A 57,671-nucleotide genomic window follows, 5' to 3' on the forward strand; every position below is an offset into this window, starting at 1 on the left:
CATGTTTTTACCGCAAGCGCTACCAGCACCATGGTTTGGATATACAATTAAATCATCACTTAAAGGCATGATTTTTTCACGAAGCGAATGAAATAAATATCTTGCTAATTTATCTTGTGTCAAATCTGCAATCACATGTTGTGCTAAATCTGGACGACCTACATCTCCAATAAACAAAGTATCTCCAGAGATGATTCCGTGTTCCTTACCGTTTTCATCTATAAGTAAATAAGTCGTACTTTCCATCGTATGACCTGGCGTATGAAGTACTTTGATTTTGTAGTTTCCTAACTCAAAAAATTGACCATCAGTTGCAACTGTAGCTTCATAATTTGGTTTTGCAGTAGGTCCAAAAACAATTTCTGCACCTGTTTTTGCTTTTAAATCTAAATGACCACTAACAAAATCCGCATGAAAATGAGTTTCAAAAACATATTTTATTACTGCATTGTCTTTTTTAGCTCTATCAATATAAGGTTGTACTTCTCTAAGTGGATCAAAAATAGCAGCTTCACCATTATTTTCAATATAATAGGCAGCATGAGCAATGCAACCTGTATAAATCTGTTCTACTTTCATGACGTAATTATTTTAAGGTGCTAAATTATACCGAATTAAAACATCATAAAATGACAAATATCATAAATGTAATTTACTCAGATAAAACCCTATTAATTTGAACAAATCTTTTTGAATAATAAGGTTCTTTAGTAGAAGAAATAATTACACCCGCTTGTACTGAAGAATGAATAAATTTGATTTCATCTTCTAAAACCTCCGTAATCATTCCAACGTGGTTAATGCTTCCTCTTCCATTAGTAGTAAAAAAAATCAAATCGCCTTTTTGCGCTTGATTTCTATCTACTCTTACACCAGCTCCAACCGCCATTGAACCAGAAGAACGTGGCAAAGTCATATCGATGTGTTTATACGTTGCAAACATTAAACCCGAGCAATCGAAACCTGCACTGGTTGTTCCTCCACCGCGATAACGAGTTCCAATATGTTCAGATGCTTTGGCTATTAAAAATTCAGCTTTTGACATATTCTCTAAAGAAAGTGGTTTTGCCTCAACTATTTCTTTAGTTTCTGTAGGTACTTTAGCTAATTCTGCGGTTCCAAGTTTAATAATTAATTGATATCCTTCAGGAAGATTTTCAACTACTTCTTCATTCAACTCTTTTAAATCGTTCAGCTTAATTTTGTATTTTTTTGCAATTTTGTACAAAGTTTCGCCTTTTTGAACGGTATGAATTTTATTTCCCAATTCATCTTCGCAGTCAATTTGAATTGTATTTACATTTGTATCAGTTTGTATTACAACTGTTTTAGGTTCATCTTTAGCAACTTCAACTTCATAATCTTTAATTCTAATTTTGTTCCCAATTTGAATAGCTTCTGGTTTTATATCTGGATTAAGTTCTTTTATTTTTTCTAAGGAAATTTCGTATTTTTTTGCAATTTTATACAACGATTCTCCTACCTCAACTATATGAAATTCGGTTCCATCTACATTCTTTGAAGTAACTTTTTTCTTTTTATTCTCGGTCTTAGAATTCTTGTTTGGAATGAGTAAAACTGTTTTTAATTGTAATAATGTTCCTTTTGTCTTTGGATTCAATTCATAAATATCAGACTCCGTTACTTTATATTTTTTAGCAATTGAATAAAAAGATTCGCCTTCAACTACAGTATGTTTAATCGTTTTTTGCGAAAAAACCATACTGGTATAGCAGATAAATATAAAAGTAATAAGAGTTATGAATCTCATAGAAAACTATTTTAGATGGATTGGAGTAAAATTTTGAGTTTGCAAGGTAAAAAAAACTCCCATTTTATAGGGAGTTTTAACATTATTTTATCTTACAACGGAATATTTCCGTGTTTACGTTTTGGTGTATCAACTACTTTATTTTCTAGCATACTGAAAGCTTTAAGTAACTTTCTTCGGGTATCGCGTGGCAAAATTACCTCATCGATAAATCCGCGTTGAGCAGCGGTATAAGGATTTGCAAACAACTCAGCATATTCTGCCTCTTTTTCTAATAATTTTGCTGCTGGATCTGCTGCTTCACTAATCTCTTTCTTGAAAATAATTTCTGAAGCTCCTTTTGCTCCCATTACAGCAATTTCAGCACTTGGCCAAGCAAAATTCATATCAGCACCAATATGTTTAGAGTTCATTACGTCATAAGCTCCACCATAAGCTTTACGTGTAATTACAGTAACTCTCGGAACTGTTGCTTCGCTAAATGCATATAATAATTTGGCTCCGTGAACAATAATTCCGTTCCATTCTTGGTCGGTTCCTGGTAAGAAACCTGGCACATCTTCTAAAACTAATAACGGGATATTGAAACAATCACAAAAACGTACAAATCTTGCACCTTTAATAGAAGATTTTACATCTAAACAACCTGCTAAATATTTTGGATTATTAGCCACAATTCCTATACTTCTACCACCTAATCGAGCAAAACCTACAACTATATTTTCGGCAAAATCTTTATGAATTTCAAAAAAAGAATCTTCATCAATGATATTCGCAATTACATCGTGCATATCATATGGCTTATTCGCATTATCAGGCACAATAGTGTCTAATTTTTCACGTACTTCGTTACCTAAAACATAAGGCACTTTTGGTGTTGTTTCTCTATTATTTTGTGGAACATAGCTCAATAATTTTTTAATATCTTCTAAACATTCAATTCCGTTTGGAGAAGTAATATGAGCCACACCTGATTTTGTTGAATGTGTGCTAGCACCTCCTAATTCTTCTGAAGTAACTTCCTCGTTTGTAACTGTTTTTACCACATTTGGGCCTGTAACAAACATATAACTATTTCCTTCAACCATCATGGTAAAATCGGTCATTGCAGGCGAATAAACTGCTCCACCTGCACAAGGTCCAAGTATTGCAGAAATTTGTGGAATAACTCCCGAAGATTGAACATTTCTGTAGAAAATATCTGCATAACCACCTAATGATCGAACACCTTCTTGAATACGTGCGCCACCTGAATCATTTAATCCAATCATTGGCGCACCGCTTTTCAGGGCCATATCCATTACTTTGCAAATTTTTTCAGCATGTGTTTCAGATAATGAACCTCCAAAAACTGTGAAATCTTGAGCAAAAACATAGACAATTCTACCATTTATTGTTCCATATCCAGTAACTACTCCATCACCATAATAGATTTCTTTCTCCATTCCGAAGTCAGTAGTTCTGTGGGTTACTAACATACCAATTTCTTCAAATGAACCTTCATCCAAAAGATACTCAACTCTTTCACGAGCAGTTAACTTCTTTTTAGCATGATGTGATGCAATTCGTTTTTCACCTCCACCTAATTTTGCTAGAGCAATTTTATCGTTTAATATTTTTATTTTATCTTCCATTTTCTTTCAATGTGTCAATTAGACAATTTGTCGATGTGTCAATTAATTTGGTAATCGTAATACTTTTTGATCTTCAAGATATTTTTGCAATGCAACCATAGCGGCAATTTCTGCTTCTGTATCTAATTTTGATTTAAGTTTTTCAGCATCATAATAGGCTTTTACAAAACCGGTATCAAAATCTCCAGAACGAAATGCTTCATGCTCCATTACAAACTTTCCGAAAGGCAAAGTAGTTGCAACACCTTCAACGTGATAATTATCGATGGCTTTAATCATTAATTCAATAGATTCTTCTCGTGTTTTTCCGTAAGTTACTAATTTGGAAAGCATTGGGTCGTAATAAATTGGCACATCCATTCCTTCTTCAATTCCGTTATCCACGCGAATTCCTTCTCCTTCAGGCAATTTATATGTACTTAAAAAGCCAACATTTGGTAAGAAATCATTCATAGAATCTTCAGCATAAACACGAAGTTCCATAGCGTGACCGTGAATTTTTAAATCTTCTTGTTTAATATCTAATGCTTCACCACGAGCCACACGTATTTGCAATTCAACCAAATCTAATCCCGAAATCATTTCTGTTACTGGATGTTCTACTTGTAAACGTGTATTCATTTCTAAAAAGTAGAAATTATGATCTGCATCCATTAAAAACTCCACAGTTCCTGCACCAAGGTAATCACAAGCACGAGCAACTTTTACCGCAGCTTCACCCATTTCTTTTCGCTTTTCTGGTGTTAAAATACATGAAGGAGCTTCTTCAACAACTTTTTGATGACGACGTTGAATACTACATTCTCTTTCAAAAATATATAAAACATTCCCATGACTATCAGCCATGATCTGGATTTCAATGTGTCGTGGTTTGGTTACATATTTTTCAATAAAAACCGAACCATCACCAAAAGCAGAAGTTGCTTCACTAATTGCACGATTCATTTGCGATTCAAAATCTTCCTCTTTTTCAACCACACGCATTCCTTTTCCACCACCACCAGCGGATGCTTTTATCAGAATTGGAAAACCAACAGCTTTTGCAGTTTTCTTTGCTTCTTCCACATCAATAATTGCATGATCCACTCCAGGAACCATTGGAATGTCATATTTCATAACTGCTTCTTTAGCCGCTAATTTACTTCCCATCATTTCAATAGCTTTCGATTTTGGTCCGATGAAAATGATGTTGTTTTTTTCGCAAGCTTCAGCAAAAGATGAATTTTCACTTAAAAATCCATAACCTGGATGAACAGCATCAACGCCTAAATCATTACAAACTTCAATGATTTTATCACCGCGCAAATAGGATTGACTTGAAGCAGCTTCTCCAATGCAAACGGCTTCGTCAGCATATTTTACATGAAGTGCATTTCTATCGGCAGTTGAAAAAACAGCTACAGTTTTAATGCCCATTTTTTTTGCGGTTTTCATTACTCTAATGGCAATTTCACCGCGATTTGCTACTAATATTTTTTTAATTTCTTTCATTATATTTTTTGTTTCAAGTTTCAGGTTTTAGGTTAAAAAAGTCTTTGTAAAAGTTTAAATTGATGTTTACATATAATCACAAACAACAACTTGAAACTTTAAACCTGAAACAATTACTTCTATTCAAATTCAACTAATAATTGTCCTTTGTCTACAGCATTTCCTTTTTCTACAGCAATAGACTTAATAACGCCATCACGTGGTGAAAGGAAACTATTCTCCATTTTCATGGCTTCAAGAATTAATAAAGGGTCATTTTCTTTTACGGTTTGACCAACTTCTACGCTGATTTCAAGAATTAAACCAGGCATTGGTGCTTTGATTGCATTAACAACTTTGGTTCTTCCGCGCTCAATTCCCATACTTTTGATTAATTCATCTAAAGCATCTGAAATTGCAACTTCATAAGTGTTGTTATTGACTTTGATAGTATATTTTTTTGCAATAAAATCTGCTGAAACAATTTCGACTTTATAAGGTTTACTATCTTTTAAAACATGAAATTTTGAATCTTCAACACAAATCGCATCGAGTTTTTTAAGGTCGCTTTCGGTAAATTCAAAAGTATTTGAATTGTTAACTAAAAGCTTATAATTGGCATCCATATGAGATTATTTTTAGTTGTCGTAAACTTACGAAAAGAAATCGTTTTCGAAAATGATAAATCTCATAAAAATTGTAAAAATGCTATAGCTTTTTATCGGTTTAGGTAAACCTTAATTAATTCGAGTAATTTTTGTTTTTGGATAGGTTTAGAGATAAAATTATTAAATCCTAATTTCTTTATTTTATCCAATTCTTCTTCAAAAGAGTAAGAAGTTTGGGCAATAATAGGAATTGTTGGATTGATTTTTCGAATTTCGGTAAAAGCCTCATAGCCGTCAAGATTTGGCATTTTTATATCCATTAAAACCAAATCTATTTCTTGATTTGTTTTGCAAAATTCAACAGCTTCTACTCCATCTTTTGCACGAATAATCTTGAAATTATAACTTTTTAAAATATTTTCGATGAGTAAAAAATTAATGTTATCGTCTTCAGCTACTAAAATAATTTCCTCTTTTCCTAAATTTGTATTAACTTTTATTTCAGGAACAATTTCTTTTTTGGTTTCATTCTCATTGGCATAATTGAGTGGAATTGATACAAAAAATGTAGAACCAACACCTTCTTGAGAAGTAAAATTAATTTTTCCTCCAAGCATATCAACATACGCTTTTGAAATTGCTAAACCTAAACCAAGACCTTCATTTGCTGAAATTCCTTTCGCATTTATTTTACTAAATCGCTTAAAAATATTTTCTTGAAAGGCTTTCGGAATTCCTATTCCAGAATCTTTTACACTGAAATTAATCTTGTTGCTTTTTTCGTCAACTTCATAATCTAAAATAACAAAACCTTCTTCAGTAAACTTATAGGAATTGTTCAATAGATTGGTAACAACTTCACCTAATTTAACTTTATCAGAAATAATTTGCTTTTTAATCTGCTGTTCAGGTTTTACTAATTTAAAAGCTACTTTTTCATTACTATATAACTTTTCATACGATAGAAAAATCTGTTGGATGAACTCATCCAAATCAAAAGGCTGCAAATTTGGTTTAATTAATTGAGAATCTATTTTGGACATTTCCACCAAATCGTCAATGATTTCTAAAAGATTTTTACCACTTTGTTGAATTACTTTTATGTATTCATTTCTTTCTTTATCAGACAATTGCGAATTAGAAAGCAAATCAGAAAAACCTAAAACAGCATTCATTGGAGTTCTAATTTCGTGCGACAAATTCATTAAAAAAGCAGATTTTAATTTATCGCTTTCTTCGGCTTTATTTTTAGCAATTTCTAATTCTTTTGTTTTTGCTTGATTTTCTTCAAATAGTTTTCCGATGTATCTAAATTCTCCTTTAATATTTTTTAAAGATTGAATCGAACTTGCATCACCGGTTTTTAATATTTTCTTAATAAAGCTCAAAGGCAATTTAGACCATTTATTTGCGTAATAATAATAGATAACCCAAGATAAAATTAAGGCAATGGTAATAACTATTAAGATGTATTTTGTTATCCAAAAATCGATATTAAAAGCTCTTTTATAAATTAGATGCTTAATAACTTTATTGTTATAATCTTTTAATGGCATCACTAAATAAACAGCTTTCGATTTTACTTCTGGATGCTTAAAAAAATCGATATTTGATGTACTTATTTTTTCAAAATTGGCAAAATACTCATTGTCTAATAATCTTGCCATAAAAAAACAGCCTGATGGTTTTGTTTTATTTTTATAAGGATCATCTGATGGATGAATGGTTGCAGCACAGATTTCTACAACTCCTTCAGGTATTTTTAAATAAAATTTATCAACTTTTTTCTTTAATAATTTATCAATTGCTTCTTGCGGAATAAATTTTACGGTCTTAATTTTTGGTGAAGAAACTTTTGTTATAAAATTACCTTTAGTATCATACACACAAACATATTCAACTTTATAAGTATCCAAAACATTGGCAACCGATGAATTGAACCATTTGATATCTTTTGTTTTTACAAAATCAACAAATTCATCCCAATAGGTTATTTCGACTGCTAAAGAAGTGTAATTTTCGGAATTTAATTTAACTAACGAATTGATTTCGTTTTTGTAGATTTTATTACTTGAGTCATAAATTTCTTTCTCTTGTACTTTCATATAATAGTACAATGAAGCTACTAAGACTAACAAAGCAAAAGACATCAGCGAAAGCAAGCTAATTACTCTTGTATAGGTAGAATCAACATTTTTAGAGAAAAAAAACTTCACATCGAGTTGAATTAGATGTTAAATTTATACTTTTTTTTCAATAAAAATAAAATATTAAATAAAAAACAATCACTATTTAGTAAAAATTCTACAAAGTTAACAAAGAAGTGCTTCTTAAAATTTGAATTGGTTTACTGTACCAAAACAATTCAAAATCTTCAAAATGTGTTTCAAAATCAGATTTTAATTGAGAAAAAGTGATTTTATTTTCAGTATAAACCGAAATTTTTTCTAATATTTCAATCAACCACTTTCCTTCTGCTGCGTTTACCGAAATATCATAGGTTTGGGTTTTATCATGAAAAGTTAATTTCATCATTTCCCAAGAATTTCCTTTTTTTGATTTAGTAAAGATTTCGGTTTGAGGATTTCCTCCTAACCAAACGATTTTAGCATTGGATTTTGTAGAGAAATTTTGTTCTTTTTGAAGACAATTATAAATAAAATCAGATGGAATTTTTGTTTTTGGAATTTTGAAATCGAACCAATCTTGTAAATCGTAATCGAAACAGATTCCGTGCATGTAATTGAATAATGATTTCTTTAATCCAAAACTGAATTTATCGTGATTGATTCCGGTTTTGTCTTTAAAATTGATATCGTTATTAGCAAACGTAATTTCATTTTGTTCTGGAATTACTCCGAATTCTTCAGGAAACATTCCCACAGGAGAATGCGCTGTCATCGCAAATTGATGCCAAAAACCGCTTTGTAAAACACCCAATTCAAACAATTGACGCACCATTTCTAAACTATCAACGGTTTCTTGAATGGTTTGTGTTGGATAACCATACATCAAATAAGCATGCACCATAATTCCTGATTCGGTGAAATTTCGGGTAACTTGAGCTACTTGTTCAACGGTTACTCCTTTTTTGATTAATTCTAAAAGTCGGTCCGAAGCCACTTCTAATCCACCAGAAACTGCGATACAACCTGATTCTTTCAATAACAAACATAAATCAGCTGTAAAACTTTTTTCAAAACGAATGTTAGTCCACCAAGTGACTACTATTTTTCGTTTGATGATTTCCAATGCTACTTCACGCATCAAGGCCGGTGGTGCTGCTTCATCTACAAAATGGAATCCGTTTTCACCTGTTTGAGCGATTAATTCTTCTATTCGATCGACCAAAATTTTGGCAGCTATTGGCTCGTACAACTTGATATAATCTAACGAAATATCACAAAACGTACATTTTCCCCAATAGCAACCATGTGCCATGGTAAGTTTATTCCAACGGCCATCGCTCCACAAACTGTGCATAGGATTTGCAATTTCAATAACCGAAATGTATTTATCTAACAACAAATCAGAATAATCAGGAGTTCCTACTTCACTTTGTTTGTAATCGTGGCGAGTGGAATTGTTTTTGTATGCGACTTGGTTGTTTTCTAATAGAAATGTTCGTTTGAATTCAGATTCTGAAACAAGTCCAGAATGACAAACAAAATTATGAAGCAATTCAACTGGTAATTCTCCATCATCTAAAGTAATAAAATCAAAGAATTCAAAAACTCTTTCATCTTTTAATTCGCGAAGTTCTGTATTTGGAAAACCGCCACCCATTGATAATTTTATATTGGGATGATTGGCTTTTAAAAACTGAGCACAACGAAAAGCGCTATACAAATTTCCAGGAAAAGGAACCGAAATTAAAACTAGCTTTGGTTGTACTTCATCAATTCTTTCTTTCAGAATTTTCAGTGTAATTTCATCAATAAATGTTAACTCGTTTTGCAAGTGATTGTACAACTCATCAAACGAGTTGGCACTTCTACCCAAACGTTCTGCATAGCGACTAAATCCGAAATTTTCATCAATACATTCTACAATAAAATCGGATAAATCTTCTAAATATAAGGTAGCTAAATGTTTGGCTTTGTCTTGCATTCCCATCGTTCCAAATGCAAATTCCATATCGTCTAATTGAGCAAAACGAGATGCTTCAGGTAGAAAATTTCCTGAACAAATTTGACGAGCTAACGATGGATTTTTTCCTTGAAGAAAAGCGATTACGGAATCTATAGTTTTGATATAGTCGTTTTTGAGAGAATAAATTCGTTGTGAATTAGGTTCAAATTCTTGAAACTTGAAACCTGAAACTTGAAACAAACTTTCTAATCCTTCTTTGGAAAACAATTCTAAAATCACTTCAATACCTAAATCCATTTGGAAAGTCGAAATGTTTTTGGTATTCAAAAAACCTTTTATATAAGCCGTTGCTGGATAAGGAGTATTCAGTTGGGTAAAAGGCGGTGTGATTAAGAGAATGTTTTTCAATGGATATATTTTGAGCAAAAATAAGGCTTTTTATCAAATCCTAAGAGCTTGTTAAAGGCAATTTAGAAAAGTAAAAAATTAGTACTTTAGCAAAAAATAATTCTAAAATGCCAAACGAAAATGTAACCTATCAAAATTCGGGATATTTTTCTAAACTAATTGTTGATTATTTGGATGAAAAATCTGAATTGCAATTGTTGTACAATCGTTTTCCAAAAATTGAGAATTTTAAAGGTCAAATTGAGGAAAAAGGCAAAAATTTTCCGTTTGAAAACCGCCAAATTTTGGTTTCGGCATTAGAAAAACAACATGAAAATTTTGAAATTTCAGAAAGTACTTCACAAAATATTCAGCTTTTAAAACTTTCAAATACCTATACAATTACAACGGGTCACCAGCTGAATTTATTTACTGGACCTTTGTATTTTTTATACAAAATTGCTTCTACTATTAATCTGTGTAAAAAATTAAGACAAAAATATCCTACTCAAAATTTTGTTCCCATTTATTGGATGGCAACAGAAGATCATGATTTTGATGAAATCAACTATTTTAATTTCAAAGACAAAAAATTTAGATGGAACCGAGAAAGTAATGGACCCGTTGGACGTCTATCTACAGAAGGATTAGATTTAGTTTATGAAGCTTTTTCTAAAGAAATTGGATTGGGAAATAATGCAAAATATCTACTTGATTTATTTAAAAAATCATATTTAGAACATCAAAATTTAGCCGATGCAACTAGATTTTTAGCAAATGAATTATTCAAAAACGAAGGATTAGTTATTATTGATGGTGATGCTAAGGAATTGAAAAAACTTTTTGTTCCGTATGCTAAAAACGAATTAATACAACAAACTTCTTTCAAAAAGGTTAATGAAACTCTTCCTCTTTTAGAAAAATATACTATTCAAGTAAATCCAAGAGAAATCAACCTTTTTTACATTCAAAACGAGTTAAGAGAACGCATTATTTTTGAAAACGGAAATTACGTTATCAATAATACGAAACTAAAATTTACCGAAAAAGAACTTTTAATTGAATTAGAAAATAACCCAGAAAACTTTAGTCCAAATGTTATTTTAAGACCATTATATCAAGAGATTATATTGCCAAATTTATGCTACATTGGTGGAGGAGGCGAAATTGCATATTGGTTAGAATTAAAAGCAAATTTTGAAGCAAATTACATTACTTTTCCAATGCTCTTGGTTCGAAATTCCGTGCTCTTAGTTACAGAAAAACAAGCATCAAAATTGGATAAATTAAATTTAACTTGGAACGAAATTTTTATGGCCCAACAATTACTTTCTGATAAAAAAACAAAAGATTTTTCAGGATTTACCATCGATTTTTCAGAACAAAAAACAATTCTAAAAAAACAATTTGAAGCGTTACATGAAATCGCACTTCAAACTGATAAATCATTTACAGGTGCAGTAAAGGCACAAGAAAAAAAACAACTCAAAGGCTTAGAAAATTTAGAAAAGCGCTTATTGAAAGCCGAACGCAAAAATCATTCTTCAAAATTGGAACGCATTTTTGAAATCCAAAATGAGTTATTTCCAAACAAAAGTTTACAAGAAAGAACGCAAAATTTTTCATCATTTGTATCAGAAGTAGATGATTATGAATCTTTTGTAAGAAAAATTTTAACACAACTTAAACCTTTAGAACAAAATTTCACTCAAATAATTTTATAATTTACCGACAAAAAGCCTTTTTACTCGATAAAAAGTAATAATTTCAAATAATTAACATTTATTTTACTTAAATTGCTATTTTATAACAAATAAAATCCGCAATGTTAAATTATTATTATATTTGCACACCTAAATTAATTTGAAATTCTTATGAGAAAAATTACTTTTTATCCTACATTAATAATTACAATTCTATCCTTATTTGCTTTTAAAAATGTTTTAATTGACACAGACCTTATACAAGTTAAAGGTGGAACTTTTAAAATGGGCTCAAAAAAATCAGATGAAAGTGCAGAAGTTGACGAACAAAAAGAACATACTGTTACCTTAAACACATTTGAAATTAGTAAATTCGAAGTAACTGTTTGGGAATGGAAACAATTTATCAAAGCCAATAAAATGAAAATGCCAGCAAAACCAACTTGGGGTTGGCAAGATAATTACCCAATTAATGGTGTTACTTGGAACGAAGCTATTGCATACTGTAACTGGCTAAGTATTAAAGAAAAATTACAACCTTGCTATACTAAAAAAGGCCCAAATTTTGTTTGCAACTTTAAGGCAAATGGATACAGATTGCCTACTGAAGCAGAATGGGAATTTGCAGCTAAAGGAGGAACTTCAACTAAAGGGTTTAGATTTAGCGGAAGTGACAAATTAGATGAAGTAGCCTGGCACAAAGCAAATAGCAGTGGACATCCTCACACGGTAGGAACAAAATTACCTAACGAATTGGGTATTTATGATATGAGTGGAAATGTATGGGAATGGTGTTGGGATTGGTACAATAAAGATTTCTACAAACAAGAAAAAGGTGACAATCCAAAAGGGCCAGAAATGGGTGAAAGAAGAACAGTTAGAGGCGGTTCATGGGATAGCCAACCAAACTACATTAGACCTGCAAACCGAATTTCTACATTCCCTTCAAAAACACATGAGTTTTACGGATTTAGAGTAGCTAGAACAATCGTAAAATAATAAAAAACAATATTGCAAAACCTAATTAAAATGGTAACTTTGCAAAAAATTTAAAAAATGGCAACAAACAGAACTTTTACAATGATTAAACCAGATGCTGTAGAAAACGGACATATTGGTGGTATCTTAAACATGATTACAGAAGGTGGTTTCAAAATTGTTTCTTTGAAATTAACTCAATTAACTATTGCTGATGCTCAAGCGTTTTACGCTGTTCATGCTGCAAGACCATTTTTTGGTGAATTAGTTGAATTTATGACAAGAGGTCCAATTGTAGCTGCTATCTTAGAAAAAGATAACGCAGTTGAGGATTTCAGAACTTTAATTGGAGCTACTAATCCTGCTGATGCAGCTGAAGGAACAATCCGTAAAAAATATGCAACTTCAATTGGAGAAAATGCTGTTCACGGATCTGATTCTGATGAAAATGCAGCTATTGAAGGTGCTTTCCATTTTTCAGGAAGAGAGCAATTCTAATTTTAGAATTATTATATAAAAATCCCGATTCAATGAATCGGGATTTTTTTTACTTATATTTTTCCATTATCTCTTTCACAACCATATCTGTTTGCAAAAAACGAGCTTTTCGTTCCAAATTTTTTGGTGGTGCAACTCTTTCTAAACAATCTGAAATTGAACAAGATTCGCAAGTTACTCCAACTTTTCTTCGTTTAATATTTTCATCTTGCAAAAAAGCTATTCTACTTAAAGAATGTTGATTAATCATAATGCCTAAAGCAATACTTCTATAATAACCTTTTCTAAAAGGATCTTTTGTAGCCGAAGAAATTACAAAATATTCATTATCCGTATGATTATAAGAAGATATTTGACTATCTAACACATGATTTTCAGTTGTTTCTGTCAAATTTTGAATTGTTTTTAAAGATATCCACCTACGACAATAATGTTCATTACGTTCATTCGCATGTGGTTCTAATAAATTAGTAATGTGTAATTCTTTGGTCAACTGAAAATCACCACGTTCAGGTTTGTAACTAAATCGCAAAAAGAATAAATTTTTCAGATTAAAATCTTTTGGTAACACATTCGTTAATCGTTGATAAAAGGTTTCTGGAGAATCTGTAAAACCATCCATCAACATTTGAAAATCATTAGTAGAAAAAGTTTTCTTATCAAAAAAAGATTTAAGTGATGCTACTAATGATTTACGAGGAATTAATAAAGCTCCTGCAAAATATGAAGCTATAAAATTATTTAAAACTTGATCAAAACTATCAAATTTTATCCATGAAAAAGTAAACAATCTATCAGTTATATTCAAAAAATTGTAAGCAATTTCTTTTGCATAAATAAACATTCGTTGCGAATCATCAGTTTCAGAGGAAACCAAAAGAGTTTTAGAGCTTGGTACAAAAACAGAACGCAAATTATTCAATTCCTTATGTTGGGTTAACTCATCATTATCAATTGTATAACCGTATTCTTCAACTAAAATTTCTTCAAAATCTTTTGAATTTAAACGTTTATTCAAATCTAGTGAATATGCTTTGGCAAATTTTTCAACCTGTAGCTCAATCTCTTCAAAGTAATTATTATTTGCTTCCTGATATGAACGCAAAGCAGCTAAAAAGAAACTTTCGCGTGTTAAATTATAGTGTTTAGCAATTTCAAAAAGCGTACTAATAAAAGCATTAACCTTAACTGGAGCTTCTGCAATAATATCAATTAAATCGCTTTCTTTAATTCCAAAAATATCCAATGGAATCTCTTTTAAAATTCTAGACTGCAAAATCTCTCCAATTGGTGCCAAATTTTTATCCAATTTTAAAGAAACTAATTGATCATATGTTGTTTCTAACGCTTCGGATAAAAGTACAATCTTATCCCTTTTAGGATATTTTTTCCCTTTTTCAATTTCGTTTAAATACGATTTAGACAAACTCGTGATTTTTGCCAAACCAAACAACGATAGATTTTTTTCGGTTCTAATTTGTTTCAATTTTAAACCAAAAATCAAACGGATATATTCTTCTTCAATCATCAATCAACTATTTAAAAAAATTAGAAACCTTTTTTGCTCTTTGCCTCATTTTACAATAGAAAACAAATATAATACATTTTTGCGAAAAACATTTTTTATATTTTTTTTACATTTTTGCGAACGTTCGCTTGTTTTGTATTTTTTAATTTTATAATATTGTACCAATCAAATAAATAAAATTTCTAATTATGGAAACGAATATCTCACAACTTAAAGTAAAACGACAAGAAAAGTGTTCTGAAATTCTTTCAGATGGCGCTTTATTATTTATAGAAAAGCTACAAGAAAAATTCAATCCAAAAAGATTAGAATTACTAGAAAAGCGAAAAGAACAACAAAAACGTTTTGATTTAGGCGAAAAACCTCATTTTCCAAAAGAAACATTAGAAATAAGAAATAGCAATTGGACTGCTGCACCAATCCCTGAAATTTTGCTAGACAGAAGAGTTGAAATTACAGGACCTGTTGATAGAAAAATGGTTATTAATGCATTAAATTCAGGCGCAAAAGTCTTTATGGCTGATTTTGAAGATAGCTGCTCTCCTACTTGGTCTAACTTATTAGAAGGTCAACAAAATTTAAAAGATGCCATAAACAAAACCATTTCATTAGAACAAAATGAAAAAAAATATCAATTAAATAATCAAACAGCCACACTTTTAGTTCGCCCAAGAGGCTTGCATTTAGAAGAAAAAAACATTCAATTAAATGGGGAAAATTTTTCTGGCGCTTTAGTAGATTTTGGTTTATTCTTTTTCCACAACGCAGAAACTCTAATAAAACAAGAATTAGCTCCATTTTTCTATTTACCAAAATTAGAACATTATGAAGAAGCTCGTTGGTGGAACGATGTTTTTTTGTATTCACAAGACTACTTCAAAATTCCCATTGGAACAATAAAAGCAACCGTTTTAATTGAAACAATTACTGCAAGCTTTCAATTAGATGAAATTATATATGAATTAAAAGATCATATGGCAGGATTAAATTGTGGAAGATGGGATTATATTTTTTCATACATCAAAAAACTAAAATTACAGCCTAGTTTTATGATCCCAGATAGAGACCAAGTTACAATGACTAGTCCTTTTATGAGTGCCTATTCACAAAGAGTAGTTCAAGTTTGTCACAAAAGAAATGTACTAGCTATTGGCGGAATGGCAGCACAAATTCCTATAAAAAATGACGATCATGCAAATGAAATAGCTTATGAAAAAGTAGAAACAGATAAAGAAAGAGAAGTCAAAAACGGACACGACGGCACTTGGGTAGCTCATCCAGGATTAGTTCCTCTAGCAATGAAAGTTTTCAACGAAAATATGCCAACAAAAAACCAAATGCATATTAAAAGAGCTGAATTGAATATAACAGAAGAACAATTGTTAGAACTTCCGAAAGGAACCGTAACAGAAACCGGAGTCCGTAAAAATATCAACGTTGGAATTTTATACATCGAATCTTGGCTAATGGGTGTAGGCGCAGCGGCATTATATAATTTAATGGAAGACGCAGCCACAGCCGAAATTTCAAGAACACAATTATGGCTTTGGTTACATAAAGAAGTTATTCTTGAAAATGGAGAAAAATGTACCGCGGAATTATATCAAAAATACACCTCTGAAGAGTTAATTAAAATCAAAGCCTATGTTGGAGAAGAACGATTTAATTCAGGAAAATTTGAATTAGCGACTAAACTTTTCACAGATATGATATTAAATTCAGAATTAGACGAATTTTTAACCTTGAAAGCATACGAATATATTGACTAACAAAAAACTGCCGAATGCTGTAACATCCGACAGTCTATCCATAAATAATTACAAAATAATAACTATCTAAAAACACCACAAAATTATGAAAACTGAAGAAAGAATTCAACAATTAGTTACAGATTGGACAACAAATCCAAGATGGAAAGGTATCGAAAGACCTTACACTGCAGAAAAAGTAGTAGAACTACAAGGTTCATATCAAATTGAATATTCTATTGCACGCCGTGGAGCTGAAATTCTTTGGAACAAATTAAACAATCAGGATTGGGTTGCTGGTTTAGGCGCACTAACAGGAAATCAAGCTATTCAAGAAGTAGAAGCTGGATTAGAAGCTATTTATTTGAGTGGCTGGCAAGTAGCTGCAGACGCAAATGTAGCTGGCGAAATGTATCCTGACCAATCGTTATATCCTGCTAACAGTGTTCCATTAGTTGTTAAGCGTATTAACAACGCATTGTTACGCGCTGATCAAATTCAGACAGTGAACAAAATTGAAAACAAAAAAGATTATTTAGTTCCAATTGTAGCCGATGCTGAAGCGGGTTTTGGAGGCAACTTAAATGCTTTTGAACTTATGAAAAGTATGATTGAAGCCGGTGCTGCAGGAGTTCACTTTGAAGACCAACTTTCATCTGCAAAAAAATGTGGGCATTTAGGCGGAAAGGTTTTAGTTCCAACACAAGAAGCTATCAATAAATTAATTGCTGCACGATTAGCGGCTGATACAATGGGAGTTCCAACATTAATTGTTGCTCGAACCGATGCTGATGCTGCCAATTTATTAACCAGCGATATTGATGAAAGAGATAGAAAATTTATTACTGGAGAGAGAACTCCTGAAGGATTTTTTTACGTAGAAGCTGGAATTGAACAAGGCATTGACAGAGGATTGTCATATGCTCCTTATGCAGATTTAGTTTGGTTAGAAACTTCAACACCTGATTTAGAAGAAGCTAGAAAGTTTGCAGCGGCTATCCATGCTCAATATCCTGGAAAATTATTAGCTTATAATTGTTCTCCATCATTTAATTGGGCAGCAAAATTATCTGTTGCGCAAATGGAAACATTTCGTGAAGATATTGCCAAAATGGGATATAAATTTCAATTTATAACATTAGCTGGATTCCATGCTTTAAATACTTCAATGTTTGAATTAGCTTTAGCATACAAACGAAAAGGAATGGCAGGATATTCAGAATTACAAGAAAAAGAGTTTGCTTTACAAGCTGAAGGATTTAGAGCTGTAAAACATCAAAATTTTGTAGGAACAAGTTATTTTGATGAAGTTCAAAATGCAGTCACTGCAGGATTATCTTCAACTGTAGCGATGAAAAATTCTACAGAAACCGCACAATTTTAATCTTATTAGTCTTTAATTTTTGGTTTATTTAAGTCCCTTTTCTATTAAGAATTGGGGCTTTTTTTATCGTAAAATCAGATTTGTCACTACATCTTTTCGAAGTTCTTCGTTAATCATTTTGATGATTTTATCTTTTCCATAACTCAATTCTTCTCGTAAAACCGCTGAAGACAAAGCTACATAAAGCGTTGAACCTTTGAGTTGAATTTCTGTTGTGTAATTATTTACCGCATTTCCCATTAAATTTTTCCAGGCATCACGCACATTAACCACATCCATACCAGCTTCCAACTTATTTTGAGTAATAAATTGCTTCAACACATCTCCAATCGGACTTTCTTCATTGAATCGCTTTGCCATACTTACTTAATCGAAAATTTAACCGGTCTTTTGTAATGATATTCTAAATCTTGTTGGTTTTTAACAACTAATTTATCTTTAGATAATTCGATTATTTCTTCGTTCCAATTAGCGTAATTAGTTTTATACTGAATAGTTGCATCACCATCTTTAAGCACAACAACAACATCTTCTTTTAAATCATTTGTCAAATAGGTACCATCTATTTGCGGCATCACTTTGCTACGGAACCCTTTTTTATCGGTAATTTTAAAAAAATCAATAGTTTCATTTACCTTATATTCTTTCTTATCTCCATCAGGAAGTTCAACTTTTTCAATTTCCCAATAACCATTTAAATTTTGCAAATCAGATTCAGAAATAGATTGTTTACACGATAAGAACAATCCGAAAACAAGGAATAAAATTATTTTTTTCATTACACATTCTTTAATATGGTATAAAATTACAATTATTTCTCTTTTGAATTAAACTATTCCTTACTTTTATTGTCTAACGATTGTATAACCGTTTTTTTACTCCTATGAAAAAAATTATCCCTTTTTTAGTCGCTTTAGCATTAATAAGTTGTGGCTCAGATGATTCTTCAACACCTACAACCCCTGAAGAACAAATGTATTTTCCCCCTATTGGTTCAACAACTTGGGAAACAAAAACAGTCGAAAGTTTAGGTTGGAATCAATCACAAGTACAACCACTATTAGATTATTTAGAATTAAAAAATACGAAAAGTTTTATTGTACTTCATAATGGAAAAATTGTTTTAGAAAATTATTTTAATGGCCATTCTGCTACTGAACCTTGGTATTGGGCAAGTGCAAGAAAAACGTTAACAGCAACAGTAACAGGAATTGCCGAACAAGAAGGCTTCTTAAACATTAACAACAAAGTTTCTGATTATTTAGGAATAGGTTGGACAAGTATTCCGCTAGCTAAAGAAAATTTAATTACAAATAAACATCTTTTAACCATGACATCAGGTTTAAATGATGCTTTAGGTGATGATGTTTCTCCTGCAAATTTACAATATGTTGCCGATGCTGGCACACGCTGGGCGTATCACAATGTATATGTAAAATTACAAGATGTGGTTGCAGAAGCCACTGGACAAACATGGACTAGCTATTACAATACCAAATTAAGAGACAAAATTGGTATGACTGGTTCATGGCTTCCATATCTAGGCTTAAGTGTATATAGAAGCGACTCAAGGAGTATGGCGCGTTTTGGTTTATTAGCTTTAAATAACGGGAAATGGGAAAACAATCAAATTGTTCCTCAAAATTATTTCCAAAATGCAACTACCACCTCACAAAATATCAATTTAGCATACGGTTATTTGTGGTGGTTAAATGGAAAAACCAGCTACCATTTACCACAAAGTCAATTGCAATTTAATGGAACATTAATTCCAAGTGCACCGAGCGATATGTATTGTGCATTAGGTAAAAATGATCAAAAAATATATGCAGTTCCAAGTAAAAAATTAGTTATTATCAGAATGGGTGATGTTGCAGATGGAGAAAATTTTGCATTATCTGATTTTGACGAAACCTTATGGGAAAAAATAAGTGCTGTTATTAACTAACAGCACTTATTTTATTTTTTTACTTTCTTTTTTGCGGTAGTGAGTTTCACAAAAAGGTACATCAAAATAGCAAATGAAATTAATCGAAGTGTCATAAAAACAAAATCAATTTCATCGAACGGAATTGCAACCAATGCTAATATAAGAGCTACAATTAATAATTTTACGGTTTTATACTTTAAAAATTCCATCTGCTTTTATTTAAAAAATGAATCAACAAATTCATACTTATTGAAAACTTGTAAGTCTTCTATTCCTTCACCAACACCAATATATTTTACTGGAATTTGAAATTGGTCAGAAATTCCAATCACAACTCCTCCTTTTGCTGTTCCATCTAATTTTGTAACAGCTAAACATGAAACTTCTGTAGCAGCTGTAAATTGTTTTGCTTGTTCAAAAGCATTTTGCCCTGTTGAACCATCCAATACTAAAAGTACATCATTTGGTGTATCTTCAACCACTTTTTGCATTACTTTTTTTACTTTAGAAAGTTCATTCATTAAACCAACTTTATTGTGTAAACGCCCCGCAGTATCAATAATTACAACATCAGCATTTTGAGCCACTGCGCTTTGCAAAGTATCAAATGCTACAGATGCTGGATCGCTTCCCATTTGTTGTTTTACGATTGGCACACCTACTCTATCAGCCCAAATTTGCAATTGATCTATAGCAGCTGCTCTAAAGGTATCTGCAGCACCAAGAACAACATTATATCCCGCTTTTTTAAACTGATATGCTAATTTACCGATAGTAGTAGTTTTTCCCACACCATTAACACCAACAACCATTATAACATAAGGCTTTGTATTAGCTGGAATTTCAAACTGAGTTGCTTCACCTGAATTGGTTTCCGATAATAAACCTGCAATTTCTTCACGAAGAATACCGTTTAATTCGTCAGTTCCTAAATATTTATCTTTTGAAACACGCTCTTCAATACGTTCGATAATCTTTAATGTAGTATTAACACCAACATCTGAAGAAACTAAAATTTCTTCTAAATTATCCAACACTTCGGCATCTACTTTGGATTTTCCAGCAACGGCTTTTGTTAATTTAGAAAAAAACGATGTTTTTGATTTTTCTAAACCTTTGTCTAAAGATTGCTTCTCCTGTTCGTTTAAAACGGGTTCGGCTTTGGATGAGGAAAATATTTTTTTAAAAAAACTCATACTAAAATTAGGGTTTAAGTTTTTACTGATTTTGTATTAACTGCAAAATCAATTATCTGACAAATGTAAAAATAAAAAAGCTACTTTCAAACGAAAGTAGCTTTTCTATATATTGTTTCTATGAATTATTTCTTTTTCAAGAATTCATCAACTAATTCAGGAGCCATCACAGATTCAACGAATGTGTAAGCGCCAGTTTTTGGAGATTTAACCATTTTGATAGCTTTGGTTAATCTTTTTGAAGCTGTTTGTAAAGTTGCTACGGTTTTCTTTGCCATGACTTATCTTATTTAATTTCTTTATGTACAGTTACTCTTTTTAAGATTGGATTAAATTTTTTAATCTCTAATCTATCAGGAGTATTTTTTTTATTTTTTGTAGTAATGTAACGAGATGTTCCAGGAACTCCTGAAGTTTTGTGCTCTGTACATTCTAAAATAACTTGGATTCTATTACCTTTCTTTGCCATTTTGATATATATTATTGCGGATTATACAGATTTTACAAATCCGTTAGCTTTTGCATTTTTCAATACAGCAGCAATTCCATTTTTATTAATAGTTTTTAATGCAGCCGTTGAAATTTTCAACGTTACCCATCTATCTTCTTCAGGAATGTAAAAACGTTTTTTTACTAAATTAACAGAGAATTTTCTCTTTGTTTTATTCATAGCGTGAGAAACATTGTTCCCTACCATTGCTCTTTTACCTGTAAGTTCACAAACTCTTGACATTATTATTCAGCTTTATTTCGTTATCTAAAATCAGGGTGCAAAGAAACAAAATCGATTTCATATACACAACTATCTTTTGTTATTTTTTTAAAATTTCTTTATAAATGAGTTCCAATGCTTTACCAACCGCCCTATCTATTACCTTTTCGCGGGGTTGACCAAAGTTAAACTCTTCAATAAACACATCATTTGGTGAAGCAATTGCAATAAAAACTGTACCCAATTCTGCATTCGAATCACCCTTTGCTGGACCCGCATTTCCGGTGGTGGCAATAGCATAATCAGCTTGTGTTAGTTTTTGAATACCCAGCACCATTTCTTTTGCCACTTCAGCACTAACTACACTGTATTTATCTATTGTTTCCTTAGAGACACCTAAAACATCTATTTTCGTTTGCGAAGCATAACTTACTACACTTCCCTTAAAATAATTAGATGCTCCTGAAACTGCCGACAAAGTTGCGGCTATTTTTCCGCCTGTGCAACTTTCTGCTGTAGATAATGTTAATTTTTTCTCGGTTAATAATTTTCCTAAAACAACTTCAATAGGCTCGTCTTCGTTATAACCTACAATAATATCGTGAATCAATAAATCAAGCAATTGGACTTGTTTTTCTATTTCTTTTTGCAGAATTTCTTTGTTGTTTCCACGGGCTGTTAATCGTAATCTTACTTTTCCCGGACTTGGCAAATAGGCTAACTTAATGAATTCTGGTAAATTATCTTCCCATTCTTCAATTTGTTCAGCAATCATGCTCTCGCCACGACCATAAGTCATAATGGTTTGATGAACAATATAAGGACGTTCAAATTTTTGAACCAAATTTGGAATTACCTCGTTATCAATCAAATACTTCATTTCATAAGGAACACCAGGCAATGAAATAAAAACGGTATCTTCTTTCTCCATCCACATTCCAGGAGCGGTTCCTGCTTTGTTAAAAAGTACTTTTGCTTTTGTAGGAACTAAAGCTTGTTCTCTATTAATCTGTGTAATTGGACGTTTGTAAAAACCTTCGATAATTTCTTTAACATGTAGCAAAACAGCCTCATTTTCAATTAAAGTATCCTCAAAATAATCGCAAAAGGTTTTTTTAGTAATATCGTCTTTTGTTGGTCCTAATCCTCCCGTTATGATAACAACCTCAACCTTATTTTGTAGTTTTTGAAATGTGTTTAAAATATGCTCTTTATTGTCAGATATTGACAACATTTCATGGGTAGCAATTCCAATTTTATCTAAAGCTTTAGCAATGTAAGATGAATTTGTATCAACAATTTGACCAATAAGAATTTCATCGCCAATAGTAACAATTGTGGCTTTCATAGGTGATTTTTATAGTTTGCGAATTGGGAATTATAGTTTGAAATCTTTTTTAATTTCTTTGATAGCTAAGTCAATTCTGTCTTTTAATGATTTGAAAACTTCCTTGATTTCCTTTCGCTTACCTTCGGCTTTTGACCAGGTCATTATTTGAAGATTTTCTTCGTATGCCATGTCCATTCCTAACAAATCTAGTGTAGGTTTAATTTTATGACAAGCAGCATAAGTTCTAGTATAATCTTTTTCTTCAATAGCAGTTTTTATTGACTTCATTTCAGCAGGTACTTCTTCTAAAAACAAAGTTACGATTTGCAAGGCAAACTCGGTATCATTTTCAGAAATTTCATACACTTTTGCAAGGTTATACTGTAAAGCCATACTATTTGATTTGAATTTTAAACATTGATTTATCTTCAATAAAACCTTCTAAAACATCACCTTCAACAACTTTAGCAACACCTTTAGGAGTACCTGTAAAAATGATATCTCCTTTTTTTAATGTGAAATATTGTGAAACATGAGCGACTAACTCATCTATTTTCCACAACATTAGATTTGTGTTACCAACTTGAACGGAATGACCATTTGATTTTAACTCAAAGTTAATATTTTCTACAGAAGAAAAATCTTTTTTCGACAAAAAGGCACCAATAACCGCTGAATGGTCAAATGATTTTGCTTTCTCCCAAGGCAAGCCCTTTTCTTTTAACTTACTTTGAACATCTCTTGCCGTAAAATCGATTCCTAATCCAATTTCTTCATAATATTTATGTGCAAATTTTGGACTGATATATTTTCCGACTTTACAAATTTTTACTAAAATTTCGACTTCATGATGCACATCATCACTAAAAGCCGGTATTACAAATGGTGTTTTCTTTGGCAAAACCGCTGTATCAGGTTTCATGAAAATTACAGGTTCTGTAGGTTTTTCATTGTTTAATTCCGAAATATGGTCAGCGTAATTACGCCCAATGCAGATTATTTTCATTTTTTTTTAGTGATTAGTAAATAGTGAAAAGTAATTAGCAAACATGAAACTATTCACTAATTACTTTTCACTAATCACTCTATTTTGTGTTTAACTTTCTCAATTTAATAGCCGTCAAAACTTTTTTAGTATATAACGGAAAATCAGCGTTTTGAATCCAACCGAAATAACCTGGTTCTTTATCAAAAACATCATCGACCAAAGCTCCTTTGTGTTTTCCGAAGGTAAAAATTTCCTTACCTTCATTATTCAAGGCAATGAATCCTGCAAAGTCAACTGATTTTTTTCGTGTTGTAAATTCAGATAACGATTTCATATCATTTTCTAAATTATCATAACGATCTAATTGCGATTTTAAGATTTCGTAGGTTGCCATCGTATCCGCTTCAGCACTATGTGCATTTTCTAAACTTTGCCCACAATAGAATTTATAAGCCGCACTCAACGTTCTTTCTTCCATTTTATGGAAAATGGTTTGTACATCGACAGAAACTCGGTTTTTCATATCAAAGTCAACTTCGGCACGCAATAATTCTTCTGCTAAAAGCGGAATATCAAATCTATCGGAATTAAACCCAGCCAAATCAGAATCTTTAATCATGTTATGAACTTGGGTTGCTAATTCTTTGAAAGTTGGTTCATTAGCTACTTTTTCATCGGTAATTCCGTGCACAGCAGTAGTTTGTGGCGGAATTGGAATCGTAGGATTTACCAACCAAGTTTTACTTTCTTTATTTCCGTTGGGATATACTTTAAATATTGAGATTTCAACTATTCGGTCTCTTGCTACATCAATTCCAGTGGTTTCAAGGTCGAAAAAGCAGATTGGGCGTGTTAATTTTAATTCCATAGCGATTTTATATAGGACAAAGATAGAAAAACCCGACAGCTTTTAAAAACTATCGGGTTTACTTATAAATTTATTTCAAATTAAAAATCTCTATTAACATCAAAAGCTTCTAAGTAATCTGCAACGCGTTTCACGAAACTTCCTCCTAACGCTCCATCAACAACTCTGTGATCATAAGAGTGTGATAAGAACATTTTTTGACGGATTCCAATGAAATCACCTTCTGGAGTTTCAATAACAGCTGGCACTTTTCTAATCGCTCCTAAAGCTAAAATACCTACTTGTGGTTGATTGATAATTGGAGTTCCAAAAACAGAACCAAAAGTTCCCACATTCGTAACTGTATAAGTTCCACCTTGAGTATCGTCTGGTTTTAATTTTCCTGCTTTAGCTCGGTTTCCTAAATCATTTACTGCTTTCGCCATTCCAACTAAATTCAATTGGTCAGCGTTTTTAATTACAGGAACAATTAAGTTTCCGTTTGGTAAAGCTGCTGCCATTCCTAAGTTGATATTTTTACGTTTGATGATAAAATCACCATCAACTGAAATATTCATTCCTGGGAAATCTTTCAATGCTTTTGCTACCGCTTCCATAAAAATTGGTGTAAAAGTTAGCTTCTCACCTTCTCTCTTTTCGAAAGCATTTTTCACTTTATCTCTCCATTTTACGATGTTTGTTACATCAACTTCAATGAAAGACTGAACGTGAGCCGAAGTTTGTACCGAAGCTACCATGTAACCCGAAATCAACTTACGCATTCTGTCCATTTCCACAATCTCGTCACCACCATTTACAGAAACTAGAACAGCTTGAGCTGCTGGAGCTGGAGTTGCTTTTGGAGTCGCCGCTGGTGTCGCCACAACTGCAGGCTGACTTACTCTATTTTTGATATAATTTAATAAATCTTCTTTATTAACACGCCCATCTTTACCAGAACCAGCAATTGCCTCTAATTCAGCTAAAGAAATTCCTTCTTCTTTTGCAATATTTTTAACTAAAGGTGAAAAGAATTTTTCTGATGCTGAAAAATCAGCTGGAGCAACAGTTTCTTTTGCTACTTCCACTGCTTTTGCTACTTCTGCAACTGCAACCGGAGCGTCTGCTTTAACTTCTGGAGTTGATGCAACATCACCACCTTCGGTTTCGATAATAGCGATAGTTTGTCCAACTTGAACTACATCATCGGTATTAAATAAAATTTCAACAAGTGTTCCTGCAACTTCTGAAGGCACTTCGCTATCTACTTTATCAGTAGCGATTTCAAGTACTGCTTCGTCCATTTCAATTTTATCACCAACTTTTTTTAACCAGTTGGTTACGGTTGCTTCTGCAACACTTTCACCCATTTTAGGTAATTTCAATTCAAACTTTGCCATATCTTTAAACTAAAGTTGTGTTTTTGTATTTGGTTTGCAAAAATACTAATTTTTCGTTCGTTTTATAAAGAAATCAATAATTTTTTACAACAAAATTATTTGTCCTCTATCGTTCGAATTATTACTTCCAATTAGGTAATTCGAACTCGAAATGTAATTCTTAAAACTTAGATTATTACTCTTATTTAACTGCATAAAAGTAATAATTTCAGCAAAACTAAATGTCGTCGTATCGAATATTATTTCAATGTTTTTTTGAGGTTGATTTACAAATTGATTAAAATCAGCTAAATAAGTTGCTTTTTTTGATAGGTTCAACTCTAAATTTCCTTTTGAAAAAACGATATATTCATCAATAGTTCTAACTTCATTTTTTTGTTGATTCTTCTTCAAAAGACTAAAAACAAAACTTCCTACTTGCATCATCACATCAAAAAACCATGATTTTTTGAAATGTTTTTTATAGAAAAATTGCATCGCTTCACGGAAACGTTTCATATACGTACCATCTCGAACGGTGCTTTCTCCTTTGTAATGAATCACCGAAGTTTCGTGAAAATAATAATTCGATTTACCTGTTTTCAAAACCAAATAACTCAAATCGATATCATCCGAATACATAAAGCAATTTTCATCAAACCCACCGACTTCGATATACAATTCGCGCTTCATCACCATAAAAGCTCCAACCAAAATATCCACTTTCCCAGATTCGTTTTCCGATAAATGTTGCGCATAATATTTTCCGAAATAGCTCGAAATTTTATACAATCCAAAAATCTTTGTAAAAGCCACCCAAGGAGTTGGAACGCCACGTTTGCTTTCGGGAAGAAAATTTCCTGCGCCGTCTATTAATTTACAACCTATAATTCCGAGTTGGGAGTTACGAGTTGGGAGTTGGGAGTTTAAAATTTTAAAAAAAGTATCTTCCGCAACCACAGTATCAGGATTTAAGATACAAATGTATTCGCCTTTCGCTTGAGCAACTCCGATGTTATTTCCTTTTGGAAAACCTAAATTATCTTTATTTTCAATGAGTTTAATGTGCGGGAATTTGGTTTTCATCATTTCGCAACTATCATCAGACGAAGCGTTATCAATGACAATAATTTCGCCATCAATATCTTCAAGTGCTTTTTGAACACAAAGAACACACTGCTCTAAAAAATAGCGGACATTATAGTTGAGAATAATTACGGATAATTGCATGATTTATTGAGAATCTTTTTTGTTGTTCCAAAAATACACTAATTCGACCTTTTTATCTTTCTCAATAATCTTATAAAACAATGATGTTTGTTTGGATATAACTATTTTGTAAACATTTTTATGAATTTGACCAATTAAAGGATTAATCGATAATCTTTTTAAATTTTCATCAACTAATATGACAAAATCATCAACTTCTTTTTGATTCCATTTTAAAAAAATAAAATCAATTTCTTCCATGTAAGTTTCAACAGCTAAAGGAACCCAAACAACCTTATATTCCATTCAAAAAAGGATATTTCTTTTTCAAATTAAACATAACTTCTTCATGAGTAAAAACAAGACCTTTGTCTGCTTGTTCAATACCCAGCTCAATTGCTTTTTGTACATGTTCTGGCAATTGCTCCCAAGCATCATTACTCGCAATAACTTCACTTTTAGGAGTTACTTCGTAAGCTTCTGTTGGTTCTTCTATTTTATTTTTCTTTTTGGAAGTCATAAAATGCATTTTCACAAAGTTAGGAAATAATCTATAATCTTTAGTTACAATAAACTATTTTTGCATTTCTAAATTATATTATGAATTACTTATCAGTCGAAAATATCTCCAAATCTTATGGCGAACGTATTCTTTTTAAAGACGTTTCGTTTGGAATTAACAAAGATCAAAAAATAGCTTTTATCGCTAAAAACGGTTCGGGAAAAACCACCATTATGAACATGATTAATGGTTTAGACGAACCTGACACTGGTCAAGTAGTGATTCGAAAAGAAATCAACATGGCGTTTTTGTCGCAAAACAACAATTTGCAAGACGAATTAACCATTGAGGAAAATATTTTTGCTTCGGATAATGAAATTCTAAAAGTAATTGAACGCTACGAAAAAGCCTTAGAAAATCCGAATGATGAAGAAGCCTATCAAAGAGCTTTTGACGATATGGACCGACACAACGCTTGGGATTTTGAAACGCAATTCAAGCAAATTTTGTTCAAACTAAAGTTGGAAGACTTGAAAATGAAAGTCAAAAACATGTCGGGTGGACAAAAAAAGCGTCTTTCGTTAGCCATTATTTTAATTAGTAAACCTGACTTATTAATTTTAGACGAGCCAACCAACCATCTTGATTTAGAGATGATTGAATGGTTAGAAGATTATTTTGCTAAAGAAAACATTACATTGTTTATGGTAACTCATGACCGTTTCTTTTTGGAACGTGTTTGTAACGAAATTATAGAATTAGACAACGGAAAAATATACCAATACAAAGGCAATTATTCGTATTATTTAGAGAAAAAAGAAGAACGTTTGGCTTCTGAAAATGCGAGTATCGACAAAGCACAAAACTTATTCGTAAAAGAATTGGCTTGGATGCGTCGTCAACCTAAAGCTAGAACGACCAAATCGAAATCGCGTCAAGATGATTTTTACGTGATTAAAGAAAAAGCGGAAAGCCGAAGAAAAGAAAATGTGGTAGAGCTCGAAATCAACATGGAACGCATGGGAAGCAAGATTATCGAAATGGTAAAATTGAACAAAGACTTTCCTGACAGAACCATTTTAAAAGATTTCAGCTATTCGTTTCAACGTGGCGAACGTATTGGAATTATTGGCAAAAACGGAACAGGAAAATCGACTTTCTTAAACATTTTAACCCAAACGATTCAACCTGATTCGGGTAAAGTGATTATTGGCGATACGATTAAAATTGGCTATTACACCCAAAGTGGTATCAATCCAAAACCGGGACAAAAAGTCATCGATATTATCAAAGAATATGGCGAATATATTCCGTTGACGAAAGGAAAAATTATTTCGGCTTCGCAATTATTGGAACGCTTTTTATTTGATGCGAAAAAACAATACGATTTCGTAGAAAAATTAAGTGGTGGTGAGTTAAAACGTTTGTATTTATGTACCGTTTTAATTCAAAATCCGAATTTCTTGATTTTGGACGAACCAACGAATGATTTAGATATTGTAACTTTGAATGTATTAGAAAGTTTCCTTTTAGATTATCCTGGTTGTTTGTTAGTGGTGAGTCACGATAGATACTTTATGGATAAAATTGTAGATCACTTATTTGTTTTTAGAGGTGAAGGCGAGATTGAAGATTTCCCTGGAAATTATTCGGATTTTAGAAGTTATGAAGATTCGGCTGAACCAAAAAATTTAAATTCGGTTAGTACTGAAAAAGTAAGTTGGAAAGAAAAAAACACTGCTTCTGCGGGTTTGAATTTCAATGAACAAAAGGAATTCAATAAATTAGAACGCGAAATCAAAGATTTAGAATACAACAAAAAACAAATCGAACAAGAATTCGCCGACGGAAAAGTTTCCGACGATAAGATTGAAGCAAAAGCCAACGAATTGCAAAAAATTATTCAGTCTTTAGAAGAAAAAGAAGAACGCTGGTTTGAGTTATCGAGTAAAATGGAATAAAAAAGTAATTAGTGAATAGCCAGACTAATTACTATTCACTTTTCACTAATCACTATAAATGCAACACATAATTAAATCATACCTGAAATTCCTTTTCCATTCCAAAAACGAACATGGAATACATTCGCCATTTGTGTTTGATTTGGTTACGAAATGTTTTTATGACAACACAAAATATCCAGAATACGAAGCAATAAAATCCTACCGAAAATCGCTTTTAGAAAACAAAAACACAATTGAAGTTACTGATTTTGGTGCGGGTTCACGAGTTTTTAAATCGAATACAAGAGAAATTTCAAAAATTGCACAAACCGCCGGAATTACTCCAAAAAATGCGGAATTGCTTTTTAGAATTGTTCGCTATTTTCAACCTAAAAGTATTTTAGAAATTGGTACATCATTAGGTTTGGCCACTTCAGCACTTTCTTTGGCAAATGAAAATACAAAAATTATCACTTTAGAAGGTTGCCCAAATACAATGGCTACTGCAAAAAAAATGTTTCAAGTTTCAAGTTTCAAGTTTCCCAATAATGCTGTTGATTTTGTAAACACTGAATTTAATTTGTTTTTTGAGAACCTGAAACCCCAAATCTTCGATTTGGTTTATTTCGATGGCAATCATTCCAAAAAGGCGACTTTAGAGTACTTTGAAGCGTTACTTCCAACCATTTCAAATGATTCCGTTTGGATTTTTGATGACATTCATTGGTCCGCCGAAATGGAAGAAGCTTGGGAAATCATAAAAAATCATCCAAAAGTTTCCGTTACGATTGATACCTTTCAATGGGGAATCTTATTCTTTAGAGCCGAGCAAGTGAAAGAACATTTCATTATCAATCCTAATAAAACGATTAGTTCACACTTGTTTGAAAGAATTCGTTTTTAGTTGTAACAAATTCCTTTCTTTTTCTACTTATAATAGAATTCGGAATTTAAAACTTCTGAAATCATTATTCGTTAATCAACATTCTACATTCAAAATGGCAAATCCGTTAATCAAAATAACCAATATCAAAAGAGATTTTCCTTTAGGAAACGAAATCGTGTATGTGTTAAAAGGTATCGATTTAGAAATAAACAAAGGCGAATATGTAGCGTTGATGGGACCTTCAGGTTCTGGAAAATCAACGTTGATGAACATTTTAGGTTGTTTAGACACACCAACTTCAGGAACTTACATTTTGAACGGAAAACACGTAAGTGAAATGCAAGACGATGAATTGGCAGGCATTCGTAATAAAGAAATTGGATTCGTTTTTCAAACGTTCAACTTAATGCCTAGAACAACGGCTTTGGATAATGTAGCTTTACCAATGGTTTATGCGGGTCATTCCAAATCAGAACGTGTGGAACGTGCTACTGAAGTATTAACACAAGTAGGTTTGAATGACAGAATGGATCACAAACCGAATCAACTTTCAGGTGGTCAACGTCAACGTGTTGCGGTAGCGAGAGCTTTAGTTAACAAGCCTTCTATCATTTTAGCCGATGAACCAACTGGAAACTTAGACAGTAAAACTTCTGTTGAAATTATGAATTTATTAAACGAAATTCACGCCAATGGAAACACGGTAATCTTAGTAACTCACGAAGAAGACATTGCCGCTTACGCACACCGAATCATTCGTTTACGAGACGGACTTATTGAAAGTGATACACAAAATCCAAATATTAAAAAATAAGCAAAATACATATTTTTTAAACCTGTCTCGATTTCGAATCCTGACAGGTTTTTTCTTGAAATCCTTTTCAAATTATTACCTTTGCTCAAAATTGCCAAAATGACTTTTTCCGACTACTCTAAAGAATTTTCACATAACTTAAAACTTGCCTACCCTATTATTTTAGGAATGTTAGGCCATACCGTTGTGGGAATTGTAGATAATATCATGGTAGGAAAATTAGGTCCTACTGAATTAGCTGCGGTGTCTTTAGGAAACAGCTTTGTTTTCATTGCCATGTCATTAGGAATTGGATTTTCAACCGCAATTACACCTTTAGTTGCCGAATCCGATGGAAAAAATGATGTAGCAGGTGGTCGTTCTGCGTTTCATCATGGATTGTATTTGTGTACGATTTTAGGTGTAGCTTTATTTACGCTAATTTTCTTTTCGAAACCATTAATTGCTTACATGGGGCAACCCGAAGCGGTTGTGGTTATGGCAAAACCGTATTTAGATATCGTAGGTTTTTCGTTGATTCCTTTAATTATGTACCAAGCGTACAAACAGTTTGCCGACGGTTTGAGCGAAACGAAATATTCAATGTGGGCAACCATTATTGGAAATATTACTAATGTGATTATCAACTATTTTCTAATTTACGGAATTTGGATTTTCCCAAAATGGGGGATCGTTGGAGCGGCTGTAGGAACTATCGCTTCTCGTTTTGTGATGTTGGGTTTTATGCATTATATGATGAATCTAAAACCAAAATTCCATCCGTATTTTAAAGGTTTTAGCTTAAAAGAAATTAAAAAAGAAGTCAACCAAAAAATCATTAAAATCGGAATGCCTTCTGCCATGCAAATGTTCTTTGAAGTCGCATTATTTACTGGAGCTATTTGGTTATGCGGAATGATTGGAACGACTAGTCAAGCAGCGAATCAGATTGCATTGAGTTTGGCTTCGTTAACCTTTATGTTTGCCATGGGATTAAGCGTTACCGCAATGATTCGTATAGGAAATCAAAAAGGATTAGAAGATTATGTTACTTTACGAAAAGTTGCAATTTCCATCTTCTTATTAACGATAATAATTGAAGTGGTGTTCGCGCTTTTATTTGTGGTATTACACACCAGTTTACCGTATATTTTCGTAGATATCGACGATGTGAAAAACCTAACCGAAAACTTAGAAGTAATCGCAATTTCAGCAAACTTACTATTAGTTGCTGCTGTTTTTCAAATCTCAGATGGTTTACAAGTTGTAGTTTTAGGAGCACTTCGTGGTTTGCAAGATGCTAAAATTCCGATGTATATTACGTTTGTAGCGTATTGGGTAATTGGTTTTCCAATATCGATTTACTTAGGATTAGAAACCGAATTAAAAGCCGTTGGCGTTTGGATTGGACTTTTAGCTGGATTAACCGCTGCTGCATTATTTTTGTATATTCGCTTTAATTACTTAACGAAAAAATTGATTAAAAATTAATAACGTACAGACAAGTCATTGACTTGTCTCAATTAAATATAAAAAACATGAACTTACCAAAATTTGTTATCGGAGATAATACCGATTTTCCAGAAGATATTTTCGTAATCCATTTAGAATATCCAAGATTCGTAATCAATTTAAAAGATGACGAAGTAGAATTTTTAGAAGACATCGAAGAAGAAGACGAAAAAGAATTAGAATCTGAAATGGAACATTTAATTACCATTGCCGGAGAATTCTACGATAGAGAAATTGAACGTTACGAACAGGAATAGTGTTCAGTAAAAAGTGTTCAGTAAAAAGTGTTCAGATTTAGAATAAAAGCTAATTACTAATCACTTTTCACTAATTACTCTTTATTAAAATACTGTTCCAACAAACTCATAGCTGCTGCAAAAGGTGAAATTTCATTGTTTTGCACGGCTTTTTTGTTTTCTTCTAATAGTTGCATGATATTCGGATGATTATAAAAATGCGATTTTAATTGTTCATTTATGGTTTCCATCATCCAAAATTGGTTTTGATTTTGACGCTTTTCTTCGAAATAATGATTTGCTTTTACCAATTCAAAATATTCGGAAATAATTCCCCAAATGTCATCAATTCCTGTTTTTTCATAAGCACTACAAGTCGTCACCTTCGGAATCCAACCCGAAGATTTTGCTGGAAATAAATGCAAGGCTCTATTGAATTCGGTTTTGGCTAATTTGGCTTTCGCAATATTATCGCCATCAGCTTTGTTGATTACGATAGTGTCTGCCATTTCCATGATACCACGTTTGATGCCTTGTAATTCATCGCCAGCACCTGAAATTTTCAACAACAAAAAGAAATCGACCATACTGTGAACGGCAGTTTCGCTTTGCCCTACTCCAACGGTTTCAATGATAATCGTATCAAATCCACATGCTTCACATAAAATAATAGTTTCACGGGTTTTTCTGGCAACTCCGCCTAACGTATCACCCGAAGCACTTGGTCGAATATAAGCATTTTCATCTTTTACCAATTCTTCCATACGAGTTTTATCGCCCAAAATACTTCCATGACTGATAGACGAACTTGGGTCAACCGCTAAAACAGCAACTTTCTTTCCGATGGAAGTCAAATATTTTCCAAAAGCTTCTATAAATGTACTTTTTCCAACACCAGGAACACCTGTAATTCCAACACGAACCGAATGATTCGCATGTGGCAAACAACCTTTAATTACTTCATTTGCTTTGGCTAAATGTTCAGGATTAGTGCTTTCAACCAAAGTAATAGCACGACTCAAAGCAGTTTTATCTCCTTTTAAAATTCCAGCAATCAGCTCTTCTGCCGAAGGTTGTTTTCTTCGGAATTGTTGAATTTGACTAGCCACAACGGCACTCAACGTTTCGGGTTGTTCCACGCCGTGAATTTCTGAAAGTGCCGATTTTTTATTTGGTGTTTTCAAAAGGAATTTTGCTTTGTGTAAAAATACAAAAAATGTAGGAATATAAAACATCGAAATCTTCGGGTTTAATTACCTTTGTAATCTTGATTTTAGGAAATGGAAAACATCATTCTATTGTTTTTATGTTTGATTTTGGGCGTTGCGCTTCAAAAAGTGTCGCAATTTCCTAAAAATGCCTATCAAAGTTTGAATCAATACGTGATTTACGTTTCGCTTCCGGCTTTGGCGTTATATTATATTCCGAAAATCACAATTTCACTCGCTTTACTTTATCCGTTAGGAATTGCGTGGTTAGGTTTCGGATTATCGTTTGTGTTTTTCTATACTTTGGGAACGTATTTCAAATGGTCGAAAAAGTTAATTGGATGTTTAATTTTGACCGGTGGATTGAGTAATACTTCTTTCGTAGGATTTCCAATTATCGAAGCTTTATATGGTGCAGATGGATTAAAAACCGCCATAATCGTTGACCAACCCGGTTCATTCGTAGTCGTAACGACTTTAGGTATTTTAGTGGCTGCCAGTTTTTCAAGAGGTAATTTGAGTACTTCTGAAATCGTATTGAAAATTGTAAAGTTCCCACCTTTTATTGCGTTTACGATTGCACTTTTCTGTACCATATTCACTTTAGAATTTCCAGAAGCGTTGCAAAACTCTTTCCTTCGAATTGGAAATACGGTAACTCCAGTCGCTTTGGTAGCCGTTGGATTGCAATTAAAAATTGATACACGAAGTAAACATTGGTCTTTTTTAACTTTAGGATTATTTTTCAAATTGATTTTGATGCCCGCTTTTTTCTACATGTTATACAAAATCGTATTGAACGGAAAAGGGTTAGAAATCGATGTTTCTATTATGGAATCTGCCATGGCTCCGATGATTACGGGTGCAATCTTAGCCTCCAATTACGGATTAAAACCGAAATTAAGTAGCATGATGATTGGAATTGGAATTCCGTTGTCGTTGATTACTATTGCGTTTTGGTATTGGGTTTTGAGTTTGTAGCACAAAGTTGCTCAAAGTTTTGCACGAAGTTACGCTATGTCTTACTTTGCGAACCTTGCGAAAACTTTGCGACATTGCGGTTAAATTCTGTGTCCCAAAAAACATAAAATTAATTATCTTTACACTTCAATTGTACACTATGAATCCTGAAATATTACTTGCGCTTGAAAACATTGTAGGTTCGGCTTATATTTTTACTGATGAAGCTACTCGTAAAACCTATGGTCACGACGAAACGGAAGACTTGAGTTTTCCGCCACATGTTGTTGTGAAACCTGCCAATACGGAAGAAGTTGCGCAAATTTTAAGAGTTTCGAATACGTATAAAATTCCGACAACGCCAATTGGTGCGCGTACGGGATTGAGCGGTGGTGCTTTATCAATTTATGGTGGCATTGGGATTTCAATGGAACGCTTCAATCAGATTATTGAAATTGATGAACAAAATTTGCAAGTTACAACTCAACCTGGCGTAATTACGCAAGTTTTACGTGAAGCTGTGGCCGAAAAAGGCTTGTTTTATCCCGTAGATCCGAGTAGTATGGGAAGCTGTTTTATTGGTGGAAACATTGCCGAGAATTCAGGTGGTGCAAGAGCTTTGAAATATGGCGTTACCAAAGATTATGTCCTGAATTTAGAAGTCGTTTTACCAACAGGTGATGTTATTTGGACAGGAGCTAATACCTTAAAAAACTCAACGGGTTACAACCTAACGCAATTAATGGTTGGTAGTGAAGGAACTTTGGGCATCGTGACAAAAATTGTATTGAAATTATTACCTCAAAACAAACATAACGTTTTACTTTTAGTTCCGTTTTATAAAGCGGAGCAAGCGTGTGAAGCGGTTTCAGCCATTTTTAGAGCCGGAATTGTACCAAGTGCTTTAGAGTTTATGGAACGCGATGCGATTGATTGGACATTGAAATTTGTCGATGGATTGAATGTGGAAGTCAAAGATAACGTTCAAGCGCATTTGTTGATTGAAGTAGATGGTAATTATCCAGAAATTTTGATGCAAGAAGCCGAACAAATTTTGGCAGTTGTAGAACAATTTGAAATCGACGAAGTATTATTTGCCGATACCGAAGAACAAAAAAATGCACTTTGGAAAATGCGTCGCTCTGTAGCGGAAGCGGTAAAATCGAATTCCATTTACAAAGAAGAAGATACGGTGGTTCCAAGATATGAATTGCCTAAATTACTAAAAGGAATTAAAGAAATTGGTACTAAATATGGTTTTCAATCCGTTTGTTATGGACATGCGGGCGATGGCAATTTGCACGTCAACATCATCAAAGGCAACATGACCGATGACAATTGGAAAACCGAAGTGCCAAAAGGAATTCGTGAGATTTTTGAATTGACGGTTGGTTTAAAAGGAACACTTTCTGGCGAACACGGTATTGGTTTAGTACAAAAAAACTACATGGATATTGCCTTTTCAAAAGTACATTTGGAATTAATGGAACGCATCAAAGCTATTTTTGACCCCAATAATGTGTTGAATCCTGGGAAAATTTTTCCGGATGGGGAATAAATAGTTCTAATAATTTTATAGAAATTAGCTTCTTTTAAAGCCTAATTTTATAAAACCATTTTCCATTTCCATCTCTATAAATAATAATTCATTTACAAATGAATATTTTAACTCATCTTTTTTTTCTTCTTCATCAATCAGTATTAATTTATTATTAGATTTATCTAATTGATATTTACCTTTTATACTATCCATCATTGGAAAATTCATAGTAAAGTTACCTTTGCCATCAAAAACATAGGTTATTGGAAAAATTAATAGGTCTGACATTTTTTTAAAATTATCAGCTTCATTTTTACGTGAAGAATCCTTATAAGAAATTGAATCAGTACTTTTATTAAAATAAGCTATTTCGTCTTCATAGGAAATTACCTTCCAGCTGCCTTTAATGTCTTGAGATTGACAATTAAACCCTAAGATTACTATAATTAAAAGGAAAATTTTTCTCATACTATAATTACTATATATTTTATATTACTTTCCCAAAAACTCCGCCAAATTTGCATCAGCATTTTTGAATGTTGGAGCTTGTTCATCAATCCTTGCCACGCGTTTTTTATTTAATTTCATGGTAATATCGGCTTCGGTAGTGAATAACAAAGCGGATAAAAACGGATTGTTGATGTGCGGAATTAGTTCAGCTTCTAAATCGTCTAATTTGCAAATTTTTATTAATTCTTGCTTTTCAGTTGTGTAAATTTTATACGTCATCGACAATTTCAAGATATTGTCTTCCACGATGGTTTTTACGTAAATGTTTTGTAATTCGGGTTTTCCTACGGTTTTGGCAAGCGTTAATTTCGCAAAAGTTCCATCCGCAATACTGGCTCTAACTTGGTTGAAAAATTCGGTATAAGTGATGTTATTTTCGTTCATGTTATAATGCTAAAGCTTTTACAATTTTTTCATCAAAAATCATAGAAAACAATTTATTATCCTTGTCTTTATTTAAAAATTTCCATTGGTTTTTAGTCAATTCGTCAGCAACAGCAATTAAGGTTGAACGCATTTCAATACGAAACGTATTTGTTGCTTTATCATAGGTCACTTTTTCAGCATTCATTGACGATTTAAAAATATTAGTCATAGATTCCGCATCTTCCATTGGCTCATTAAATTTCATTGTCATCACATTATTATGATCAATAAGACAAAACGTCTTCCCTTCAATTTTCTTGATTTCACCAAATGAAAAATTAGGTTCTACTTCCACCAACTTAATTGAGAATTGTTCGTTTTCCATCATTTGTGCAAACATTGCCTTCATTTGATCTTTTGAAATGATATCAAATACTTTTGGATAAGTAGTTTCAAAAATTGCATCAAAATTCAGACTCACACCAGCTTTGTATGATTTAATTGCTTCGGTTTTTAAAGAAGCTATATCTTGTGCTAAAAGTGTAATAGATTGAAAAAGAAACAATGCGAAAAATAGAATTCTTGTTTTCATTTTGAGTGTTTTAATTTTTACCAAATATAAAAAATCCCCAACTACTTTTAGGTAATTGAGGAAAGTTTATTGCAAATAGTATTTTATTTAAAACACTCTGACTAAATTAAATCCAAAAGCAATTTCTCCTTTTGACCAATCGCCTACTGTTTGCCCTAAATAACCTGTTTCGTGCATGGCTTGTGCATTTGTAAAATGCATTTGAAATACGTGTCCACCAGTTTCTAAGTCAACTCCAATTGATAACGGATTTTTGTAATTTGATTGCGAAGCTCTATTTAAATGTGCAGCATAATCAACATTTACAGACCATCGACTTGTTAATTTATATCGTCCGCCAAGACCAACAGCAAATTGTGTATTATCTTGTGGATTGGGTAAAATCACTGCATTATTTTCGTCTAAGATATCGCGTAATGTATTTTCGTGAAAAACACTTGGCGCAATTTCTAAAGATAATTTATCTGAAAATTTTCTGGAAATTAGTACTTGAGCTACATAGCTTAATCTATTTTCAAATTTTAAATTTGGATAATCCTCTTCTTTTAATTCAGAATTAATTGCCACACTATTAAATCCTACTATAGTTACCGGAAACCCATTTTCTTTTTGCGCATACAATCGATACTTTGCTGCTAAATCATATGTTTCCTGAAAACCACTTCTGCCAATATGAAGTGTTAACCAATCGTTTACACCATATAAAAATTTTAACTGCGTGTTTGCATTGTCTAATCCAAAAAAATCATCAAATCCTTTATCGATAAATCCAAATCGGTGTGCTACAATGAAATAAAAATCACCTTTTGCAGCAAGCTTTGTAGATTCTAAATTCACTATTTTTAGCGATTTGAATGCCGATTCTACCGTTACATCTGTTGCCGTTGTATCTATTTCACTTAACAAATCATCTTGGGCATTCATTAATAACGGAAAAGCAAATAGTATGACTGTTTTCCAAATTTTTCCTTTTCTAAATAGCATAAATTTTAAATTTCGTTTAATTTACAATTACTTTTTTCCAAGATTTTTCAGCATCATTTTGAAGTTCTAAAAGATAAACACCTGTTTCTAATCCAGAAACATTTACTTCTGTATTATTTGCATTATCACTTACTTCAATTGATTTAACAAAAGCTCCTGTAATTGTATATACGTTAACTTTAGTAATATTGGTTTTAGCAATAATCGTAAAATTTCCATTACTTGGATTAGGATATAATTGTGAATCATTTAAAGAGAAACTTTCTGTACCAAGCGTAAAAGTTCTATCCAATGAAACATCTCTATTGGTTCCACCATGATAAGCTAATCCGTATGTTGCAGAACTCATTCGAGCCCAAGCAAAGTCGATAGATGTATCACTAAAATTGAATGTAAAATCATTTGCATCACCAGTATTAAAAGCTCTTGTTGCAACAATTGTTCTTAAACCAACACTTGGCGAATTATTCAAATTTGAAGTAATTGTCCAGTTATTTGTTGCATCTGTAGTAGGAGTTGAACCTATCCCAACATGTCTTGCATCAACTAATGTAACATTATCCCAATACACTAAATCTGAACCAGCTGCCATTCCACCAGTGAATGAACCAAATTGGAGTGCAAACCATCTATCATTTGGTCCAGTTAAAGATAAAGTTGCCGTTGAAGTTCCGTTATCAAGCGTTAATGTTGCCGCCATATTTGTAGACAAAGTAACAACACCTGTGGATTTTTGCTGGGCACTTAAAAGTGAAACTCCAATTAGTAATAATAAAGTAATTTTGTTTTTCATAGCTAATTATTTTAAAAGATTAATAATTTCTTCATTTTTAGTAAAAACAGCATATTCAAAAGCTGATTTTCCTTCTTTATCTAACAATAATTTGTTAGCATTGTGTAGCAATAATAATTTAACAATTGAAATGTTTTTAAATTGGGCAGCGTACATTAATGCAGAAATTCCGGCTTCATTTGTTAAATCAGGATTTGCACCACTTTTAAGCAGCAATTCTGTCATTTTCAGATTTCCCTTAACCGTAGCTGCCATTAAAGCAGTTCCTTCGGAAGATAAAAAATCTACATTTGCATTATTATCAATCAAAAATGTAACCATCTCAATATTTCCGCTGTAGCATGCTAAAATCAAAGGCGAAAATCCATGTTGATTTATCTCATTAATACTATTTGGCTTTTCTGAAATCCATTGCCGAGCTTCTTCAACTGTACCTTTTCGAGCTATATTAAAGAATGTATTCTCTTGAGAAAAACAATGACAAAACGTACATAGTATAATCAATAAAACATATTTCATATTATTCAACAATTGAACATTCATCCATTTTAAATTCTCCTAATAAATCATCATATCCAATAAATCTACCTTTTAGTTTTATAGAATCATTTACTTTTAAAGTAGTATTTTTTTCTTTTATAATTGCTGATAATGAAGTATCAACTGTTAGAATATTATTTGTTAAATCTAAACTGCTAATTTTTCCGTAGATGATGATAGTTTTATCAAGATATTTAGCATTTGCAAGGCTATCGCTTTTATCATAATCATTTTTTAAATCAACAACAGAAACAGCAAACGATTCCTTTTCACTTGAGATATCACGATGATTTTTATAAATATAATTATACAACAATAATGCAAAAATTATTACAAAAAAACCAAAAATTAACAACTTTTTTTTCATTTTTTCAATTTTAAACCTATAAAATTAACAATTTTATTTGTATATACAAGTTAATTTTTTATTTTTGTTACATAAAAAACGCTATGAAAAACAAAATTTATTTAATCATTTTATCAGGATTTGCAACACTTTCAAGCTGCACTACCGATAGCCTTTCAGATTTGGGAGAACCAAATAACACATCAGAAGTTACTTACACTTCGACCATAAAGTCAATCATTAACAACAATTGTATTATGTGTCATGGAGATGTTCCTACAAATGGAGCCCCAATGTCTTTAACCACATACGAAAATGTAAAAGATGCGGTTTTGACTCGTAATTTATTAGATAGAATTTCTCGAACTGAAGGAACATCTGGCGCTATGCCGTTTGGCGGACCAAGACTACCTCAAAACGATATTAATACAATTTCAGAATGGATTGATGCTGATTTTCCACAATAAAAATAAGACAATGAAAATAACATTATTAATTCCGATACTTTTTCTTAGCTTTTCAATTATTGCTCAAGAAAAAATAATTACCAAAAATGGTACAATATCATTTGAAGCTTCTGTACCAGCATTTGAAGAAGTTAAGGCTAAAAACACAGGTGTTTCATGTGTATTAAACACAAAAACAGGCGAAATCGCTTCATTAGCTTTAATGAAAGGTTTCAAATTTAAAGTAGCATTAATGGAAGAGCATTTTAATGAAAATTATGTTGAAAGTGCAAAATATCCAAAAGCAACATTTAAGGGGAAAATTGAAAACTTTGATATTTCTAAAATTACAACTACAGTTCAAAATTACACATTGAAAGGAAAACTTGAACTTCATGGGAAAACGAAAGATATTTCTGTAATTGCTAAAATCAGAAAAACCAATGAAGGAATTGAAATTAGTTCAAACTTTTCTGTTAATAGCGATGACTTCGCCATTGAAATTCCGAGTGTTGTTAGTAAAAAAGTTTCAAAAAAAGTAAATGTTTCTTTAGATTTCTTACTCAAATAAATTATTTTCTTACTTTTACAGAACAAAAATCTATTCAAATGAAAAAATTAACAAAAATTGCATTCGCATTTATATTACTAGCGGGTGTTTCTATCAATGCTCAAACAGCATTAAAAAAAGGTTCTGTAACTTATAAAATGAGCTTAACTGGAAATGACGAAGCTGCAGCAATGATGGGCGAAAGCACAATATCTGTTCATTTTGATGAAAAAAATCAAGCAACAGATATGAACATGATGGGCGGAATGATGATGATGAAAACTATTACTCCTGTTGGAAATCTTAAAGATTCTAAAATGGCGATTGAAGTAATGGGTATGAAGTATGAAATTATTGAAGTAGGCGAAGAAGCTTTAAAAGCTAACAAAGGGTTAGGAAATTTAGAAAACGCTTTAGAAGTTAGTTACGACAAAAAAGACACTAAAGAAATTGCTGGTTTTAAATGTTATAAAGCTACTGTAAAAATGAACGATGGAACATCAAGTGACTTTTATATTACTGATGCAATTGCACCTCAACAAACTAAAGATGATGCAAAAGTAAAACTTACAGGATATCCATTAGAAGTGAAAGTAAAAACTGAACAAGGAGAAATGTTAATGACAGCGACTTCTTTTTCTAAAGAGTTACCTAAAGATTGTTTTACAATTGGAGAAGGTTATACAAAAGTAACTATGGAAGAATTCCAAAAACAAATGGGTGGTATGTAATACTTACCAAAAAATATCAAAAAAAAAAGACATCTTAATAGATGTCTTTTTTTTTGATCAATAGTCAAAATACGCACTTTTTAATTTAAAAAAAATGAATTTTAAAACAACAATCCCAGTAAACACTGGAAAAAAAAATTAAAAATGTACAGAAAATCTGTAACAGACTCTAAAAATGGTTTTGTAATTTAGTACTACAAAATAAGACAAAATACAACTATCATATTTTATTTAAAATACTTCTTTGTAGACTTTAGGGGTAGAGTTTGCAAATAAAAAATCCCAATCTTTCGATTGGGATTTTCTTTTTATGCATTACTTCGTTAAGTACATTTTTCTTCTTGCGTACAAATCGTAGAATTGATCGTCTTTTAAATCGTCTATGAATAAGATGCTTTCTCCGGTTGATTTCATTTCTGGCCCTAATGCTTTGTTTACATTTGGAAACTTACTGAAAGAGAAAACGGGTTGCTTAATCGCATATCCTTTTAATTGTGGATTGAAAGTAAAATCGGTTACTTTATTGTGACCTAACATTACTTTTGTTGCATAATTTACATACGGTTCGCCATATGCTTTTGCAATAAACGGCACCGTACGAGATGCTCTTGGATTTGCTTCAATAATATAAACTGTATCGTCTTTTATCGCAAACTGAATATTAATTAAACCAACCGTTTGTAATGCTCTTGCGATTTTTTCGGTGTGGTCTTTGATTTGTTGCATTACAAATTCGCCCAAGTTAAACGGAGGCAAAGTTGCGTTACTATCGCCCGAATGCACTCCACAAGGCTCAATGTGTTCCATAATTCCTATAATGTACACATTTCCATCAGCATCGCAAATAGCATCAGCTTCAGCTTCGATAGCACCATCTAAATAATGGTCTAATAGTAATTTATTTCCAGGAATCGATTTTAATAAATCAATTACATGTTCTTCTAATTCTTGCTTGTTGATGACAATTTTCATTCCTTGCCCACCCAATACATACGAAGGACGAACTAATAATGGAAAGTCTAACGTATCTGCTAATACCGAAGCTTCTTCCGCACTTTCTGCAATTCCAAACTTAGGAAATGGTATATTTAATTCGGTTAATAAATCTGAGAAACGCCCTCTATCTTCGGCTAAATCCAAAGCATCGAATGAAGTTCCTAAAATTTTGATTCCGTATTTTGCTAATTTTTCAGCTAATTTCAAGGCTGTTTGTCCACCTAACTGAACGATTACACCTTCTGGTTTTTCGTGTTGGATGATATCGTAAATATGTTCCCAAAAAACAGGCTCGAAATACAATTTATCTGCCGTATCAAAATCGGTAGAAACCGTTTCTGGATTACAGTTAATCATGATGGTTTCGTAACCACATTCTTTCGCAGCTAAAACACCGTGAACACAAGAATAATCGAACTCAATTCCTTGTCCAATTCTATTTGGTCCCGAACCTAAAACAACTACTTTTTTCTTATCGGTAACGATACTTTCGTTGTGAACGTATTTGGTTCCGTCTGCTTTTTCAATTTCAGCTTCAAAAGTCGAGTAGAAATAAGGAGTTATCGCTTTAAATTCTGCTGCACACGTATCTACTAATTTGTACACACGCTTAATATTTTGGTCTTCACGCAATTTATACACTTGACTTTCCAAACAACCCATCATGTGGGCAATTTGGCGGTCTCCGTATCCTTTTTGCTTCGCTTCTAAAAGCAATTCTCTTGGTAATGTATCTACTTTATAATTCGAAATTTCTCTTTCTAAATGGAATAATTCTTCATATTGCTTTAAGAACCACATGTCGATTTTAGTAATCTCATGAATTCTGCTTAACGGAATTCCCATCGCGATGGCGTCATAAATTACGAAAACTCGGTCCCAACTCGCGAAAGTTAATTTTTCGATGATTTGTTCGTAGTTTTTATAACCTTTTCCGTCTGCTCCTAACCCATTACGTTTGATTTCTAACGACTGAGTAGCCTTGTGAAGCGCTTCTTGGAACGAACGTCCAATTCCCATCACTTCTCCTACCGATTTCATTTGAAGTCCTAACGTACGGTCTGAACCTTCAAATTTATCGAAGTTCCATCTTGGTATTTTAACGATTACATAATCTAACGTTGGTTCAAATAAAGCCGAAGTTGATTTTGTAATTTGATTTTGTAATTCATCTAAGTTGTATCCTAAAGCTAATTTCGATGCGATTTTAGCAATTGGGTAACCCGTAGCTTTTGATGCTAAAGCCGAAGAACGAGATACACGTGGATTGATTTCTATCGCCACGATATCTTCTTTATCATCAGGTGAAACTGCGAATTGTACGTTACAACCTCCAGCAAAATTTCCGATAGAGCGCATCATTAAAATCGCCATATCACGCATTTTTTGGAATGTTGTATCTGATAAAGTCATCGCAGGTGCCACTGTAATCGAATCTCCAGTATGGATTCCCATTGGGTCCATATTTTCAATCGTACAGATGATAACTACGTTGTCGTTACTATCGCGTAATAATTCTAATTCGTATTCTTTCCAGCCCATTAAAGCCTTATCAATCAAGACTTCGTGAATTGGAGATGCTTCTAAACCATAGGTTAAAGCACCGTCAAAATCTTCTTTTTTGTACACAATTGCTGCTCCAGTTCCTCCTAATGTAAACGAAGGACGGATTACCAATGGAAAACCAAACTCCTGAGCAATTTCTTTTCCTTGTAAGAAAGAGTTAGCCGTTTTAGCTGGTGCTTGCGGAATTCCGATTTTATTTAATAAGTTTTTGAATTGCTCTCTATCTTCGGTGATATTGATGGCATTGATATCTACACCAATTAATCTTACGTTGAAATCTTTCCAAATTCCTTTTTCATCTGCTTCAATACAAAGATTTAAAGCCGTTTGTCCTCCCATGGTTGGTAAAACAGCATCAATTTGTGGATGTGCTTTTAGGATTTCAATAATAGATTTTGTGGTAAGCGGTTTTAAGTAAACATGATCGGCCATGGTTGGGTCGGTCATAATGGTTGCAGGGTTTGAGTTAATCAAGATAACTTCAATTCCTTCTTCTCTTAATGAACGAGCTGACTGAGAACCTGCGTAGTCAAATTCGCAAGCTTGACCAATAACAATAGGTCCTGATCCAATAATTAATACCGATTTGATTGTTGTGTCTTTAGGCATTTTTTGTTGTTTTGTTGTTGTGGGTTGTAGTTATAATGCGAATATAAAATTACTAATTTTCAAAGGTTTACATCAGAATGAGCTTTAAAACTTATTAAATTTTATAAACAGTTTAAAAAAAAGCCGCTACTAATAAAAGTAACGGCTGATATATTGTTTTAAGCTAAAACATTATTTTTTGTGTCTTGGTTCGCAAGAAACAGTTAACTTATGTCTTCCTTTAGCTCTTCTACGAGCAAGCACTTTTCTTCCATTAGCAGAAGCCATTCTATCCATGAAACCGTGCTTATTTCTTCTTTTTCTTTTTGATGGTTGAAACGTTCTCTTACTCATTGTAGTATCTTTTAAAATCTATAAATAAAAATCTTTTTTAAAACTCATAGGTTTCCTATCCTGAAAACCGAGTGCAAATATACAAAGACTTTTTTCATTCGCAAGCACTTTTTTAAAAATATTTTTAATTCATTTTATTATCTTTGCAGTCAACAAATATACACTATAATGTTTCATAAAAATATCAAATTAGTTCTTGCCGCTTTAATTATAGCATTTGGAATTTATCAATTTACAGAAAGTAATATCGGAAATGGTATCTTTTTATTATTATTCTCTACTATTTTTATTTTCTTATACTTTAAAAACGAGTTTATTTTATTGGCTTTTTTAAAGTTACGAAAACAAGATTTTCCTGGAGCACAAAAATGGTTATCATACATTAAAAACCCTGAAGCTGCTTTGGTACAAAAACAACAAGGTTATTTTAATTACTTACACGGTTTAATGGTTTCGCAAACTAATTTAATTGAAGCTGAAAAATATTTCAAAAAAGCAATTGCTCTTGGTTTATCTATGGATCAAGATTTAGCTTTAGCTAAATTACAATTAGCTGGGATTGCTATGACGCGTAGAAGAAAAATTGAAGCTACTAACTTATTGAATGAAGCTAAGAAATTAGACAAACAAAATATGCTAAAAGATCAGATTAAAATGATGAAAGATCAAATGAAAAAAATGTAACTATTTCATTTTCAACACACAAAAGCACCTTTTAAGGTGCTTTTTTTGTTAGTTTAACGAGTTTTTTGTATTTCTTGCCGATTTTCTTACAGCTAATCAATTAGTTTTCATAGTTTTATATGTATAAAACAAGTAGATTATGAAACCGTTTTACTTGTATTTTTTTATATTATTTTATTCGTTTAGTTCTTTTGCGAATAAAGATTCTATTGTTTCTTTCTCAACTGCTGTTAAAAAAAACATTAAACAATATATAAGTTACAGCAATAAAGCCTATTCAAAAAAAGACTATATAAAAGCCACTTATTTATATGATTCATTAGTTTCTAATACATTAATAGGTACACAATTTGATGATTTTTCGTTTAAAAGAATTGGAAAAAAGAAATTACATTTGAGTTCTATTAAAATTCCAACCTTAATTTTTACTTATGCGTCTTGGTGTGTAATTGAAAAAGGAGAAATTCCGGCATTGAATAAAATGGCACAAGATTATAAAGGCAAAATTAAAATTGTTGTTATTTTTTGGGATAAGAAACAAAACATGAAAAAGATAGCTCGAAAATTTAATAGTCAAATTGAAGTTTGCTATGCGCATGAAAGTTATTCAAAAGATCAAGCGACCATAAAATTATTAAAAAAGACACTTGGTTTTCCTACGTCGTATTATTTAGATGCTTCAAGAACAGTAGTTTCAATTAAAAAAAGAAGTTCAAAACCATTGTATAAAATAGATTTTAAAACTTCGTTTGACAATTCTATAACTGCATTAAATACTGATATAAATTCTTTATTAATTGCCAATAGTTTAAACAAAACAAGATTAGCTACTCATTAATAACTTTATTTTCTTCCACATAGAAAACGGTTTTAGAGACGATTATAATGTTTTCATAGTCTCAACTCCTTTAATTACAATACAACTGGCTTTCTATGTGGATTTTTTATTTTTCCAAAAGCATTTTTCCAGCAATCAAAAGCAAGATAACACCAAAAATTTTCTTTAACATTTTTTGGTCTAAATTAACCGCCATTTTACTTCCAAAATACCCTCCAATAATAAAAAACACTGCAATTATCCCCACATAACGCCAATCGATATAACCTTCTTTGTGATAGGTATAAACCGCAATCGCCGTTACCGGAACAACTAAAACCGCTAAACTAGTTCCTTGGGCTTGGTGCTGATTAAATCCTAAAAGCAACACCAACAAAGGCACCATAATTACGCCGCCTCCTACTCCAACTAATCCGCTTAAGATTCCTGCTAAAACACCAATTAATACTAAAGATATAACTATTTGAATATCCATTGGGTGTTTATTGTTTGTTATATCCTGAAGTTGGGATTTCGATTTCATATTTTTTACCAGAAGTATTTGTTAATTTTTTATCTCTTAACCATGGGTTGTGAATTTTTAAAATCTTATAGTTCACCCCTTGTGATTTTGCAAATTTAGCCAAATCGGTAATACTACTGTCGATTACTAATTTACGTGTTGGAATATTGTAATATAATGCTTCATTTGGAATTCTAAATCCGTATTTATCTGAATTTTTCATGATTTCTTTCAGAGCTAAAATTCGGAAAACATAACGCGAAGTTTCTTCTGTAAGCAATAAATCATAGTAATTATCTACTTGTTGCTCTTCCATTTTTTTACTGATTCCGTTCATTCCTCCATTATATGAAGCGGCAGCTAGCGTCCATGAACCGAATTTTTCTTTCGCTACTAATAAATATTTGCAAGCCGCTTCAGTTGATTTTTCTAAATGATAACGTTCGTCTACCTCATCGCTCACTTCCATTCCTTTTTCTTTGGCTGTTGCAGGCATAAATTGCCAAACACCTCTTGCTCCAGCGGGTGAAACAGCATTTACCAAACTACTTTCAATTACTGCCAAGTATTTAAAATCATCAGGAACTCCATATTTTGCTAAAATAGGCTCAATAATAGGAAAAACTTTATTCGCACGTTTGATTACCAAAGTGGTATTCGTATGATAATTCATATTGGTAATCATTTCTTTATCTAAACGCTCCTGAACATCCGCCATAAATGTTGGCACTTCCTCTCCAGAAAAATCCATTTTCAAATTATATCCAACAGGAGAAAATTTTGCTTTCTCTGAAACTACTCCATAAATAAGAAAACTTGCCAATACAGCAACCATTCCTATAATTACTATCTTCTTCGTCATATACTTTTTCATTCTTTTTCGTTTAGAATTAATTTGGGTAAATTTTCATTCAACCACTTAAATTTATTAATAATCATTATGTGTGTTCCTCCTTTAATCACAATACAATTTTGAATGTGTTTTATTGGAAAAACTTCATCGGCATCACCATGAATGTGAATTACATTTTCATCAGCCTTTTTTTGCGTCCAAATCAGTGTGTTTTCTATAGCCCAATCTAAATATTTTTTATCTCTTACCGACAAATATTTTTCATAAAGTTTTAATCTTTTTGCAACAATATTGTTTCCGAAAGCGTATTTCACTAACAATTCTACATTCGACAGCAATTGTGTTGGTAATAATTTATAGGCTTTTGTTGCTCTTGCAATTTTTAATCTTGGCGGAAATTCGGTATTTGATTTTACGCTCGAAATGATAATTACTTTCTGCGTTTTAATATGCTTTGCCATTTCTTGTACCAAAATTCCTCCAAAAGAAACTCCCACTAAAACCGGGTTTTCATCTTGAATTTTCTCGGTCATTCGAAGCGCGTAACTTTCGATACTTTCTTTATCATTAGGCAAAAACCATTCCAAAAAATGCATTTCAAATTGGTCTTCTGGTAATTTTATGTTTTCGAAAATTGTAGGACTTGCCGCCAAACCTGGCATGAAATAAACTGGAACCTTACTCATTACCATTATATTAAAAAAGTTTCGTAAATTTGCACTCTAATTGAAGTTATCATGGAAATCAAAGATAATGAACTTTTAAGACAATTTGAAATTATTACGGAAACTGGTTTGGTTGCAATTGAGTACTCTGTACAAGAACGCAAACTTTTTTTAACCAAATTTTGTAATAACAATAATGAAGATGAAGAGTTGCATCATGAATTTATTAAAACCGTACTAGAACTAGCTGAAGAACGAAAACTAAAAGTGGTGCCAACGCACGCAAAGTTCATAAGTTTCTTTAGAAAAAATAGAAAATATCGAGAGCTTTTGCCTCCAGGATTAATGATTTAATCCTAAAAAAAATCCCAAGTCTATTCAACTTGGGATTTTTTTATGCTTCTACGTTTATGAATTCCATTCTTACACTTCCGTCTTCATCTATTTTGGTTAGATTAATTTCGTGTAATGTATTCACTAATTCTGGATTCCAAGGTGTTTTTACTTTTACGTAATTTTCGGTAAAACCATGAATATAGCCTTCTTTATTTTCGCTTTCAAATAAAACCGTTCTGTTACTTCCAATTTGACTTTCGTAAAACGCTCTTCTTTTCTTAACTGAAAGTCCGCGTAACATTTTACTTCTTTTTGAACGTACATTAGCTGGTACTACTCCATCCATATCAACCGCTTCTGTATTATCTCTTTCCGAATAGGTAAAAACGTGTAAATACGAAATATCTAAATCATTCAAAAAATGATACGTTTCTAAGAAATGCTCGTCTGTTTCGCCTGGAAATCCTACAATAACATCCACTCCAATACAAGCATGAGGCATTACTTCGCGAATTTTTGCAACACGTTCTGTATACAATTCACGCATGTAACGACGTTTCATTTTCTTCAAAATATCATTTGAACCCGATTGTAATGGAATATGAAAATGCGGAACAAATGTTCGACTTTGTGACACAAATTCAATCGTTTCGTTTTTCAATAAATTAGGTTCGATGGAAGAAATTCGTAAACGCTCGATACCTTCAACTTCATCTAATGCTTTTACTAAATCTAAAAAAGTGTGTTCGTGTTTTTTATTTCCGAATTCCCCTTTTCCGTAATCACCAATATTTACACCGGTTAACACAATTTCTTTTATGCCTTGTTGTGAAATTTCGGAAGCATTTTTCAATACATTTTCTAATGCATCACTTCTAGAAATTCCTCTTGCTAATGGAATTGTACAATAGGTACATTTATAATCACAACCATCTTGTACTTTTAAGAAAGCACGAGTTCTGTCGCCAATCGAATAACTTCCTACATAAAAATCAGCTTCTTCAATTTCGCATGAATGTACTTCACCCATGTCGTTTTTCGACAAGTCATTAATATAATCAGTGATTTTGAATTTTTCTGTCGCTCCTAAAACCAAATCTACGCCATCAACTGCGGCTAATTCTTCTGGTTTTAATTGGGCATAACAACCAACAGCAGCGACAAACGCTTTATCATTAAGCTTCATTGCTTTTTTAACAATTTGCTTGAATTGTTTATCGGCATTATCAGTAACCGAACACGTATTAATTACATAAATATCTGCAATTTCTTCAAAATCAACACGTTCAAAACCTTCATTTTGAAAATCACGTGCAATTGTAGACGTTTCTGAGAAGTTCAATTTGCATCCTAAAGTGTAGAACGCGACTTTTTTCTTGTTTTCCATAAGTAAAACTCAATTAATGAAATCGTTGTCAAAAAATTGAGAGTGCAAAGATAGTTAAATTTGAAAATTATTTCATTTGAAAATTTGAAAATGTAATTAGAGTCAAAGTAATATTCAAATCCATACATCTTCAAATTTTCAAATTAGATTACTCTTTTCGATATTTCTTCGTTTCCTCAAAAACGTGTTCTAAAATTTTAGCGTCTTGTTCTGTGAATTCTACATGACGGCGACTCATTACAATTTTAGCGGTTTCGAATGCTTTTTTAGTGATGTAAATTGTAAATCCAGAAGCTCCACCCCATGAGAAACTTGGTACAAAATTTCTTGGAAATCCAGATCCAAAAATATTCGTTGAAACTCCAACCACTGTTCCTGTATTGAACATCGTATTGATACCACACTTACTGTGATCTCCCATCATTAAACCGCAGAATTGCAAACCTGTGCGTGCAAAACCTTCGGTTTCATAGCTCCACAAGCGCACTTCTTCGTAGTTGTTTTTTAAGTTAGAATTATTCGAATCGGCACCAATGTTACACCATTCACCTAAAACAGAATTCCCTAAAAATCCATCATGTCCTTTATTAGAATACCCGAATAAAACTGAATTATTCACTTCGCCACCAATACGACAATGAGGTCCAACAGTTGTTGCTCCGTACACTTTTGTTGCTAATTTCACTTGCGCTTCTTCACATAATGCAAATGGTCCACGAATAACAGAACCTTCCATGATTTCTGCATTTTTTCCAATGTAAATTGGACCTGTTGAAGCGTTTAACGTTACGAATTCTAACTTCGCTCCTTCTTCAATAAAAATGTTTTCAGGCGCAATTACGTTGACGCTTTTTGGAATGGGTTGAGAAAATCTATCTTCTGTAAGTAGCTCAAAATCTTCTCGAATAGCTGCATCATTCTTCGCAAAAATGTCCCAAGTATTTTCAATTCTTAAAACATCACCTTCGTATTCAATTAGTTCATATTCATCAAAATCGATATCTTCTTGCGTATCATTGGTGTGAAAAGCGATAATTTCTTCTCCAAAAAGAATCGCTTCTTTAGCATTCAAATTTTGAACCATATCGATTAAAATCGGATTTGGTAAAAACGAAGCGTTAATCATAATGTTTTCTTCCATTTCCACCATTGGATATTTCTCCATCAAGTATTCTTCGGTAAGCGTTGTGGTGGTATATCCTAAATATTTTTCCCACTTTTCTCGAATTGTTAAAATTCCGATACGAATATCAGCAACTGGACGAGTAAAAGTAAAAGGAAGTAAAGCATTGCGAACGGTTCCGTCAAAAAGTATATAGTTCATTATGTTGAATTGTTAAAGTGATGAATTGTTTAAAACAATACTCAAAAGTAGGAAGATTTAGGCAATAAAAAAAGCCTCACCTAAGTGAAGCTTTTCTCTATTTTGAAAAAGCGAAAAATTATTTAGCTTTTTTAGCGTATTTACTGTTGAACTTATCGATACGACCTGCTGTATCAATAAGTTTAGATTTACCTGTGTAAAAAGGGTGAGACGTTCTAGAAATCTCCATTTTGAAAACTGGATACTCAACACCTTCGTGAGTAATAGTTTCTTTAGTTTCTACTGTAGATTTAGTGATAAAAACATCTTCATTTGACATGTCTTTAAATGCAACTAATCTGTAATTTTCTGGGTGAATACCTTTTTTCATTTTGTAAATCTTTTTATTAAGCGATTATAACTTGTTTCGCGGCTCTACATTAAAAGAGGTGTAAACATTTTATAACCTTTTGGTTTATAAACTTTTTATTTCAGAGTGCAAAATTACATTTATTTTTTAATCTAACAATCTTTATGTAACTTTTTTTTATTTTTTATCACTCATATAGAACGATTAGAATTCTTATATTTGTAAATTAATTAAACCTATTATGACAGAAACACTATCTCCAGGCAAATCGGCAATGAATTATGCTATTACTTTTGGTATCATAATGATATTAGAATTTGTAATAATGTATGTTTTAGATATTAATCCCCAAGAATCACCAATTGTCGGTGCGGTTATTAATATTCTTAATTATTTGGTTTTACCATTCCTGTTTATTTATTTAGCTGCAAACCATTACAAAACAAAAATAAACCATGGCTTCATTTCATTAGGTGAAACCATAAAAATTGGACTTACAATAAGCGCTCTTGCAGCTTTGATGTATGGTGTTTTTTACTTAATATTTGATTTTATTTTTCCAGAATTTAAAGATGAATTATTAAATCAAATTCAAGAAATTACAGTTAAACAAAATCCAACAATGACTTCGGAGCAGTTAAAAATGTCGATGAAATTTGTCAAAATGTTTATGAATCCATATGTTGTTGTTCCTTTTACAATTATAATGTATTGTGTTATTGGATTAATTCATTCATTAATTGTTGGAGTTATTGTAAAAAAAGACAAACCTGTATTCTAAATAAATGAATTTATCTATAGTTATCCCATTATTAAACGAACAAGAATCGTTACCCGAGTTACACAATTGGATTGTGAAAGTGATGCAAACGCACAACTATTCATACGAAATCCTATTTATTGATGACGGTAGTACAGATGCTTCTTGGGATGTTATTTCACAGCTTTCAAATGAAAATCCGAATGTAAAAGGAATCCGTTTTCTTAGAAATTACGGAAAATCGCAAGCATTACACGCAGGTTTTGCTAAAGCGCAAGGCGATGTAGTTATTACCATGGATGCCGATTTACAAGATAGTCCAGATGAAATTCCAGAATTATTCCGTTTAATTACTGAAGATAATTATGATTTGATTTCAGGTTGGAAGAAAAAACGTTACGATTCTGTTGTGGCGAAAAATATTCCATCTAAATTATTCAATTGGGCTGCTCGAAAAACATCTGGTGTTCATTTGAATGATTTCAATTGCGGATTAAAAGCCTATAAGAATATTGTTATTAAAAACATAGAAGTTTCGGGAGAAATGCACCGTTACATTCCTGTTTTAGCGAAAAATGCTGGTTTTGGAAAAATAGGTGAAAAAGTCGTAATTCATCAAGCTAGAAAATACGGAAATTCTAAATTTGGAATGAGTCGTTTTATTAATGGATTTTTGGATTTAATTACGATTTGGTTTTTATCAACCTTCGGGAAAAGACCAATGCACCTTTTTGGATTATTAGGTTCTATTATGTTTGTGATTGGATTTTTATTTGCTTTCTATTTAGGAATCGATAAATTATTCATCAACACTTCAGGAAGATTAATCACCGAAAGACCGCAATTTTATTTGTCGTTAACCGCAATGTTAATTGGAACACAATTATTCTTAGCCGGATTTTTAGGTGAAATCATCCTACGAACCAAAAACAACGAAGAACGTTATAAGATTTCAGAAGTATTATAATATATGAGAAAACAATAGTTCTCTCAAAACATACAGATTATGCATATCGAACAAAGTATTTTAAACAAAGTAAACGAGTGGTTAACACCAACATTTGACGAAGCAACTCAGGAAGCAATCAAAGAAATGATGACTTCGGCTCCAAAAGAGTTAGAAGAAAGTTTCTATAAAAATTTAGAGTTTGGAACCGGCGGAATGCGCGGTGTTATGGGTGTTGGAACCAATCGTATCAACAAATATACATTAGGTAAAAACACGCAAGGTTTATCGGATTATTTACATAAATCGTTTCCAAATGAGCAATTAAAAGTAGCCATTGCTTATGATTGTCGTCATAACAGTAATACATTGGCTAAAGTAGTAGCTGATGTGTTTTCGGCTAACGGAATTAAAGTGTATTTGTTTTCGGATATGCGCCCAACTCCTGAGTTATCATTTGCAGTTCGTTATTTGAATTGCCATGCAGGAATTGTGTTAACAGCTTCTCACAATCCACCAGAATACAACGGATACAAAGTATATTGGCAAGATGGCGGACAATTAGTTCCACCTCAAGATGCCGAAATTATTAAGGTAATCGAAGATTTAAAATACAGCGAAATTAAATTCGAGGCCAACAACGATTTAATTGAATATATAGATACTGAAGTTGACGAAGCTTTCGCAAAATCAACCGTTGAAAACGCAAGTTTTAACACACCCGCAGAAGCAAAAGCGAATTTAAAAATCGTTTATACTTCTTTACACGGAACATCGATTAAATCGATTCCGAGTGTTTTGGCAAAAGCTGGTTATACCGATGTAAATATTGTTCCAGAACAGGCAGAACCAAATGGTGATTTCCCAACCGTAATTTCTCCAAATCCAGAAGAACCAGAAGCGTTGTCAATGGCAATTGCTTTGGCAGAAAAAACTGGAGCTGACATTGTTGTAGGAACTGACCCAGATTCTGACCGTTTAGGTGTTGCTGTTCGTGATTTAGATGGAAAGATCAAACTATTGAATGGAAACCAAACGATGGTTATCATGACGGCTTTCCTTTTAGAACAATGGAAACGCGCCGATAAATTTAAAGGAAATGAATTCATTGGTTCAACTATTGTTTCTACTCCAATGATGTTGGAATTAGCAGCTGCTTACGATGTAGAATGCAAAGTAGGATTAACAGGTTTCAAATGGATTGCAAAATTCATTAAAGATTTCCCAAATCAGAAATTTGTTGGTGGTGGTGAAGAAAGTTTTGGTTTCATGGTTGGCGATGCCGTTCGCGATAAAGATGCCGTTGCCGCTATCTTATTAGTGAGTGAAATTGCTGCACAAGCAAAAGCTTCAGGAAGTTCGTTATATCAAGAATTATTGAATTTATATATTGATTTTGGCTTCTATAAAGAACATTTAATTTCGATTACCAAAAAAGGAATTGAAGGTGCCAACGAAATCAAACAAATGATGATAGATTTACGTGAAAATCCATTGAAAGAAATCAACGGACAACGTGTAATTTGCATTGAAGATTATCAAGCTTCTAAAGGAAAAGACTTCATGAATAATGAAGAATTTGAAATCAACATCCCAAAATCGAACGTATTAATTTACTATTTGGAAGACGGAAGTAAAATCTGCGCTAGACCAAGCGGAACCGAACCAAAAATCAAATTCTATTTCAGCGTAAATGGAGTTTTAGATACCATTGAAAACGCAGATTCATTAGAAAAAGAATTAGATAACAAAATTGCTGGCATTATTTCGGCAATGAAATTAAACTAAATGGACGAAAATTTAAAGAAAATAATTCCGTTTGCAAAAAAATTCAAAAGCCACATTTTTTGGAATGTGTTTTTTAATGTTTTATACGCCTTATTCAGCACACTTTCGTTTGTAGCACTTTTTCCATTAATGGAAGTTTTGTTTAAAATGAATGAAGCTGTTACAGAATTACCTAAATATAATGGAATTTGGGAATTGGGTTCATATGGAAAACAATATCTACAATTTTACATTACAAAATTATCTGCGGAAAACGGACCACAATATGCACTATTACTTACCGTTGCATTAGTAATTTCAACATTTTTATTCAAAAACATTTTTAACTATTTTGCATCGCAACATTTAACAAAAGTAAAAAACGGAGTACTTCGTGATTTACGTGAAAAAATGTATGATAAAATCATTTCTTTACCTATTTCTTATTATTCTGAAAAAAGAAAAGGTGATGTTATGGCAAGAATGTTAGGTGATGTTAATGAAGTGCAAAATTCGTTTTTTATGGTTTTAGAACTTATTGTAAAAGAACCATTAACTATTGTTTTTGCCATTATCGCAATGATGAGAATAAGTCTCGAATTAACACTTTTTGTATTTATTTTTATCCCTATTTCGGGATTTATAATTTCAAAAATTGGTAAAAGTTTAAAATCGAAATCACAAAATGCTCAAAAAGAAAATGGCTTTTTAATTTCGATTGTAGAAGAAAGTTTAGGTGGATTAAAAGTGGTAAAAAGTTATAATTCAGAAGGCTATTTCAAAACTATTTTCAATGATTCAATTGATAGATTACTTCGTTTGAATAATAGTATAGGAAAGAAAAATAATTTAGCATCTCCAATGAGTGAATTCATGGGAATTGTAACAATTGCAGTACTTTTGTGGTATGGTGGAAACTTAGTTTT

General features: G+C 32.2%; 62 protein-coding genes (2 of these 62 cut by a window edge). 23 read left to right on the forward strand and 39 right to left on the reverse strand.

Annotated elements, in window-relative coordinates; translation table 11 throughout:
• The 7 genes from M9Q43_RS05060 to M9Q43_RS05090 all read right to left on the reverse strand — a co-directional run.
• Positions 1-579 carry the beginning of an MBL fold metallo-hydrolase gene (locus tag M9Q43_RS05060; RefSeq protein ID WP_262317880.1) on the reverse strand. The gene continues 840 nt to the left of window position 1, outside the view, so the window shows 579 of its 1,419 coding nt (coding positions 1-579); the start codon lies at positions 577-579; its stop codon lies beyond the left edge, outside the window.
• Positions 580-652: 73 nt separating this feature from the next.
• Positions 653-1,771, reverse strand: coding sequence for a peptidoglycan endopeptidase (locus tag M9Q43_RS05065; protein WP_262317881.1), 1,119 nt, complete (start codon positions 1,769-1,771; stop codon positions 653-655).
• Positions 1,772-1,863: 92 nt separating this feature from the next.
• Positions 1,864-3,405: an acyl-CoA carboxylase subunit beta gene (locus M9Q43_RS05070; protein ID WP_262317882.1), complete on the reverse strand. Its 1,542-nt coding sequence runs from the start codon at positions 3,403-3,405 to the stop codon at positions 1,864-1,866.
• A 42-nt stretch (positions 3,406-3,447) separates the two neighbouring features.
• The gene (locus M9Q43_RS05075) at positions 3,448-4,887 is read right to left on the reverse strand and encodes an acetyl-CoA carboxylase biotin carboxylase subunit (RefSeq protein ID WP_262318010.1); all 1,440 of its coding nucleotides are present in this window, start codon (positions 4,885-4,887) and stop codon (positions 3,448-3,450) included.
• 128 nt (positions 4,888-5,015) lie between these two features.
• Entirely contained in the window at positions 5,016-5,501 is a 486-nt protein-coding gene (locus M9Q43_RS05080; RefSeq protein WP_262317883.1) for an acetyl-CoA carboxylase biotin carboxyl carrier protein subunit, read from the reverse strand.
• A 92-nt stretch (positions 5,502-5,593) separates the two neighbouring features.
• A complete protein-coding gene (locus M9Q43_RS05085) occupies positions 5,594-7,699 on the reverse strand; it encodes a response regulator (protein ID WP_262317884.1) in 2,106 nt (701 codons plus the stop codon).
• A gap of 88 nt (positions 7,700-7,787) precedes the next feature.
• Positions 7,788-9,983: a B12-binding domain-containing radical SAM protein gene (locus tag M9Q43_RS05090; protein WP_262317885.1), complete on the reverse strand. Its 2,196-nt coding sequence runs from the start codon at positions 9,981-9,983 to the stop codon at positions 7,788-7,790.
• A gap of 107 nt (positions 9,984-10,090) precedes the next feature.
• Here M9Q43_RS05090 and bshC point away from each other — a divergent pair, with 107 nt between their 5' ends.
• The 3 genes from bshC (at position 10,091) to M9Q43_RS05105 (ending at position 13,141) form a co-directional block, all read left to right on the forward strand.
• Positions 10,091-11,686, forward strand: coding sequence for a bacillithiol biosynthesis cysteine-adding enzyme BshC (bshC, locus tag M9Q43_RS05095; RefSeq protein ID WP_262317886.1), 1,596 nt, complete (start codon positions 10,091-10,093; stop codon positions 11,684-11,686).
• 150 nt (positions 11,687-11,836) lie between these two features.
• Complete coding sequence (locus M9Q43_RS05100; RefSeq protein WP_262317887.1) at positions 11,837-12,664, forward strand: formylglycine-generating enzyme family protein; 828 nt, start codon at positions 11,837-11,839, stop codon at positions 12,662-12,664.
• A 57-nt stretch (positions 12,665-12,721) separates the two neighbouring features.
• Positions 12,722-13,141: a nucleoside-diphosphate kinase gene (locus M9Q43_RS05105; RefSeq protein WP_133607821.1), complete on the forward strand. Its 420-nt coding sequence runs from the start codon at positions 12,722-12,724 to the stop codon at positions 13,139-13,141.
• A 49-nt stretch (positions 13,142-13,190) separates the two neighbouring features.
• Here the strand turns inward: M9Q43_RS05105 and M9Q43_RS05110 are convergent, their stop codons facing one another.
• Positions 13,191-14,666 carry a helix-turn-helix domain-containing protein gene (locus tag M9Q43_RS05110; RefSeq protein ID WP_262318011.1) on the reverse strand — a complete coding sequence of 492 codons (1,476 nt, stop codon included), beginning with the start codon at positions 14,664-14,666 and terminating at the stop codon, positions 13,191-13,193.
• Positions 14,667-14,857: 191 nt separating this feature from the next.
• On the opposite strand from M9Q43_RS05110, the gene aceB reads away from it, so the two are divergent.
• The gene (gene aceB / locus M9Q43_RS05115; protein ID WP_262317888.1) at positions 14,858-16,438 is read left to right on the forward strand and encodes a malate synthase A; all 1,581 of its coding nucleotides are present in this window, start codon (positions 14,858-14,860) and stop codon (positions 16,436-16,438) included.
• An 85-nt stretch (positions 16,439-16,523) separates the two neighbouring features.
• Positions 16,524-17,801, forward strand: coding sequence for an isocitrate lyase (gene aceA / locus M9Q43_RS05120; RefSeq protein ID WP_262317889.1), 1,278 nt, complete (start codon positions 16,524-16,526; stop codon positions 17,799-17,801).
• A gap of 63 nt (positions 17,802-17,864) precedes the next feature.
• Here aceA and M9Q43_RS05125 read toward each other — a convergent pair whose 3' ends face one another.
• Together M9Q43_RS05125 and M9Q43_RS05130 are read right to left on the reverse strand one after the other, a co-directional pair.
• Positions 17,865-18,161 carry a DUF721 domain-containing protein gene (locus tag M9Q43_RS05125; RefSeq protein ID WP_262317890.1) on the reverse strand — a complete coding sequence of 99 codons (297 nt, stop codon included), beginning with the start codon at positions 18,159-18,161 and terminating at the stop codon, positions 17,865-17,867.
• 2 nt (positions 18,162-18,163) lie between these two features.
• Positions 18,164-18,580: a lipocalin-like domain-containing protein gene (locus tag M9Q43_RS05130; RefSeq protein ID WP_262317891.1), complete on the reverse strand. Its 417-nt coding sequence runs from the start codon at positions 18,578-18,580 to the stop codon at positions 18,164-18,166.
• Positions 18,581-18,684: 104 nt separating this feature from the next.
• Between M9Q43_RS05130 and M9Q43_RS05135 the strand changes: the two genes are divergently transcribed.
• On the forward strand, positions 18,685-19,749 hold the full coding sequence (locus tag M9Q43_RS05135; protein WP_262317892.1) for a serine hydrolase domain-containing protein: 1,065 nt from the start codon (positions 18,685-18,687) through the stop codon (positions 19,747-19,749).
• An 11-nt stretch (positions 19,750-19,760) separates the two neighbouring features.
• Here the strand turns inward: M9Q43_RS05135 and M9Q43_RS05140 are convergent, their stop codons facing one another.
• From M9Q43_RS05140 to M9Q43_RS05200, 13 genes are all read right to left on the reverse strand, one after another.
• Positions 19,761-19,940, reverse strand: coding sequence for a hypothetical protein (locus M9Q43_RS05140; protein WP_262317893.1), 180 nt, complete (start codon positions 19,938-19,940; stop codon positions 19,761-19,763).
• Between the two features lie 6 nt (positions 19,941-19,946).
• The gene (ftsY, locus tag M9Q43_RS05145) at positions 19,947-20,927 is read right to left on the reverse strand and encodes a signal recognition particle-docking protein FtsY (protein ID WP_262317894.1); all 981 of its coding nucleotides are present in this window, start codon (positions 20,925-20,927) and stop codon (positions 19,947-19,949) included.
• A 125-nt stretch (positions 20,928-21,052) separates the two neighbouring features.
• The gene (locus M9Q43_RS05150; protein WP_113988621.1) at positions 21,053-21,205 is read right to left on the reverse strand and encodes a DUF4295 domain-containing protein; all 153 of its coding nucleotides are present in this window, start codon (positions 21,203-21,205) and stop codon (positions 21,053-21,055) included.
• A gap of 8 nt (positions 21,206-21,213) precedes the next feature.
• The gene (gene rpmG / locus M9Q43_RS05155; RefSeq protein WP_008253902.1) at positions 21,214-21,396 is read right to left on the reverse strand and encodes a 50S ribosomal protein L33; all 183 of its coding nucleotides are present in this window, start codon (positions 21,394-21,396) and stop codon (positions 21,214-21,216) included.
• 21 nt (positions 21,397-21,417) lie between these two features.
• On the reverse strand, positions 21,418-21,660 hold the full coding sequence (gene rpmB, locus M9Q43_RS05160; protein ID WP_008253904.1) for a 50S ribosomal protein L28: 243 nt from the start codon (positions 21,658-21,660) through the stop codon (positions 21,418-21,420).
• A gap of 79 nt (positions 21,661-21,739) precedes the next feature.
• Positions 21,740-22,987: a CinA family nicotinamide mononucleotide deamidase-related protein gene (locus M9Q43_RS05165; RefSeq protein ID WP_262317895.1), complete on the reverse strand. Its 1,248-nt coding sequence runs from the start codon at positions 22,985-22,987 to the stop codon at positions 21,740-21,742.
• A 30-nt stretch (positions 22,988-23,017) separates the two neighbouring features.
• Complete coding sequence (locus M9Q43_RS05170) at positions 23,018-23,362, reverse strand: Hpt domain-containing protein (RefSeq protein ID WP_262317896.1); 345 nt, start codon at positions 23,360-23,362, stop codon at positions 23,018-23,020.
• Position 23,363: 1 nt separating this feature from the next.
• Complete coding sequence (locus M9Q43_RS05175) at positions 23,364-23,975, reverse strand: fumarylacetoacetate hydrolase family protein (protein ID WP_262317897.1); 612 nt, start codon at positions 23,973-23,975, stop codon at positions 23,364-23,366.
• 79 nt (positions 23,976-24,054) lie between these two features.
• Complete coding sequence (locus tag M9Q43_RS05180) at positions 24,055-24,825, reverse strand: 3'-5' exonuclease (protein ID WP_262317898.1); 771 nt, start codon at positions 24,823-24,825, stop codon at positions 24,055-24,057.
• Positions 24,826-24,905: 80 nt separating this feature from the next.
• Positions 24,906-26,204: a dihydrolipoamide acetyltransferase family protein gene (locus tag M9Q43_RS05185; protein WP_262317899.1), complete on the reverse strand. Its 1,299-nt coding sequence runs from the start codon at positions 26,202-26,204 to the stop codon at positions 24,906-24,908.
• Between the two features lie 84 nt (positions 26,205-26,288).
• Positions 26,289-27,413: a glycosyltransferase family 2 protein gene (locus M9Q43_RS05190; RefSeq protein WP_262317900.1), complete on the reverse strand. Its 1,125-nt coding sequence runs from the start codon at positions 27,411-27,413 to the stop codon at positions 26,289-26,291.
• 3 nt (positions 27,414-27,416) lie between these two features.
• A complete protein-coding gene (locus M9Q43_RS05195) occupies positions 27,417-27,698 on the reverse strand; it encodes a type II toxin-antitoxin system RelE/ParE family toxin (RefSeq protein ID WP_262317901.1) in 282 nt (93 codons plus the stop codon).
• Positions 27,688-27,912, reverse strand: a complete 225-nt coding sequence (locus tag M9Q43_RS05200) for a hypothetical protein (RefSeq protein ID WP_262317902.1) — start codon at positions 27,910-27,912, stop codon at positions 27,688-27,690. The genes M9Q43_RS05195 and M9Q43_RS05200 overlap by 11 nt, the downstream gene beginning before the upstream one ends.
• Positions 27,913-27,992: 80 nt before the next feature.
• Here M9Q43_RS05200 and M9Q43_RS05205 point away from each other — a divergent pair, with 80 nt between their 5' ends.
• The 5 genes from M9Q43_RS05205 (at position 27,993) to M9Q43_RS05225 (ending at position 33,285) form a co-directional block, all read left to right on the forward strand.
• Complete coding sequence (locus tag M9Q43_RS05205; protein WP_262317903.1) at positions 27,993-29,855, forward strand: ABC-F family ATP-binding cassette domain-containing protein; 1,863 nt, start codon at positions 27,993-27,995, stop codon at positions 29,853-29,855.
• Between the two features lie 58 nt (positions 29,856-29,913).
• Positions 29,914-30,741, forward strand: a complete 828-nt coding sequence (locus tag M9Q43_RS05210) for an O-methyltransferase (protein WP_262317904.1) — start codon at positions 29,914-29,916, stop codon at positions 30,739-30,741.
• Positions 30,742-30,835: 94 nt separating this feature from the next.
• A complete protein-coding gene (locus M9Q43_RS05215; RefSeq protein ID WP_262317905.1) occupies positions 30,836-31,537 on the forward strand; it encodes an ABC transporter ATP-binding protein in 702 nt (233 codons plus the stop codon).
• Between the two features lie 99 nt (positions 31,538-31,636).
• Complete coding sequence (locus M9Q43_RS05220) at positions 31,637-33,007, forward strand: MATE family efflux transporter (protein ID WP_262317906.1); 1,371 nt, start codon at positions 31,637-31,639, stop codon at positions 33,005-33,007.
• Between the two features lie 47 nt (positions 33,008-33,054).
• On the forward strand, positions 33,055-33,285 hold the full coding sequence (locus M9Q43_RS05225; RefSeq protein ID WP_008253940.1) for a hypothetical protein: 231 nt from the start codon (positions 33,055-33,057) through the stop codon (positions 33,283-33,285).
• A 74-nt stretch (positions 33,286-33,359) separates the two neighbouring features.
• Here the strand turns inward: M9Q43_RS05225 and meaB are convergent, their stop codons facing one another.
• A complete protein-coding gene (meaB, locus tag M9Q43_RS05230; RefSeq protein WP_262317907.1) occupies positions 33,360-34,499 on the reverse strand; it encodes a methylmalonyl Co-A mutase-associated GTPase MeaB in 1,140 nt (379 codons plus the stop codon).
• Between the two features lie 45 nt (positions 34,500-34,544).
• Between meaB and M9Q43_RS05235 the strand changes: the two genes are divergently transcribed.
• Together M9Q43_RS05235 and M9Q43_RS05240 are read left to right on the forward strand one after the other, a co-directional pair.
• Positions 34,545-35,453, forward strand: a complete 909-nt coding sequence (locus tag M9Q43_RS05235; protein ID WP_262317908.1) for an AEC family transporter — start codon at positions 34,545-34,547, stop codon at positions 35,451-35,453.
• A 139-nt stretch (positions 35,454-35,592) separates the two neighbouring features.
• Positions 35,593-36,990, forward strand: coding sequence for an FAD-binding oxidoreductase (locus M9Q43_RS05240; RefSeq protein ID WP_262317909.1), 1,398 nt, complete (start codon positions 35,593-35,595; stop codon positions 36,988-36,990).
• Positions 36,991-37,014: 24 nt separating this feature from the next.
• Here the strand turns inward: M9Q43_RS05240 and M9Q43_RS05245 are convergent, their stop codons facing one another.
• From M9Q43_RS05245 to M9Q43_RS05275, 7 genes are all read right to left on the reverse strand, one after another.
• Positions 37,015-37,440, reverse strand: coding sequence for a hypothetical protein (locus M9Q43_RS05245; RefSeq protein ID WP_262317910.1), 426 nt, complete (start codon positions 37,438-37,440; stop codon positions 37,015-37,017).
• 24 nt (positions 37,441-37,464) lie between these two features.
• Positions 37,465-37,866 carry a hypothetical protein gene (locus tag M9Q43_RS05250; protein WP_262317911.1) on the reverse strand — a complete coding sequence of 134 codons (402 nt, stop codon included), beginning with the start codon at positions 37,864-37,866 and terminating at the stop codon, positions 37,465-37,467.
• Position 37,867: 1 nt separating this feature from the next.
• The gene (locus M9Q43_RS05255) at positions 37,868-38,440 is read right to left on the reverse strand and encodes a hypothetical protein (RefSeq protein ID WP_262317912.1); all 573 of its coding nucleotides are present in this window, start codon (positions 38,438-38,440) and stop codon (positions 37,868-37,870) included.
• A gap of 87 nt (positions 38,441-38,527) precedes the next feature.
• On the reverse strand, positions 38,528-39,424 hold the full coding sequence (locus M9Q43_RS05260; protein ID WP_262317913.1) for a DUF5777 family beta-barrel protein: 897 nt from the start codon (positions 39,422-39,424) through the stop codon (positions 38,528-38,530).
• 16 nt (positions 39,425-39,440) lie between these two features.
• Complete coding sequence (locus M9Q43_RS05265) at positions 39,441-40,217, reverse strand: T9SS type A sorting domain-containing protein (RefSeq protein ID WP_262317914.1); 777 nt, start codon at positions 40,215-40,217, stop codon at positions 39,441-39,443.
• 6 nt (positions 40,218-40,223) lie between these two features.
• The gene (locus tag M9Q43_RS05270; RefSeq protein WP_262317915.1) at positions 40,224-40,760 is read right to left on the reverse strand and encodes an ankyrin repeat domain-containing protein; all 537 of its coding nucleotides are present in this window, start codon (positions 40,758-40,760) and stop codon (positions 40,224-40,226) included.
• Positions 40,738-41,124, reverse strand: coding sequence for an OB-fold protein (locus M9Q43_RS05275; RefSeq protein ID WP_262317916.1), 387 nt, complete (start codon positions 41,122-41,124; stop codon positions 40,738-40,740). Before M9Q43_RS05275 ends, M9Q43_RS05270 begins: the two co-directional genes overlap by 23 nt.
• Before the next feature lie 83 nt (positions 41,125-41,207).
• Between M9Q43_RS05275 and M9Q43_RS05280 the strand changes: the two genes are divergently transcribed.
• The 3 genes from M9Q43_RS05280 to M9Q43_RS05290 are packed head-to-tail and all read left to right on the forward strand — an operon-like array spanning position 41,208 to position 42,830.
• Positions 41,208-41,570 carry a c-type cytochrome gene (locus M9Q43_RS05280; protein ID WP_262317917.1) on the forward strand — a complete coding sequence of 121 codons (363 nt, stop codon included), beginning with the start codon at positions 41,208-41,210 and terminating at the stop codon, positions 41,568-41,570.
• A 10-nt stretch (positions 41,571-41,580) separates the two neighbouring features.
• Complete coding sequence (locus M9Q43_RS05285; RefSeq protein ID WP_262317918.1) at positions 41,581-42,120, forward strand: YceI family protein; 540 nt, start codon at positions 41,581-41,583, stop codon at positions 42,118-42,120.
• A 38-nt stretch (positions 42,121-42,158) separates the two neighbouring features.
• Positions 42,159-42,830 (forward strand): hypothetical protein, encoded by a 672-nt coding sequence (locus M9Q43_RS05290; RefSeq protein ID WP_262317919.1) that lies wholly within the window; start codon positions 42,159-42,161, stop codon positions 42,828-42,830.
• 315 nt (positions 42,831-43,145) lie between these two features.
• Here M9Q43_RS05290 and carB read toward each other — a convergent pair whose 3' ends face one another.
• Positions 43,146-46,001 carry a carbamoyl-phosphate synthase large subunit gene (carB, locus tag M9Q43_RS05295; protein ID WP_262317920.1) on the reverse strand — a complete coding sequence of 952 codons (2,856 nt, stop codon included), beginning with the start codon at positions 45,999-46,001 and terminating at the stop codon, positions 43,146-43,148.
• A gap of 171 nt (positions 46,002-46,172) precedes the next feature.
• The gene (gene rpmH, locus M9Q43_RS05300; RefSeq protein ID WP_007136275.1) at positions 46,173-46,334 is read right to left on the reverse strand and encodes a 50S ribosomal protein L34; all 162 of its coding nucleotides are present in this window, start codon (positions 46,332-46,334) and stop codon (positions 46,173-46,175) included.
• A 168-nt stretch (positions 46,335-46,502) separates the two neighbouring features.
• Here rpmH and M9Q43_RS05305 point away from each other — a divergent pair, with 168 nt between their 5' ends.
• Entirely contained in the window at positions 46,503-47,018 is a 516-nt protein-coding gene (locus M9Q43_RS05305; RefSeq protein ID WP_262317921.1) for a DUF2892 domain-containing protein, read from the forward strand.
• A gap of 139 nt (positions 47,019-47,157) precedes the next feature.
• Positions 47,158-47,856: a TlpA family protein disulfide reductase gene (locus M9Q43_RS05310; RefSeq protein ID WP_262317922.1), complete on the forward strand. Its 699-nt coding sequence runs from the start codon at positions 47,158-47,160 to the stop codon at positions 47,854-47,856.
• A 106-nt stretch (positions 47,857-47,962) separates the two neighbouring features.
• On the opposite strand, the gene M9Q43_RS05315 is transcribed toward M9Q43_RS05310, so the two are convergent.
• From M9Q43_RS05315 to M9Q43_RS05325, 3 genes are read right to left on the reverse strand one after another with little or no spacing between them, the layout of a single operon-like run.
• A complete protein-coding gene (locus M9Q43_RS05315) occupies positions 47,963-48,331 on the reverse strand; it encodes a sulfite exporter TauE/SafE family protein (RefSeq protein WP_262318012.1) in 369 nt (122 codons plus the stop codon).
• Between the two features lie 7 nt (positions 48,332-48,338).
• Entirely contained in the window at positions 48,339-49,232 is an 894-nt protein-coding gene (locus M9Q43_RS05320; protein ID WP_262317923.1) for a lytic transglycosylase domain-containing protein, read from the reverse strand.
• Positions 49,229-49,897, reverse strand: coding sequence for an alpha/beta hydrolase (locus M9Q43_RS05325; RefSeq protein ID WP_262317924.1), 669 nt, complete (start codon positions 49,895-49,897; stop codon positions 49,229-49,231). Before M9Q43_RS05325 ends, M9Q43_RS05320 begins: the two co-directional genes overlap by 4 nt.
• 51 nt (positions 49,898-49,948) lie before the next feature.
• Here M9Q43_RS05325 and M9Q43_RS05330 point away from each other — a divergent pair, with 51 nt between their 5' ends.
• On the forward strand, positions 49,949-50,230 hold the full coding sequence (locus tag M9Q43_RS05330; protein WP_133610790.1) for a GNAT family N-acetyltransferase: 282 nt from the start codon (positions 49,949-49,951) through the stop codon (positions 50,228-50,230).
• A 40-nt stretch (positions 50,231-50,270) separates the two neighbouring features.
• On the opposite strand, the gene mtaB is transcribed toward M9Q43_RS05330, so the two are convergent.
• The 3 genes from mtaB to M9Q43_RS05345 form a co-directional block, all read right to left on the reverse strand.
• Complete coding sequence (gene mtaB / locus M9Q43_RS05335) at positions 50,271-51,599, reverse strand: tRNA (N(6)-L-threonylcarbamoyladenosine(37)-C(2))-methylthiotransferase MtaB (protein ID WP_262317925.1); 1,329 nt, start codon at positions 51,597-51,599, stop codon at positions 50,271-50,273.
• A gap of 148 nt (positions 51,600-51,747) precedes the next feature.
• Positions 51,748-52,923, reverse strand: a complete 1,176-nt coding sequence (locus M9Q43_RS05340) for a GlmU family protein (protein WP_262317926.1) — start codon at positions 52,921-52,923, stop codon at positions 51,748-51,750.
• A gap of 118 nt (positions 52,924-53,041) precedes the next feature.
• Complete coding sequence (locus tag M9Q43_RS05345) at positions 53,042-53,293, reverse strand: type B 50S ribosomal protein L31 (RefSeq protein ID WP_026724762.1); 252 nt, start codon at positions 53,291-53,293, stop codon at positions 53,042-53,044.
• A gap of 220 nt (positions 53,294-53,513) precedes the next feature.
• On the opposite strand from M9Q43_RS05345, the gene M9Q43_RS05350 reads away from it, so the two are divergent.
• The 4 genes in view from M9Q43_RS05350 to M9Q43_RS05365 are tightly spaced (at most 39 nt apart) and all read left to right on the forward strand, a layout consistent with a single transcriptional unit that may run on beyond the window.
• Complete coding sequence (locus M9Q43_RS05350) at positions 53,514-54,053, forward strand: DUF4199 domain-containing protein (RefSeq protein WP_262317927.1); 540 nt, start codon at positions 53,514-53,516, stop codon at positions 54,051-54,053.
• A 4-nt stretch (positions 54,054-54,057) separates the two neighbouring features.
• Positions 54,058-54,999, forward strand: a complete 942-nt coding sequence (locus M9Q43_RS05355; protein WP_262317928.1) for a glycosyltransferase family 2 protein — start codon at positions 54,058-54,060, stop codon at positions 54,997-54,999.
• A 39-nt stretch (positions 55,000-55,038) separates the two neighbouring features.
• Positions 55,039-56,766, forward strand: coding sequence for a phospho-sugar mutase (locus tag M9Q43_RS05360; protein ID WP_262317929.1), 1,728 nt, complete (start codon positions 55,039-55,041; stop codon positions 56,764-56,766).
• Positions 56,767-57,671, forward strand: the 5' portion of a protein-coding gene (locus M9Q43_RS05365; RefSeq protein ID WP_262317930.1) for an ABC transporter ATP-binding protein. 925 nt of this gene lie beyond the right edge of the window; only the first 905 of its 1,830 coding nucleotides appear in the window; the start codon lies at positions 56,767-56,769; its stop codon lies off the right edge, out of view.

It is taken from the genome of Flavobacterium odoriferum, from assembly GCF_025499515.1.
Lineage (GTDB): Bacteria > Bacteroidota > Bacteroidia > Flavobacteriales > Flavobacteriaceae > Flavobacterium > Flavobacterium odoriferum.

Bases quoted from the DNA above. Each gene is read 5' to 3' on its own strand.
- M9Q43_RS05065 (WP_262317881.1), bottom strand. From the start codon at position 1,771: ATGAGATTCATAACTCTTATTACTTTTATATTTATCTGCTATACCAGT.
- M9Q43_RS05070 (WP_262317882.1), bottom strand. From the start codon at position 3,405: ATGGAAGATAAAATAAAAATATTAAACGATAAAATTGCTCTAGCAAAA.
- M9Q43_RS05080 (WP_262317883.1), bottom strand. From the start codon at position 5,501: ATGGATGCCAATTATAAGCTTTTAGTTAACAATTCAAATACTTTTGAA.
- bshC (WP_262317886.1), top strand. From the start codon at position 10,091: ATGCCAAACGAAAATGTAACCTATCAAAATTCGGGATATTTTTCTAAA.
- M9Q43_RS05100 (WP_262317887.1), top strand. From the start codon at position 11,837: ATGAGAAAAATTACTTTTTATCCTACATTAATAATTACAATTCTATCC.
- M9Q43_RS05105 (WP_133607821.1), top strand. From the start codon at position 12,722: ATGGCAACAAACAGAACTTTTACAATGATTAAACCAGATGCTGTAGAA.
- aceB (WP_262317888.1), top strand. From the start codon at position 14,858: ATGGAAACGAATATCTCACAACTTAAAGTAAAACGACAAGAAAAGTGT.
- aceA (WP_262317889.1), top strand. From the start codon at position 16,524: ATGAAAACTGAAGAAAGAATTCAACAATTAGTTACAGATTGGACAACA.
- M9Q43_RS05125 (WP_262317890.1), bottom strand. From the start codon at position 18,161: ATGGCAAAGCGATTCAATGAAGAAAGTCCGATTGGAGATGTGTTGAAG.
- M9Q43_RS05130 (WP_262317891.1), bottom strand. From the start codon at position 18,580: ATGAAAAAAATAATTTTATTCCTTGTTTTCGGATTGTTCTTATCGTGT.
- M9Q43_RS05135 (WP_262317892.1), top strand. From the start codon at position 18,685: ATGAAAAAAATTATCCCTTTTTTAGTCGCTTTAGCATTAATAAGTTGT.
- M9Q43_RS05140 (WP_262317893.1), bottom strand. From the start codon at position 19,940: ATGGAATTTTTAAAGTATAAAACCGTAAAATTATTAATTGTAGCTCTT.
- ftsY (WP_262317894.1), bottom strand. From the start codon at position 20,927: ATGAGTTTTTTTAAAAAAATATTTTCCTCATCCAAAGCCGAACCCGTT.
- M9Q43_RS05150 (WP_113988621.1), bottom strand. From the start codon at position 21,205: ATGGCAAAGAAAACCGTAGCAACTTTACAAACAGCTTCAAAAAGATTA.
- rpmG (WP_008253902.1), bottom strand. From the start codon at position 21,396: ATGGCAAAGAAAGGTAATAGAATCCAAGTTATTTTAGAATGTACAGAG.
- rpmB (WP_008253904.1), bottom strand. From the start codon at position 21,660: ATGTCAAGAGTTTGTGAACTTACAGGTAAAAGAGCAATGGTAGGGAAC.
- M9Q43_RS05165 (WP_262317895.1), bottom strand. From the start codon at position 22,987: ATGAAAGCCACAATTGTTACTATTGGCGATGAAATTCTTATTGGTCAA.
- M9Q43_RS05170 (WP_262317896.1), bottom strand. From the start codon at position 23,362: ATGGCTTTACAGTATAACCTTGCAAAAGTGTATGAAATTTCTGAAAAT.
- M9Q43_RS05175 (WP_262317897.1), bottom strand. From the start codon at position 23,975: ATGAAAATAATCTGCATTGGGCGTAATTACGCTGACCATATTTCGGAA.
- M9Q43_RS05180 (WP_262317898.1), bottom strand. From the start codon at position 24,825: ATGGAATTAAAATTAACACGCCCAATCTGCTTTTTCGACCTTGAAACC.
- M9Q43_RS05185 (WP_262317899.1), bottom strand. From the start codon at position 26,204: ATGGCAAAGTTTGAATTGAAATTACCTAAAATGGGTGAAAGTGTTGCA.
- M9Q43_RS05190 (WP_262317900.1), bottom strand. From the start codon at position 27,413: ATGCAATTATCCGTAATTATTCTCAACTATAATGTCCGCTATTTTTTA.
- M9Q43_RS05195 (WP_262317901.1), bottom strand. From the start codon at position 27,698: ATGGAATATAAGGTTGTTTGGGTTCCTTTAGCTGTTGAAACTTACATG.
- M9Q43_RS05200 (WP_262317902.1), bottom strand. From the start codon at position 27,912: ATGACTTCCAAAAAGAAAAATAAAATAGAAGAACCAACAGAAGCTTAC.
- M9Q43_RS05205 (WP_262317903.1), top strand. From the start codon at position 27,993: ATGAATTACTTATCAGTCGAAAATATCTCCAAATCTTATGGCGAACGT.
- M9Q43_RS05210 (WP_262317904.1), top strand. From the start codon at position 29,914: ATGCAACACATAATTAAATCATACCTGAAATTCCTTTTCCATTCCAAA.
- M9Q43_RS05215 (WP_262317905.1), top strand. From the start codon at position 30,836: ATGGCAAATCCGTTAATCAAAATAACCAATATCAAAAGAGATTTTCCT.
- M9Q43_RS05220 (WP_262317906.1), top strand. From the start codon at position 31,637: ATGACTTTTTCCGACTACTCTAAAGAATTTTCACATAACTTAAAACTT.
- M9Q43_RS05225 (WP_008253940.1), top strand. From the start codon at position 33,055: ATGAACTTACCAAAATTTGTTATCGGAGATAATACCGATTTTCCAGAA.
- meaB (WP_262317907.1), bottom strand. From the start codon at position 34,499: ATGTTTTATATTCCTACATTTTTTGTATTTTTACACAAAGCAAAATTC.
- M9Q43_RS05235 (WP_262317908.1), top strand. From the start codon at position 34,545: ATGGAAAACATCATTCTATTGTTTTTATGTTTGATTTTGGGCGTTGCG.
- M9Q43_RS05240 (WP_262317909.1), top strand. From the start codon at position 35,593: ATGAATCCTGAAATATTACTTGCGCTTGAAAACATTGTAGGTTCGGCT.
- M9Q43_RS05245 (WP_262317910.1), bottom strand. From the start codon at position 37,440: ATGAGAAAAATTTTCCTTTTAATTATAGTAATCTTAGGGTTTAATTGT.
- M9Q43_RS05250 (WP_262317911.1), bottom strand. From the start codon at position 37,866: ATGAACGAAAATAACATCACTTATACCGAATTTTTCAACCAAGTTAGA.
- M9Q43_RS05255 (WP_262317912.1), bottom strand. From the start codon at position 38,440: ATGAAAACAAGAATTCTATTTTTCGCATTGTTTCTTTTTCAATCTATT.
- M9Q43_RS05260 (WP_262317913.1), bottom strand. From the start codon at position 39,424: ATGCTATTTAGAAAAGGAAAAATTTGGAAAACAGTCATACTATTTGCT.
- M9Q43_RS05265 (WP_262317914.1), bottom strand. From the start codon at position 40,217: ATGAAAAACAAAATTACTTTATTATTACTAATTGGAGTTTCACTTTTA.
- M9Q43_RS05270 (WP_262317915.1), bottom strand. From the start codon at position 40,760: ATGAATGTTCAATTGTTGAATAATATGAAATATGTTTTATTGATTATA.
- M9Q43_RS05275 (WP_262317916.1), bottom strand. From the start codon at position 41,124: ATGAAAAAAAAGTTGTTAATTTTTGGTTTTTTTGTAATAATTTTTGCA.
- M9Q43_RS05280 (WP_262317917.1), top strand. From the start codon at position 41,208: ATGAAAAACAAAATTTATTTAATCATTTTATCAGGATTTGCAACACTT.
- M9Q43_RS05285 (WP_262317918.1), top strand. From the start codon at position 41,581: ATGAAAATAACATTATTAATTCCGATACTTTTTCTTAGCTTTTCAATT.
- M9Q43_RS05290 (WP_262317919.1), top strand. From the start codon at position 42,159: ATGAAAAAATTAACAAAAATTGCATTCGCATTTATATTACTAGCGGGT.
- carB (WP_262317920.1), bottom strand. From the start codon at position 46,001: ATGCCTAAAGACACAACAATCAAATCGGTATTAATTATTGGATCAGGA.
- rpmH (WP_007136275.1), bottom strand. From the start codon at position 46,334: ATGAGTAAGAGAACGTTTCAACCATCAAAAAGAAAAAGAAGAAATAAG.
- M9Q43_RS05305 (WP_262317921.1), top strand. From the start codon at position 46,503: ATGTTTCATAAAAATATCAAATTAGTTCTTGCCGCTTTAATTATAGCA.
- M9Q43_RS05310 (WP_262317922.1), top strand. From the start codon at position 47,158: ATGAAACCGTTTTACTTGTATTTTTTTATATTATTTTATTCGTTTAGT.
- M9Q43_RS05315 (WP_262318012.1), bottom strand. From the start codon at position 48,331: ATGGATATTCAAATAGTTATATCTTTAGTATTAATTGGTGTTTTAGCA.
- M9Q43_RS05320 (WP_262317923.1), bottom strand. From the start codon at position 49,232: ATGAAAAAGTATATGACGAAGAAGATAGTAATTATAGGAATGGTTGCT.
- M9Q43_RS05325 (WP_262317924.1), bottom strand. From the start codon at position 49,897: ATGAGTAAGGTTCCAGTTTATTTCATGCCAGGTTTGGCGGCAAGTCCT.
- M9Q43_RS05330 (WP_133610790.1), top strand. From the start codon at position 49,949: ATGGAAATCAAAGATAATGAACTTTTAAGACAATTTGAAATTATTACG.
- mtaB (WP_262317925.1), bottom strand. From the start codon at position 51,599: ATGGAAAACAAGAAAAAAGTCGCGTTCTACACTTTAGGATGCAAATTG.
- M9Q43_RS05340 (WP_262317926.1), bottom strand. From the start codon at position 52,923: ATGAACTATATACTTTTTGACGGAACCGTTCGCAATGCTTTACTTCCT.
- M9Q43_RS05345 (WP_026724762.1), bottom strand. From the start codon at position 53,293: ATGAAAAAAGGTATTCACCCAGAAAATTACAGATTAGTTGCATTTAAA.
- M9Q43_RS05350 (WP_262317927.1), top strand. From the start codon at position 53,514: ATGACAGAAACACTATCTCCAGGCAAATCGGCAATGAATTATGCTATT.
- M9Q43_RS05355 (WP_262317928.1), top strand. From the start codon at position 54,058: ATGAATTTATCTATAGTTATCCCATTATTAAACGAACAAGAATCGTTA.
- M9Q43_RS05360 (WP_262317929.1), top strand. From the start codon at position 55,039: ATGCATATCGAACAAAGTATTTTAAACAAAGTAAACGAGTGGTTAACA.